The following is a 56,018-nucleotide window of genomic DNA, read 5'->3' on the forward strand; positions in this document are numbered from 1 at the left end:
GTGATACCCACCCTGATCATCTACCTCGTGCTGCAGCGCCAATTCGTGGCCGGTCTCACGCTCGGTTCCAGCAAAGGATAAAACGCATGGCAATGAAGGCCGGTACGAGTTCGGCTGGCTGGACAGGATCCTGGACCTGCTCCACGCCAACGGCATCAGTGTGGATCTTGCGAACGCGAGTGCCTCTCCGCCGCCGTGGTTCAGCCGGAAGTACCCCGATTCGCTCCCGGTGGATGCCGACGGCGTCCGGCAAAGTTAGGGTTCCCGGCAAGCCTTCGCGGCGTGCTCGCCCGACTATCGTCGGGCGGCAGCAGCCCTGACGACGGCGATCGTCGAGCCGCGTTCGGCGCCAGCGCAGGCATGAGCGGCGCGGGCACCGGCGTCGACGGCTCGCCCGCGGTAACCCGCCGGGCGGGATCCGCCGGACGCGGTGGAGCCGGTCCTTGGCTCCGGCCCCCTGAAGACGTGGAGATCGTCCGCCGCAGCAATGGGGCCAAGGACTGGACCTTCGTCATCAACCACAGCGCCCAGGACGTGGAGGTGGCGCTCGACGGCGTCGAGCTTCTCAGCGTTACCGCCACCGGGGGTACGCTGAACGTTACTGCAGGAGGTGTCGCCGTCGTGCGGCTGCACCGTCCCTCTACCCCTGAATCGAGGTCATCATGCTTGCCGACGCACGACGTTCCGCCATCGTTGACGCGGTGACGCGCCAGCGTATTGTCCGAGTCGCCGAACTTGCCGGGTTGTTAGATGTATCTCCGATGACGATTCGGCGCGATATTGAACTGCTGGACGAGGCCGGACTGCTGGTGAAGGTCCATGGCGGAGCCAAAGTGTCCGGTATGTCCAGCACTCACGAGCCCGGTTTCGAGCTTAAATCCACCCAGGCCCTGGCAGAGAAGGAAGCCATTGCTGCCGAGGCCGCCTCGCGCGTCCAAGAAGGCATGGCGATAGGGCTGAGCGCCGGTACCACCACGTGGACGCTGGCCAGGCTACTCACCAGGCGCAAGTCTCTGACCATCGTGACCAACTCGGTTCGGATCGCCGACGTCTTCCACTCAAGCCATGCACGGTCGACCGTAATTCTTACCGGAGGCCAGCGGACACCCTCGGACGCTCTGGTGGGTCCCGTCGCCACGGCCGCGATCAAACAGTTGCACCTGGACATGCTCTTCCTCGGTGTTCACGGGATGGACGAAAACGCGGGTTTCACCACGCCCAACCTGCTCGAGGCCGAGATGGACCGGGCCATGGCGGCTGCTTCGCGTGAAGTAGTGGTACTGGCGGACCGCAGCAAGTGGGGAATCCTGGGAATCAGCACCATTGCGGCCTTGGAGGATGTCGACGAAGTAATCTGCGACGACCGACTCGGTACCGACGCTCAACACGTTCTGAGGGAGCGAGTCGGCCGGGTCACACTGGTTCGCGCCCTGCAGCGAGAAACTGCCTGACTCCGGATCGTGATGCACGAGCATATCTGACAACTCCTCTCCTCGTCCTGCGCATGTGATCCGGAGGACCGGCCTAAGCCATGCGGCATCGGCGATCATCAGCTATGAACGACACTTGGGGTGCCCGAGAGGGGAGCGGGGTGTTCTGTCCTGCAGGAGCCGGAGCTTGCGCACCAAAAAGGAGAGTGCGTCCCGGTCCATGATGACCTGGACGCGCCTCTCGTCTTTCAACTCAGTGTCAGGCGGTCGGGGCTTCTCCGGCATGGACTTCCTGGAGTGCTTCGACCTCTGCGATTTGTCTGAACAACGCGCGTACTGAGACCAGGGCCGCAATGGAGCCTAATCCGACCCAAAGTGCCGGGGCATAGACTGTCAGGCTCGCCGTCGCCCATGTCATCAGGGCAGGGGTGGACCCAGCAAACACGATAGCCGCGAGGTTGTAGCTTACGGCAAGCCCTGTGGAGCGCACCGGCACAGGAAAGGCCTTGGGCAGCACGGAGGGGGCAACCCCGACGAAAGCTGCAACATTCGCGCACAAGAGAGTGTGAACGACCAAGAGCACCGGAAGGGTCGGCTGGGAGTGCAACCACAACATGCACAGAGTCGGCATGACCAGCATCGCAATGGAGCTGCCGATTATCAGGTTCTTCGGCCCGGTGCTGTCCGCCATCCGGCCGGCCGTGATACAGCCCAACACGAGCACGACGTTGCCGATCAATGATGCGAGGAAGGACTCCTGCTAGGTGAACCTGAGCCCCACCGCGGCCGACTGGTAGTAGGTCGGCAGGTAGATGACGAACGCGTATACGCACACGGTCCACATCACTGAGAAAAGAAACGCAGTGATCAGCCATCGCGGATGTTTGGCGAACAGCTGGACTAGCGGATTGCGTCCTCCGGTGCTCTGGGCTCGACGGGATTCAAAGTCGCCGGTTTCCGGTAGTTTGTGTCGAATGTAGAACCCGACCGGCACGATCAAGAGGCCGAGAATGAAGGGAATTCTCCATGCCCACTCGTTCACGGTTGATGCCGGGAACACGCTGGTGATGGTGAACCCGACCACCGCCGAAATCAGATTTGAGATACCCATGGATGCCTGCAGCCACGAGCTGTAAAGTCCTTGGCGGCCCTTTGGTGCGTGTTCGATCATGAACGCAGCCGCGCCGCCGATCTCGCCGCCGGCAGAGAACCCCTGAAAAAGTCGACCGACGAGCAGCAGTAGCGGCGCCGCTATGCCAATGAAGACCATCGGCGGGGCCATAGCAATCACCAGGGTGCCTAAGCCAATGGTTGCGATTGACAGCATGAGTGCGGCTTTACGTCCGACGCGGTCGCCGTACATCCCGATCAGTACGGCGCCGAGCGGGCGCGCGACAAACCCAGCACCGAACACTATGAACGTGTTGATCAGGGCTGTCGTCGGATCGTTTTCGTGAAAGAAGTTATTCGCGATGTAAGTGGCGAAGAATGCGTAGACCGAGAAGTCATACCACTCCATGGCGTTCCCGAAAGAGGCCGCAACAACCGCGCGCCTCCCTACTGACGTATCACTTGAGACAGAAATTGCCATGTTCCGAATCCTTTTGCGTAGTCTTTCTCCATATGCCAACGCCGCTGGCAACGACTCCGGTCCTTCTCACCCTGGTGCCGTGAGGCCGGATGGAAGCCGATTAGCTCCAGTAAGCGGCTCTGAAGCCCCAAAATCGGAGGGCATTCCCACAGATCGAGAATCGTCGCGCGGTGATGTGTCAGGGAAGAAACGGCCCTGTTTCGTCCCCTGGTACGGGGGTTGAATAGCTCGACCGATCGTTGCGCGTTTGGTGGGGACCGGCCGGACTCTCGCAATGCTTGGCTGTACCCATCCGTTCACCCTTCACCCATGTCTGCACGGCGGGCTCCAGACCGAACTGTCTGTTAAAGCGGCAACGGAAGATCGCCAAAGCTGCGAAGCAGCACCCAGGTAACGGATCCGCCCCCTTCGCTGGGCATCATGCTTCCTTCGGAGACAAATCGCGGATTTTTCGCGTCGGTGGTGGGCGCCCACCACCCGTTGGTCGGGCAGTGCTCTCCTGTCCGGGTGGTGGTTGCGCTGGAAATCCTCCTGGGGTGCGCCTTTTCGTAGGCGGTGCGTTTCTTCATGGAAGCGTCTCTCGTCTGTGTTGACAGTCCGGCGGCTCTTAGGATCCGCTAGGGAACGTTGGAGTGGCGTTGGCAGGGCGGGCTTTTTCGTACCAGGAGGTGTATTGCAGGGTCTCGAGGTCCGCGAATCGGCGGCCGGAGATCTGCAGGCCGATCGGCCTCCCGTCTGAGGTGAACCCGCAGTTTACGCTGGACGCTGGCTGCCCCGACATGTTGTACGGCAGCGTGAAGGAAATGTGTGCCATGCCGGCGTCGTCGTGTCCCCAAGGCATGGGCCAGTCGGCGGGGAACGCTGCCACAGACGCGACGGGAGAGAGGACGGCGTCGAACGGCTGAGTGGCGTCCACCGTGGCTCGGCGTAGATCGGCGATCGAATCGAAGTACTCAAGTGCCTTCCGTCCGGACACGTCCGCGCCTCCGTGTACCCAGGTGGCGATGAACGGCAGCACCCGGGTTTTGGCCTCGGGGGTCAGGTCAACGTAGCTGCGCCAGAATCGCACGCGCCAGAAGGCGTCCATGTTCTCGAGGTAGCGCTCGTTCATGAATGGCTTCAGTTCCACCACCTCGGCCCCGGCGTCGGAGAAGAGGTCGGCTGCCCGGGAAACCGCGGCGCGGACTTCCGGATCCACCGGCATCCCTGCACCGGGCTCAAGGTGGAGAGCTATTCGCTTGCCCCGGACGTCGACGTCGAGCTCGTCCCAGGGCAGCTTTTCGGGCGGGAGAGAGGTGTAGTCGCGGACGTCTGGGCGGGAAAGGACCGACATGGCGAGGGCGACGTCCTCGACGGACCGGGCTAGCGGGCCGGCAGCGCGGCCGAGGTATGGATTGTCGATCGGGACTCGTCCGTCGCTGGGTTTGAGGGTGGCCAGGCCAAGCCATGTGGCGGGAAGGCGGACGGACCCGCCGATATCGGTACCGATGTGGATGGAGCCGAATCCGGCTGCGGCGGCGGCGCCGGCGCCTCCGCTTGAACCGCCGACCGTCCAATCCGGGTTCCAGGGGCTCCGGGTCACGCCGTGCAGGCTGGAGACGCCGGAGGACAGCATGCCCCAATCGGGCATGGTGGTGGATCCAACGATGACCCCGCCAGCCTCGAGGATGCGGTCAACCACGGGCGAATTCCTGACCGGCATGACGGGATCGCTGCTGGCCGTTCCCGCCCGTGCGGCAATGCCGACGCGGTAGAGGTTTTCTTTCACCGTGCAGGGCACGCCGTCGATCGGGCCCAACGGTTCACCGCGTCGCCAACGGGCCTCGCTCGCGGCGGCGTCGGCGAGGACCTGCTCCGGATCGAGGTTGCTGAAGGCATTGATGGCGGGGTTGTTCGCCTCGATGTCTTCAAGGACACCGCGCGCAACGTCCACCGGGGAAACAGCCCCTCCGGCGTAGGCGCGGACGAGTTCAGCGCCTGCCAGTTCCTGGCTTGGTGCTGCTGTGGTGGTTGCGTCAATCATGGCCTCTCCTGCGTGTGTCGAATCGTGGGTGTCGCCTCGAGGAGTGAACGCGTGTAGTCACTTCTGGGGTTTTCGTAGATGTCGCGGGTTGAGCCCTGTTCAACGATCTCGCCTCGTTGCATGACGGCTACCTGGTCGCACAGGTACCGGACAACATGCAGATCGTGCGAAACGAAGATCAGTGTCAGCTCGTATTCCTGGACCAAGTCGGCGAGGAGGTTCAGTACCTGGGCCCGGACCGAAACGTCGAGGGCGCTGACAGGCTCGTCCGCGACCAGGATGCGTGGACGGCAAGCCAGAGCCCGTGCGATCGAGATGCGCTGGCGCTGCCCTCCCGAGAACTGGTGCGGATAGCGGTCCACCGCGTCCTTTGGCAGTCCGACGGCGGCAACCATCTCCGCGACCAGGTCCCGCTGCTCCTTCTTGCCCATGCCGACGCCTGACTGCAAGTTCGCCGCATTCAGGAGCGGTTCGGCAATGATGTCGCCTACTGCCATCCGGGGGTTGAGCGACCCCATAGGGTCCTGGAAGACGATCTGCAGGTTCCGGCGCATTTCGGCGAGGTCGGCCTTGCGGGCGCCGTTCAGGCGCCGCCCGACGACGTCGATGTTTCCAGAGGTGGGTACGTCAAGGCCCGACAGGATGCGCAGGAGCGTCGATTTGCCGGAGCCGGACTCTCCCACGATGCCGAACCGCTGCCCTGCCTCGATCTGGAAGGAAACGCCCTTCAGGGCGTCGACGGTCTGCGCGGGGGCAAAGAGCGAAGTGCGGCCGCGCCTGTATTGCTTGGTGATGTTTTCCGCCTTCACCACGACGGTGGGCGTCTCAGGGAATGGCGGCTCGGTCGCCTGTTCCATGGAAGCGGCGGCGGGATCCTCCGTCCGGTCCATCCGTTGGACGGAACGGCCAGGAACGTAGGATCCCGCCGTCGAAACCGTGAACAGTCGGCCGGACTCGTCCGTCGCATCCAGGTCGGAGGCAGCGAGCAGGCCGCGCGTGTACGGATGTTCCGGCCGCGTGAAGACGCGATCGATGGGGCCCTCCTCCACCACGACACCCTTGTTCATGACCAAGACGCGTTCACACGTCTCGCCGACCACGGCGAGGTCGTGGGTGATGAAGAGCAGGCCGGTGTCGCGCTTGGAAACGGTCTCCAGCACGAGGTTCAGCACCTGCTTCTGCACGGTCACGTCCAAGGCGGTGGTGGGCTCGTCGCAGACCAGGAGGGCGGGGTCGTTGGCGAGTGCGATGGCCAGGACCACGCGCTGCCGCTGCCCGCCGGACAGCTGGTGGGGGTAGGCGCGGGCGGTCTCGGCCGGGGTGGGGAGCCCGACATCGGCAAGAAGCTCGATTGCCCGGCGTTCGGCCGAGGGCCGGTTGGGTTGTGTGGCGTGGATGGTCATCGCTTCGGCAATCTGCCGGCCCACGCGCATGAGCGGGTTCAGTGCGGTCATGGGTTCTTGGAACACCATGGCCATGTTGCGGCCGCGGAGTCGGGCCGCTTGGGCTTCCCCGAGGCCGACGAGGTTCCGCTCGTCGCCGTCGATCCTCACAATGCCCCTTGCGGAGAGCGTTTCGGGTAGCAGGCCCATGACCGCGAGAGAGGTCAAGGACTTGCCGGATCCTGATTCTCCGATCAGGCCGACGCGCTCACCCTTGTCGATCCGGAACTGCAGGCTGTCAACAAGTACGTGGTCGGCGCTGGAGATAGTGAGCCCTGAAACTTCGAGGGCGGGCCGTCCTTCGCGCTCCCTCACGGAAGGCAGTGATGTGGCGATGGATGTCATCTGGTCCTCAGCTTCGGGTCGAATCGGTCGCGGAGCCCGTCGCCGAGCAGGTTGAATCCCAGGACGGCGATGGCGATGGCGAGGCCGGGGATCACTGCGAGGTAGTCGTGGCTTCCGAGGAACTGCTGGGAGTCCTGCAGCATGCGTCCCCAGGACGGGGTGGGCGGCTTGGTGCCCAGTCCCAGGAAGGACAGCCCGGCCTCGGCGAGCACGGCCGTGGCGAAGTTCACCGAGCACTGCACCACGATCATGCCGCTGATGTTGGGGAGCACGTGCCGGATGGCGATGGCGAACCCGGAGCGGTTGGCAGCGCGGGCCGCGAACACATAGTCCGTTTTCATGATCTGGAGCGTTCCGGCACGGGCAACCCGGGCGAACGCCGGGGCCGCGCCGATGCCTAGGGCGATCATTGCCGTGTAGGTGTCAGTGCCGAAAACGGCGCCGAAAACAATGGCCAGAAGAAGACCGGGAAAGGCCATGACCACGTCGCTGCCTCCCATGATGAGGGTCCCCAGCCGCTTGGCCCGCATCCCGGCGAGGATGCCGAGGGGAACCCCGATGACGGCGGCGATCGCAACAGCCACTGTCCCCACCAGCAGGGTGATCCGTGCCCCCACCATGATTCCGGAGAGCAGATCACGGCCGTAGCGGTCTGTGCCGAAAGGGTGCTCGGGGCCGGGAAGGAGGAGGCGGTCGCCGGCGACGGATCGGACAGGATCATACGGCGTCCAGACCAGCGATACCAGTGCCGCGACGGCAACTAGGGCGATCAGCGCGCAGCCGATAATTAGCTCCGTGTTGGTGCCGGAGAGAAGCCGACGAATGCCCCCAGTGGAAGCCGGTCCCCTTCTCGCCGGGGCGGCCGGCTCTGTTTTGACCGGCGGAATTGTGGTGGTCATGAAGCCCTCCGGAGTCTCGGGTCAACCACGGTGAAGGCGAGGTCAACAAGGAAGTTGATCAGGACGATGGCGATGACAAGTACGACGACGACTGCCTGGACCGCGAGCAAGTCCCGGTTGCCGACAGAGTCAACCAGGTAGCTTCCCAGGCCGGGAATGCTGAAGACACGTTCAATGACGACCGCGCCGATCAGCAGACCCGCCAGCTGCACGCCCACCACGGTGAGTACCGGGATGCCGGCGTTCCGCAGGCCGTGGCGGACCAGCGCCGCCCCGGCGGTGAGACCCTTGGACCGGGCAGTCCGAAGGAAGTCCTCGCGCATAATCTCCATGACCGCGGACCGCACATACCGGGTGAGGATGGATGCCTGAACGGAACCCAGGGCCACGGCAGGCAGAACGAGGTGGTTGAGGAACTCCGGGCCGTCGCCGGGGGCTGCCCATCCGCCCGAAGGGAACCAGCCAAGGTTGATCGCAAAGAACGCCACTAGAAGAATGCCGACGAGAAAGCTGGGTACTGCCACCCCAATCTGCGAAACCCCGGAAATCAGTACTCCCGAGGCGTCCTTGTGCTTCATGGCGGACAAGGTTCCCAAGGGAATGGCAACAATGAGCGCGATGAGCATGGCGGCCCCCACCAGGATCAGCGTTACCTGGAGGCGGTCCAGGACGGTTGCGGAGATGTTCTCCTGGCTCACGTATGAGGTACCGAAGTCACCCCGCAGCAGGCCGCCCAGCCAGTCGAAGTACTGGGCGACGACGGATGTGTTGGTCCCATGCTCGCTGCGCCAGGCGTCAAGCTGGTCCGGTGTTGCTTCGATCCCGAGGGCGACCGTGGCCGGATCTCCCGGCATGATGCGCAGGAGCAGGAAGACCACCACGGTTGAAACGAGCACGGTGGCGATGAAGTTGCCAATCAGTGTGAAGAGTCGGAAGGCCACGGCCACCCCCTTTCGTAGTTAGTGGATGGGATCAGGACGTCCAGTTCAGGCCCTGCAGGACGAGGGACTCGGTGACGGCGTTTGCCGCGATGCCCTGCAGCTTGGAGTTGGCTACCACGACGTTGGGGAAGAGGAAGAGAGGAACGGAGGCAACGTCCTCCGCGGTCTTCTTCGCAACTTCCCTCATACCTTGGATCCACTGCTCGGTGGTTCCCTTGTCGGCAGCGGCGGCGATCGGAGCGATGGTGGTGTTGTCGTAGCCGATGTAGTACTTCGGGTTGTTGAAGGTGGCCAGAATGTCCCGCGGTTCGACTGCCAGGATGACGGACATCTGGAAATCGTGCTTTGTGAAGACCTTGTCCAGCCACACGGCGGGGAACTCATCGGTGGTGATGGTGGCTTTGATGCCCACCTCGGCCAGCTGGGACACAACCACCTCGGAGACGGCCTTGGCGTAAGGGCGTGTAGGGACGTCGAAGGCGATCGATAGATTCTCCGCCCCGGCGTCCTTAAGCAGCTTCTTGGCCTTTTGGGGGTCGTGCGGGTAGAGGCCGGTCAGATCCTCGTAGTACGGGTCCGTGGGCGGGACCATGGCCCCGATCCGCTTGCCGTTTCCGGCCCATGCCGTATCTATGATGGCCTGTGGATCCAGCGCATAAGCAATCGCCTGGCGTACGCGCACATCATTGAACGGCGCGGCCTTGTTGTTCAAGGAGAGCAGGACCTCACCGTTGGAGGAACCCTGCATCACCTGGAACTTCTTGTCCGCTTTGAATTGGGAGATCAGATCGGGAGCCTGCATGTTGAAGAGCATGTCGACGTCACCGGCCCGCAGTGCGTTGGTGCTCGCGACGGCATCGGCAAAGTAACGGAACCGTACATCCGTGACCTTGGGCTTCTCGCCCCAGTACTTGTCGCGGGCCGTAAGGCTGATGTGGTCGCCCTGAACTCGTTCGGTGATGGTGTAAGGCCCGGTGCCAATCGGCTCAGATGCCAGTTTGGCGACTCCGCTTGGATCAAACATCAGGCCGACGGTACCGGTCATGTCGAAGAGCCATGAGTTGCTCGGGGCCTTCAGGACCACTTTTGCCTCCGTGGGAGAGACGACCTCCACGTGGTCCAACGCGGACATCTTGGACTGGTTGATCTTCCAGCTCGTCGCGATGCGTTCCAGGGAGAACTTCACATCATCTGCGGTGAACGCCTGGCCGTTGGAGAAGGTGACGCCCGGCCGGAGCTTGAAGTCGTAGGTGGTGCGGTCCTCGCTGACGGTCCACGAGGAGGCGAGCCTCGGCTGGACCTTGCCGTCCTGGTCCAGGGTGACGAGGCCTTCATAGACGTTGTTCATGAGGACCTGCGGGATCGCGGAACCAGCAGTGGCTGTGAGGTCGAAGTTAGCTGGTTCGCCCGTGAGTCCAATTTTGACGGACGGTGCGTGTGTTCCTCCACTTGAGGAAGACGAGCCGGAACCTGCGCTACATGCAGCGAGGGCGATCACGGCTGCGGTGGCTGTTGCAGCGGCGGCAATGCGTTTGACGATTGTGGACACTTTCGCGCCTCCAGAGGTGAGGGATGCGGACAGGGGAGAATGAAGAACAAATAGCTTCGTACTGGTCGGCGGAGCGTACTGGTCTGGCCAGTAGATTGAAGACTATGATCGGTAGTACGCGAGTATCAAGAGCGGAAACAAAGATTTAACCTTTGGTTCCACGGCTAACGAAGGAAGGCTCATGACATTCACCCCCGTTCAGAAGGTCAGCGCATACGAGTCGATCGTCGGGCAGGTTGAGGGCGCGGTAGCAAGCGGCGAACTAAAGCCCGGAGACCGTCTGCCCAGTGAGCGCCAGCTCATGGCCGACTTTTCGGTCAGCCGCGCCACCGTGCGGGAAGCCCTTCGTGTCCTTCAGTCGAACGACATCATCGAGTCTCGCCCGGGTGATCCCCGCGGACCCGTGGTCATGCCGTATTCGCCACGCGTACTGGAAAAGGAAATGTCGCGGCTGGCGCATCTGGAAAGCATCTCCAGGGTGGAACTGCTTCAGTTCAGGCTCCTGCTCGAGGGCCATTCCTGCATGCTGGCGGCACTCCACCGAAGCGAAGAGGACCTCGCACTCATCGAACAGGCGGCCAGTGGGCTGGAGGAAATCGCCGACGTCGAGGGCAGCCCGTTTGGCCAGCACGTCGATAGCTTCCATGCCTCCATCCGCCGCGCCTCCGGCAACACGCTCATCGAAGTCTGCGGGAACGTAGTGGGAGGGATCATGGCCGATCTGGTAGACCGGCGTTTGTCCGCGGACCTCGACCGCCGATCCCGGCTCAGGCAGAGCGCACGCGATGCCGCGCTTCTGGTGGATGCGATCCGCAAACAGGATTCCAAGGCGGCCGCGACGATCGCGGTCAACAACATCTACCGCTACTACGCTGACGACCTCGATGCCGCAGAGAAGGAGGCCCTAGCGGCTTTCGTGGATCTTCCGTAAAGCGTGCGGTCGCGGCGCCCCTCGCCCTCCGACGCTCGCTCACATATATCCCCTTTTCCGGCGACGCTCGCTCACATATCGCGTCAAGGCGCCCAAAGTGAGCGAGCCTCTACTACCCCCGCAGCCGGTGCAGCATGAGTGCCACGTGCAGCGAGGTCCGTGATTCCGCGTCCTCCAGATCCACCGCCAGGAGATCCTCCAGCTTGGCCAGACGGGCGTACAGGGTCGGGCGGCTCAGGTATCCGCCGCGTGCCATGGCCGCCTTGTTGCCTCCGGATTCCAGATACCGGCCGAGCAGCTCCAGGTAACCGGGCCTGCCTTCGACTTCGGCCTGCAGCACGGCCGCGAGCTCGGATTCCACGAACTGCTGGACCCGGGGATCACTGCGGATCAGGGTCAGGAGGCCGCGGAGCCGGATGTCCGTGGCGCGGTAGTACGGTTTGCCTGGCTCGCGGAGGGTGGCCGCTGTTTCGGCAACGTGCGCGGCCTCGTCGATTCCGGCCGCCGCTTCCAGAAGCGAGGAGCGGCAGCGCCCGACGCCGATGGTCCAGTGCGGGGCGAAGTCGCCGCCGTGGGCGTGCAGTGCGCCGGCCAGGCGCTGCAGCGCGGTTTCCTCGAGCTGCCGTGCCGGGAGGGCAAGGATCATTCCCACCGAGCCTGAGTGGATGCTGGCCGTCAATCCGCTGCTGGCCGTGGATTTCAGTGCCCTGGCCAGCGTTTCCAGCAAGACGCGTGCCTCTTGCTGACTTGCCAAGGGGTCGCCGGGAAAGGGGGCCGCGGCGGGAAGCTCCGTCCGGAACACCAAGGGAAGGTAGTACGGCGATCGTTTCAAGCCCAGCGCGCCGGCGCGTGCGAGGGCTTCTGCCTCGCTCAGTCCGCGCGGCTGGCGAAGCGCGTTGAGCAGGCCGGACTGTGCCTGTTGGGTAAGTTCGCGCTGGTCCCGTTCGGCAAGGCGGTTGATGGCGAGGGTTTGCGCGGCCCGCTCAAGGACCATGACCGCCATGTCGTCGTCACCTCCGGCGCGCTGGGGCACCGGAACCACCAAGCGTCCCCAGAGCTGCTGACGCACACCGACCGGGACCTGCAGCCATCCCTCGGCGCCAACCCGCTGCTTTGCCGAACCATGGGCCTGCGCCGGCGAAGGGGTGGTCCGTGATCTCCGCTCCCAGTCGTCCAGCAGTTCCGTGGTTGCCACGTTGCGTGCGGAATAGGCAAGGACGAGATGTTGCAGGTCCTCCAGCACCACCGGCGCACCGATCATCGACCTGGCAAGCCAGCGGCAGCGAAATCCGGTCAAAAGCCGACGCGGCACAAACCAAACGCGACCGTCGTCCTCGGGGAATCTTCTTTGGCCGATGGCGTGTCCCTTGGCGGAGGAGGGGAAATAGCCGGCGCCCACCCTGGGCGGGGGATGGCTGGGCCGTTCCGGTCGGTAACGCTCTGGCGACCACTAGAATCGTGTTCCGGGTGCGACCCTGGTCCGTTTCCGGCGCCTGTTGGCTTGGTGGCTGAGCGCCCGGTGCCGCGGGGACCGTGGGACTGATGCCATTGACAGCGGCCGGAAGGCGGTTGTGATCGAAATTCTCTACCGACTGTGCGCGGGTTTGAACGTCTCCAAACGCGCCCCGCCAGCAGGCGAAGCCAAGACGAATCCCCAGTCGGGTTTTGACGTAGTTTCAGTGCAGGCCTGTCGTGCTCGTGAAGCTTGCTGAGCCACCCCGCCCGGTTGACATGGTCCAGTGAAGGTCAGGAGGTCTTCTTGGATGTCCGGAGCTGGGCTGGCATCGGGAAGGGAAGCGTGAAGTGCAGCTGGGGTGCATCCACGACGCTCCAGTCGTCCTTCATTACTTTGATTGCCTGCGGCGAGACCTCGGTTAGGCGCACCGAAAACCAGCGTCCATCGTCGAGCAGGAGCTCGTACGGCTCAGCGAGATACCCTATGCCCGCTGTATCGAGCGCCTCTTCGGCGGTCAGCCAATCGACGACATCTGTCCGCGTCCGGCCGAGCAAATCCACCGCCACGAAGCCATCGTTCTCGATCACGACCCATCCGAGAAGCTCGTGGTCTCCATGGCGGCGGTGCTCGATCCAATCAGGGTTCATTGTCTCAGCCTAACCTCCGCCCGTTTGTCGTTCCTCTTGCGCCAACGGCACCAAAAAGAGATGTGAAAGCCGGGCCGCCCGCCATATCGCCCCGGCTCGAGCCGAAGCGGGTGTATCTGCTTCTGTGTGAGCTGTGACGAGTCCTAGGTGCGACAGGTTGATGAATGTTCGGCGATCCCACGGCGTTCAAAGCTCACCAAGACCGAGCCGCGAGTAGCGAATGGGGAGCGCCGCAGCCGGGACCGAGCGGCTCTACACGATCGGGGGCCCTTGACCGAAGTTCGTAGGGTGACCTGAATTACGGATCTCCGGCGGGTATCGGTCGCTTTGGGTGCGAACTGGGTGGATACACTGATAGCCGAGGAGGTGTGTGCCATGAGCGACAAAGACGGTCTTTCTGCCAATGAGCTGCTTGATGCGCTCAAGGCACTGGCCAATCCCGTGCGCCTGCAGATCATGGATTGGCTCCGTGACCCGGTGGCCGAGTTCGCCGAATATGATCCCATCGCCGACCGGATCGAGGTCGGTGTCTGTGTCAGCCACATCCAGGCCAAGAGTGGCCTTGCCCAATCGACGGTCTCCTCCTACATGACCACCCTGGAACGTGCCGGGCTGGTCCAATCCACCCGGGTGGGCAAGTGGACCCACTACCGGCGCAACGAAATCCTCCTGCGCCGCGTGGGGGACAGGGTGGCGGGCAAAGCCTAGCCACATATCGATATATCGCGATTTGTAGATATGATGAGCGGGTGAGCAAGCAAACTGACACCCGCGCCTCGGCGCTCATCATCCACGCCCACCCCGAGACTGATTCGTTTTCCACCGCCCAGGCGCACACCGCGGCCGAGTCCCTGCGGGCGCAGGGTTACGCCGTCGAGTTCATCGACCTGTACGCAAGGCACTGGGAGCCGGTCCTGGACAGGGGCGAGTTCGTGCCGTTCGAGGGGCCGTTCAAGCCGCAGCGCGAGCAATGGAATGCCGTGAAGGACGGAACCCTGCCGGCAGACGTCCGCTCCGATCTGGACGCCGTGTTCCGCGCCGACCTGCTCGTGCTGTCGTTCCCGCTGTGGTGGTTCTCCCTGCCGGCGATTCTCAAAGGCTGGATGGACCGGGTCTTCGTCATGGGCGCCGTCAGCGGCGGGGACTTTGGCGCCTTCGAGCAGGCGGCTTTGACCGGGCGGCGAGCCCTGGTGCTGGCCACGACCGGTGGCTCGGCCGACGCCTTCGCCCCCGACGGTGCCTTCGGTGACATCAACGATTTCCTCTTCCACATCCACCGCGGAATGTTCGAGTTCGTCGGCTACGACGCCCTTGAACCCATCATCACCTACGGCCCGGCCCATCTGGACGATGAGTTGCGGACAGAAGCGCTCCACCAGGTACGCCACGCTGTCAGCAACCTTAACGACCGCCCGCTGGCGGCTTCAAGGCGTTACCGCGACCTGACCGCCACCCGATAACCACTCACTAACCAGTCAGCGGACAGTGCAAATTCGCGTCCGCAGCTCAACTGCGCCCATCCGGGCTTTCCGGATACCTCTCCAGAAAGGGATAGACCACCATGACCGCGAATACTTTGCTCGCGACCAGGGCGACGGAACGGCTTACCGTCCGCCAGCGCCTGGCCGTCGCCGTGCTGCTCACGGCGAACTTCACCCTCGCCGTGGACTTCTCCGTCCTCAACGTCGCCCTGCCGCGCATCGGCCGCGACCTCGGTTTCACCACCGCCAACCTGCAATGGATCGTCACCGCGTTCGCCCTGTGCGCGGCCGGGTTCACCCTGTTCTTCGGCCGTGTTGCCGACCTGTTCGGCCGCAAGCGCCTGTTCATTCTCGGCATCGTCCTGCTCGGAGCCTCCTCCCTTGTTGCCGGCCTCGCCGCGGAACCTGTGCTGCTGCTGACCGCCCGGGTCGGGCAGGGCATCGCCACCGCCATGGTCACCCCGGCAGCCCTGTCGCTGCTCACCACGATGTTCGCCGAGGGGCCGGCCCGCGCCCGCATTCTCGGCCTCAGCGGCGCCCTCATGGCCGCAGGATTCACCACCGGTGCCGCCCTCGGCGGTGTCCTCGCCGGCCTGGTGAGCTGGAGGTGGGCCTTCTTCATCAACGTCGTCGTCGCCCTCTTTGTCCTCGCCACCGCACCGTTCGCACTGACAGACAAGCCCGCCGAACGCCGCCCCCGCCTCGACACTCCCGGTGCGATCACGGTCACAGTTGCCCTGGTTGCCCTTGTCTTCGGCATCACTACCGCCGGTGAGGCCGGATGGGCCGAACCGCTCGCCTGGGGGTCGATCCTCGCAGCCTTGATCCTGTTCGCGGTCTTCCTGCGGATCGAGTCCAGCGTCGCCGAACCACTCGTTGCTCCGGCGCTGCTGAAGCGCCGCAACATCGCCTGGGGCAACTTCGCCGGGCTCCTGGCGTTCGCGACCGAAACCTCATTGGTGTTCCCGCTCACGCTCTACCTGCAGGAAACCCTCGGATTCAACGCCGTCACCGCTGGCCTGATCTTCGCCTGGCTCGGCGTCGGGACCGTCCTGGGCGGACTCATCGCTCCGAAAGTCATCGGAAAGACCAACTCCAAGAACGCAATCGTCATCGGCTTCATCGTCCAAGGCGCAGCGACCCTCCCGCTCGCGTTTGTCTCGGACAACCAGGCCTGGGTCATTCCGCTACTGGCCGTCACGTTCATCGGCGGGGTGGCTAACCTTGTCGCTATTGTCGGCTACGCCGTCGCCTCCACCACCGGTGTCCCGGCCGATCAGCAGGGCCTCGCCACCGGTCTGATCACCATGAGCCAGCAGGTCGGCATCACCCTCGGCACGCCGGTCATGTCGGCAATCGTCACCGCCTTCGCCGCCTCCACGCTCCTTCCCGGACTCCAGGCCGCAATCGGCATCAACGCGGTCATCTGCCTCGCCTCCGCCGTCGTGGTCGCGCTCTTCCTGCGACTGCCAGCCAGCAGCAAAGCCGCCGCCTGAGGACACCACCGAGCGCAGGATCGGGTGGCCGCCAGTCCTCGACTGTCATGAATCGAGCATGACAAGTAGTGGGACTGGTTCATCTGGGATGACGCCGGCTGCTCAAGTAGATCCGCCCTCCAGGACGCCAAAGCGTGCCAAGGCTCATTGCACAGTGCCAGTCGAGCGGGTAAAGCCTGCTGTGGGACTGATGTGGAGCGGCGGGGCCGAGACCCCGAATTGCCGTCATGCCCTGCGTTCTCCTGCTTGCGCTGCGGTGAGCCCTGGTTCCGATACGGTGTGGACTGTTGACCTGGAACGTTGGAGTTTGTCCGTGTGAAATCGGACTGCCTGAAGTCCGGCGCCGGCGAGGAACAGGAGGGCTGCACCGAGGAGGGCAGGGGTGTGGATGGTGATCCCGGTGACTGTCGCTCCGCCCGCTGCTCCCGTGGCGATGCCGGTGTTGAAGGCAACGACTGCGGCTCCGGAGGCCAGCGCCCGGTGGCCCGCGGCGCGCTCCAGCATCTCCGTCTGGATCAGGGTCGGGAGCAGACCGAAGCAGATCCCGGCCAGCGATGCGGCCATGATGGTTGTTGCCGGCCCGGGGGTGAGGGCTGCAACCGCCAGGATGATGGCTTCGGCGGTGATGACGGCAGTTGCACGTTGCAAACGGTGCCGGCCGGCGATGGTGCCCGATAAGGCGGTTGAGATGATGACCGCCGCTCCGTAGGCGCCGAGGGCCAGAGGCGCCGGTACGGCGTCGGCGGTAGCTGCCGGGGCGAGGAAGGTGTAATACGAGAAGTGCCCGGCCAAGGCCAGGGCGAATGTCACGGACAGCCAGAAGATGCCTCGGGCTGGCCTTCTTGCGTGTTCCTCCCTACTGCCCTGTTCTTGAGGCACCGGACGGGGTGCGAAGAGGATGGATGCGAGAACGCCGATGGCGGATAATGCGATCGGTATCCGCCAGTTCAGGGTGGCCAGGGCCTCGGAGACGGGAACACCGACGGCCAGCGCGAAACCGTTGCCCAGCAGTACTCTGGCGACGGCCTTGCCGGTGTTTTGCTGTGCAGATGCAGCCGCAAGCGCGAGAACGAGGGGAAAGAAGGCGCCGTGGGCGGCCCCGTGCAGGGCGCGCAGGACTAGATAGGCGGGCAGATCGGGTGCCGCGGCAGTGGCCAAGCCCAGGGCCGTGAAGATCGCGCCGGCAAGGATAGTGGCTTTGCGTAGCTCGAATCGTTGCGCAAAGCCGGCCAGGGGCAGCGCGAGGATTGCCGTGCTCAGGGCGTAAAGGCTGGAGCCTGCGGCTGCGGATCCGATGTCGGTGCTCAGTGCGGTGGCGATGTGCGTGAGGGCGCCGGCGGGTGCCATTTCGACAGTGACTGCGAAGAAGACGGCCAGGGGCAAGGCCACGGTTGCCCGCAGCCTCGCTCCCAGGGTGTCAGATGGCACGTTCGGCCTCGGGAAGTTCCGGTATCCGGGCTGGCAGCACCCGGGTGACGTGCCCGGGGTAGGTGCGGATACTGAGGACCTGGGTGGTTGTTGTCGCGGTAAGGGTGGCTAATTGCAGGGCGGGGGCGAGCAGCAGGCTCCCGGCTGCCAGGGTTTCCCCGGAGAAGGTGGCTGTTCCGGAGAGCAGGAGCAGCGCTTCGTGGACTCCATGGGTGCCCAGTCGAAGTTCCTGGCCGGGGGCGAGGGTCCAGTGTTCGATGGCTTCCGTTTCGCTGTGCAGCATGCCGCGGCGGATCAGGCAGCTCCAGTAGTCGTCAGTGTCGATGGTGCTGATGATCATGGCCGGGCGATCCGCAGCTCGACGGTGAACAGTTCGCCGCCGGTTTCCGGTGTGAACGTGGCCGTGGCACCGGCAGGGACCAGGAACGCGGTGGGGGCTTCGATGCGTGCCGTGGAGCCGGGGAAGGCGAGTTCGGCCGCTCCCTGGTTGAGGAACCCGGCGATTTCGGTGGCTTCCTCCCCGAAGGTGAGCGCTTGTCCGGTGGTGAGGGTGTGGCGTTCGACGGCGGTGAGCGGGCCGTCGAAGATTCCCTTCGTGTCGATTCTTGGTGCCGTGTTGAGGTCGAAGATCTTTGCGGGCATGGGTGCGGTCTCCGTGTGGTCGGTGCGGTTCAGGGCATTCTCGGTGCGGGGGGTGAGCGTCTCGATGACCCACCAGTTCAGGGTGGTGTTCCCGGTGTTGCGCAGGCCGTGGATGTTCCCGGGCGTGGTGAGGGCGAGTGTGCCCTGGCTGACGGGGTGCCCGACGCCGTTGAGGAAGAATTCTCCGTTCCCGTCCAGGATGAGGTAGATCTCCTCGGTGCGGGTGTGGCGGTGTTCGCCGGAGACTGCCCCGGGCGGTAGGGTTGCCCACTCGACTGCCTCTGTCGGGGAGGCCAGTTCGCGGCGAGTGTAGAAGGCTTTCCAGCCGGTCTGGCCTTCCGCGCCGTGGACGCCGAGAACGGTGGAATGCCGAGCCGGGGTGCGCGGCCTGGGCGGGGCGCTTGTCAGGATGTTCATGCGGCGGCACCCTCGAACTGGGCTGCCGATGCCAGGATCTCCAGGGCCGCGGCGATGTCCGCGGGGGTGAGGTCGTTGACGAACACGGCAGCCCCGATGCCGACCGGGAGGGGGAGCCGCTGGAGGCCGTTGCGGTGCCGGGTCGTGTCGGCAAGGCCTTCGAGCAGGTTTTCGGCTGTCATGGCCCGGTGGGCTACCGGCAGGCCGAGCTTGCCCATGACGGTGAACACCCGACGGGCCTGTTCTGCGGAGACGAGGCCGCGGTGGACGCTGATGGCGGTGGTCAGTGCCATGTCGAGGCAGACGGCTTCCCCGTGCAGGAGTTCGGGAAGGGCTTTCATTTCGACGGTCGGAGAGAAGCTGTGGCCGTAGTCGACCAGTCGTTCAAGGGTCTGCTCCCACAGGTTGGGTTCGAGTTCTTCGAGCATGCCGGCGATGGCCCGGTCGATGATTTGCTGCTCGGCATCGCTATGTTGCTGGAACCGGCCGGTGAGGGCCGAGGCGCCGTGTTCCTCCAGCAGGGAGAAAAGGTCCCGGTCTTTGATGAGTGCGATCTTGAGGATCTCGGCGAGCCCGTTGGAGAGGTGCCGGGCGCCGAGCGTGGCCAGGAACGAGGTGTCCAGGAGACTGCGTGAGGCTGCGAAGTAGGTGCCGATCTTGTTCTTGCCCGTCTGGAAGTTCACCCCGGTTTTGACACCGACGCTGGCATCGACGATGCCGATCAGGGTGGTGGGGACCCGGACGAAAGGAGTGTTTCGGCGGTAGATGCTGCAGGCGAAACCAACGATGTCGGTCAGGACGCCGCCGCCAATCGCGATTACCGGTTCACGCCGGCGGTCCAGTTTGAAGGACTCGATCGCTTCGAGGACGGTCTCGACGGCGACCCAGCGTTTGTTGCTTTCCCCGTGGGGCAGGACGAGGATCCGGTGTTCGGTGAGGTTGGCTTCGGCGTAGGCTCGGATCTTTTCTCCGTAAAGGGCATCTACGGTGGTGTCGGTGACGATGAGGCGGCGGGTACCGTGTTCGCCGTCGATGAGGGTCGGGTTGGCCGGGTCGAGGATGTTGAAGGTCGTTTCGACGCGGTAGTTCACGTCCTGTTGTGCAGAGACGGTCCAAGATCGGTTGTTCGTGGTCATGTCAGGCCTCTCGTGTGGTGGAACGTCGGGTGGTGCCGAAGGGGTTCAGAGTCCGGAGGGCATTGTTGGCGGGTGTTTCGATCAGCCGCCAGAGCAGCCACGCGGCTGCCAGGCTCACGACGAAGGACGCAACGATGACCCCGGCGGCAGGTAAAGGCTGCAACGGGTCGGGGCCCAGGATGGCCCGTGTCGCGGTCAGGATGATGTCGTGGACCATGTAGAAAGCGAAGGAGAGCTCTCCGAGCCGCACGGCGGCCGGTGAAGCAAGGATCCTTGGTGGTGCCGGTTCCTGTGCGGCCGCGATGACAAGCACGGCGACCGGCAGAACGTAGGCGGAGTCCATCTGCCAGGCCAGCGGCACGAAGAGGCTGAGCGCGTATCCGGCGGCAGCGAACACGGCCGCCGGCCCCAGCGGAATCCGCGGGATGAGTCCTTCGAGGACGGCGCGGGCTGCGAGCATGCCAAGGGCGAATTCGATGAACCTGGCCGGAGGCAGTGCGTAGACGGCCCAGATCTGCGGGATGGATGCCCCATGGAGCGGGGATTGCAGGTGGTTTGCGCCGAACTCTGCCCCATAGGGGAGCATCGCGGCGACCAGGGGTGCCGCGGTGACAAGAAGCACCAGGCCGGCGCCGACGGCGAGCAGCCGTTGGCGGGGAACACGCTTCACGAGCGGAAACGCAAAAGGGAAGGCGAGGTAGAAGAACAGTTCTGCCGACAGGGACCAGCTGGGGTGGTTGATGCTGAAGAACGCCGTGTCGGCCGGGATCCAGGCTTGCAGCAGGAAAAAGTTCGCAATGGCTTCGCCGGTGCTTGCGGCCCCCAGCCCGCCGATGGCCAGGGCGGCGAAGAAGGTCACGGCATGGTTCGGCACGATTTTGGCGATGCGTCGCCAGATGAACCGTCCCGGGGTGTCTCCGGCCCTGGCCGACCAGGCCAGTACGAAGCCGGAGAGCACGAAGAAGAACGTCACGCCGAACCAGCCGCCGTTTTTCAGGATGAAGCGTAAGGGTTCAACGGCCGGTGCGTCGCCGGCAAAGAAGCGGTTCAAGCTCAGGTGAAAGGCAAAGACGAGCAAAGCGGCGTAGAAGCGCAACCCCGTCAGGGCATCGAGGCGGCGGACGCCCCCCGGTGCCGGGGCTGTTGTTTCAGACAAGAGGGATGCTCTGGGCATGGGTGAACACTCCTTTCGGGTCGTAGGTGGCGCGTGCGCGCTTTAGGCGGGGCAGGTTGTCCTTGTAGTAGAGCTGGAACGCGCTCAGTCCCGAGATGTTCCAGGCACGGACGTTGAGGTCAACGTCGGCGTAGTTCACGAAGGCGCCGTCGGCGTTCTCGTTCGGGGCGGGCACGCCTCCGGTGACGGCGAACATGTTCCGGTAGGTGGTACGGGTCCAGGCGACGTTGGCGTCATCGTCCTCCGGGTTGTCCCAGATGGAGACGACCTGGAACTTGATGATCGAGTCACGCTGCGGGACGGCGGTCGCCGCCGCGGAGACCTGGTTCACGGCGCCGCCGTAGGAGGCGATCATCAGCAGGGCAGTCGGGTTGGAGATAGCGGGATCGTTCAAGCCTCGGTAGGCGGCAGAAATGGCATCCGGGGTGTAGCTGCGGCGAAGATAAGCCGATTTGCCTTTGAAGCGGCGGGTCGAGTCCGGGCCGGTGAACCCGCTCCACTGGGTTGCCTGCAGCCAGGGAACAAGCCTGTGTTGGACAACCTTTGGCTCAGGGAGTCCGGCCGAGACGGCGGCGAGGTAGCGGTCAAGGACACCGGTCGCGTCGGGTGCCGCCGCGTCGACGATGGTGTCCATCGTGATCGAGCCATTGGAGCGGTGCCAGGTTTTCAGCTGGGCGAACAGTTTGGCTTCCGGGGTCCCGGGAGCGGAGTTGGCTTCGTGCCAGCGACCGTGGTTGTTCAGCAGGCGGGTGAACGCGGCCTCGTCAATGGAGGCCCAGTCCCACGCCACGGTGCTGAGCCAGACGTGACGGGGCGGGGCGGGCAAGGCCTTTTCGGGCTGGTCGCCGCTGACTGAGGGGGACCGCAGCCAGTACCGTGTGGCGATGCCGAAGTTCCCTCCGCCGCCGCCGGTGTGTGCCCACCACAGCTCGTGGTGCGGGTCCCGAGGGTCGCGGGTGCCGCGGCTGACCGTGACGGTCCCGTCCGCCTGGACGTGGACGGTTTCGACCGCAAGCAGGTGGTCCACGACAAGTCCGTCGCGGCGGTTCATGCTCCCGTAGCCGCCACCGGCGATGTGGCCGCCAGCCCCGACAGTGGGGCAGTTCCCTGCCGGGGCGTACACGCCCCACTGCTTGTACAGCAACTGGTAGACGAGACCCAGTTGCGCGCCTGCCCCGACTTCGAACGCTTTCATCTCCGGATCCCAGTGCACCTGGTCCATCGCGGAAAGGTCAATGATCGCCTTGACGTCGCCGTTGGCAACGAAGCCTTCGTAGCAGTGCCCGCCACTGCGGGCCGAGGGGCGGAGCCCCAGGCCCAGGACGGTGCGCAGTTCCTGGGCGACTTCATCGGTGGTCGTGGGAAAGGCGATCCTTTGGGCGGCGCCTCTCCAGCGCAGGTTGGTGCCTTGCAGCAGGTCCTCGTACTGTTCCGATCCGGCGGTGATCACGCGGTACGGGGTGCGGGCTGTTCCGGAAGGCGCGGCGCTGGCGCCTGCTGCGATGCTGCTCAGGGCGAAGGCGCCTGCGAGAGCGCCCCCGGCCCCGAGGAAGGTGCGGCGGGAAGAAGTGGTGGTGCTCATGCGAACGCTCCGATCGTCATCGGCGTCCGGCGCGCGGTGGAGCCGGCTTCATACGGAAGGGTTCCGTCGGGCATGTTGATCAGTTCGAGCTGCAGACCGAACGGCGAGTCAAGGTACACCCACCGGTCCCCGGCAATCGGGCCCTCTGTGATGGTTTCCGGCCTCCCTCGCGGGACGTACCGGGTGGCCACGGGCAGGGACGCCACGGAGGCATCGATGTCGTCGGCGTGGAATGCCACGTGGTGCCCACCCGCGTCACTGTTCGCCGGACGGGGCGCGGGGGAGTAGCCGTGAAGGACCGCCAGGGGCGCGCCGTGGTCCCCTGCCAGCACGATTCCCGAGGCTCCGAAAGCCGTCACTGCCTCCACCTCGAGCAGACCGAAGGTCCCGGTGAGTTCGGTGAGTGCCCTGTGGTGGTCGTACCGGTTCAGACAGACCGCACCGAGAAGCTGCTCCCCGGGACCATGCTGGATGGCCAGATGGATACCGGAGGGCAGGGTCACCTCGTAGCCGGGCGCGGGGTGCTCGACGGGGCGCACCACCGCGTCCTCGTTGAACAGCCGCGAAATGATCCGCTCCGGCGCCGGGGTCCGCAGCAGCAGGAAGAACGTCCCTGCCGTGCCTGGGGGCGAGGTCCAGGACCGGGGTTCGGCGCCGGCATAGTCGAACAGTTCGAGGTTGGTTCCGAGCACGTTCAGGGCGGCAACACGCAACGTGCAGCTGCCGCGCGCACCGAGCTTGGCGGCCATCCACCCGGGTTCAGGGTCCCGGATCGGGCCCTCGATATAGCAGAGGCCGGCGCCGAGCGCGTTCCTCAGGTCGTGGATCGCGTCCTCCAGCGATCCGACGGTCAGACCGAAATGGTCAATGCCGCGTGTGCGGGCACGGTTCATCATTCCCCCTATGTTTTTCGTGCAATTGGCGCCGTTGTGAGGCGGGCGCCCGCCGGATAGTGCGGGTGGTTGTCTTATAGATTGGTTCCGCCCGTGGCGTCGACGGTCTGTCCGGTGACCCAGCGGCCGTCGTCGGAGGCGAGGAACGCGACGATGCTCGCGATGTCCTCGGGCTGGCCGACACGGCCGAGTGCAGTGCTCGCGGACACGCCGTCGATGGCGTCCTGGTTGCCGCGCAGCCAGGACGCGTTGATGTCGGTGTCCACGACGCCCGGGGCCACGGCGTTGACGGTGATCCCGCGGGGTCCGAGGTGTTTGGCGAGGGTCAGGGTGAAGGCGTCGATGGCGCCCTTGGTCAGGGAGTAGCCGATGATTTCCGGGAACGCGATGCGGGTCACGCCCGAGGAGATGTTCACGATCCGGCCGCCGTCGACGATCCGCGGGAGGGCTTCCTTGACGATGAAGTACGGGGCGTTGACGTTCACGGCCTGCTGGGAGAGGAAATCCTCGCGGCTGAAGTCTTCAATCGCTCCGCGGAGGGTGACCCCGGCGTTGTTGACCAGGACCTTCAGGCGCCGGCCGATTATTCCCGCCTCCGCCGCGGCCTTGTCGAAGGAGGCCCAGAAGTCCTCCGCCGCGGTGCCGGCAGCGAGATCGGCGCGGAAAGCGAACGCCTTGCCCCCGGCGTCCTCGATGGCAGCTACCGCGGCGTCCGCGGCTTCGACGTCGCGCCCGTAGTGGATCCCGACCGTGAAGCCGTCGGCGGCGAGGCGGGAAGCAATCGCGGCACCGATTCCACGGCTGGCACCTGTCACAACAGCAATCTGGTCTTTGTTAGTTTCGCTCATGAGTGAGATACTTACATACGTGTAGCGATCACTACAAGAATTATTTCGCCCCCGGAGCTGTGAAGCTCGCCACATGCCCGCGGCGGCGGCCGGGGAGGCTGCAAGTATTGAACGGACGAAAGGGGGCGTCTGGAAACAACAGGCAAACGGAAGGACAACGATGTCAGGCAAAGCAGGTCAAGGGCGCAAATTCAATGTCGAGGATGCTTTGGAAGCGGCCACGCTGGTCTTCTGGGACCACGGATACGAAGGCGCGTCCCTCGCGGAACTGACCCACGCCATGGGCATCAACCCGCCCAGCCTGTACAAGGCTTTCGGGTCCAAGGAAGATCTGTTCTTTTCCGTCGTCGACCATTACAACGCCACCCACGGCAATTTCATGTCGATCGCCTTCGCGGAAGAAGCCACCGGTTTGGCGCTCATGCGCCGACTGCTGCTCGAAGCGGCCGACCATTACGCCTCGACCTCGTACCCGGGAGGCTGCCTGGTCATCAGCGCCGCCGTGACCGTGACCTCCGCCAACCGCCACGTCGCAGACCGCCTCGCCAAAATGCGCAACGACAACATCGCCGCCATGGCCGAAGCCCTCACCCGCGACCTGGACGCAGGGCTCATCCCGCAAAACACCGACACCAAAGCCATGGCCGCCTTTGTCGGGGCAACACTGCAAGGCATGAGCCAGCAAGCCCGCGACGGCGCCACCAAGGAAGACCTCACCCGCATCGCGAACTATGCCATCACCGCGATCGGCGCATAGCTCGGTTCAGCTTCCGGGCCGCGGAAAATTCCGGTTCATTCCGGGCCGTTGAACAGGCTGGGGACTACGCTTCGATCGCCGTCCTCAGCCGTGCGTGCTGTTCGCCGGCACCTCGGCCCGGCGTCGCGGGGCACGTGACCGCGCCTGGGATCTGGACCTGCTTCCCCGGATCAACGAAACGTACACAGCCCCGATACTCAATGCCACTAGCAGGGCAACGAAAACTCCGGTCCCCGCATCGGCGGAAAGAAGGCGCGGAATGCTTCGACTCGGGACACCGACGGCAAATCCGAAGGCGATGAGTGTGCCGATGTAGCTACCGATCATGTTGCCTCGGTGGGCTCGGATGTTGCCTTTGATGGCTACGACAAGACCCAGGGTCACTGTCACCAGCGTGAAGGCCGAGAGTGCATGGAGCCAGGTGAAATGCCCCTCGCTGACAATCCAGAAGCTGCTCAGACACACGTAGTACATGGCCGAAATCCACAAGTACCCCACGATCCGGTGCACGCGGTCCCTGCGAGGCCGCAGGATCTGGACCGGGCCGATCGCAACTACATACAGTGCCGCAACAAGATGGCTGATCACCAGCACACTCAGATTCCCCATGACCCTAGGATAGGGGCACGATCTTACCGATCCAGTCCACCCCCAAGGCGGTCACGGAATGTGACGGTGGTCCCCAAGTTGTCTGCGAAATGCCGCGTGATGAGCTCAAAAGCGCAGGCGGGGTTTCCTTCCGGAACTCGTCGAGAATCCGGGCCCGGCCCAGGTCCAGGCCGTCGTTCATCTCGAGTTGTTGGCGGGCCTACGCCGGCCTCCGTAATTTGCCCATGGAGCCCTGGAACTCGCTGCGAACTAACAGCGCCGGACAAACCTACGTGCGGTGATCGGTCCTTGGTTGGCAGTGCGGGGGGCCTTCGCAGCGGAGGCCCCCGGTGCCAGTCTAGGCGCGGTGCGGGGAGCCGAGTTCGACGGGTTCTTCGTCGCTGAGGTAGGCGGCTTCGGAGTGGGCCGCGATGTCGATTCCGCGTAGTTCGTCGGCCTCGTGGATGCGCAGGCCCATCGTGACGTTGAGGACCTTGGCGATGATCCAGGTGACGATGAAGGAGTAGGCGAGCACGGCCAGGGTTGCCACCGTCTGAATGCCGAGCAGACCGAAACCTCCGCCGTAGAAGAGTCCGTTGACCTTGTTCGGAGCTGCGTCCGTCGCAAACAAGCCGATCAGCAGGGTGCCGAGGATGCCGCCGACCAGGTGGACGCCGACCACGTCGAGTGAATCGTCGAAGCCCATGCGGAACTTCAGTTCGATGGCCAGGGAGCAGACGGCGCCGGCGATCACGCCGATGGCGAGGGCACCGAGAGGGCTGACGGCCCCGCACGCGGGGGTGATGGCGACAAGGGCTGAGATCAGGCCGGAGGCGGCGCCCATGCTGCTGGCGCTGCCCAGGCGGATGCGTTCGACGAGCGCCCAGGCCAGGAGGCCCGCACAAGCGGCGACGGCGGTATTAAGGAACACCACGGAGGCTGACTGCCCGGCCGTGAGCGCCGAGCCTGCGTTGAAGCCGAACCAGCCGGCCCACAGGAGTCCCGCGCCGACCAGGACGAGCGGCCGGCTGTGGGGTTTGGTGTGTTCGCTCTTGGGCCAGCCGGCGCTGCGTCCCAGGACCAGTGCAAGTGCCAGGGCTGCGATTCCTGCGTTCATGTGCACGGCCGTTCCGCCGGCGAAGTCGATGGCTTTGAGGTTGTTCACGATCCAGCCGCCGGTCACCGACCCATCGGCCGAGGTGAAGGCGAATACCCAGTGTGCGACAGGGAAATAGACAAGGGTTGCCCATAGGGCGGCGAAGGTCATCCAGGCACCGAATTTCATTCTTCCTGCCGCCGCTCCGGCGATGATTGCCGTCGTGATTCCGGCGAAGAACAACTGGAAGGCAGCGAACAGGGCGGCAGGTATCGCAGCGTTCGGGTCCTCGGACAGCAATTGCTCCATCCCGAAGTATTCCGTGATGTTGCCGATGAGGCCGGCACCCCCGACGGAGTTGCCGAAGACCATCGAGTAGCCGAATACGGCCCACAGCACAGCCACGATGCTCATTCCGCCGAAGCACATCATCATCATGTTCAGGATCCTTCGCGACCCGACCATGCCGCCGTAGAAGAGTGCAAGGCCGGGAATCATGATGCATAACAGCGCGCTCGCGGCGAGGATCCAGGCGGTATCTCCAGAATTCATGGGACTCCAATCAGAAGGGGTTGGGGTCTGACGGTGATGAGCGCAAGACCACGCACAAAGTAACCGTGAGATGAAACCATGATTCATGACAGTGAACGATTGTGGGTTTCGCATGCGTTACGTTTCCGTTGCAATCGCCGGCCGATCGCGACGTGAGGATTTAACGTTCCGAGCGCACGGCTGTAACACCACCTTGACTAACGTTGTTCAACGGCGTGTCCCCTTAGGTAACACCAATTCCCGAACGATCACGGATCGCCCGGACTGTAGTTCGCGGGCGGCAATGAGGCCTGCAAAGCCGTGCCGATGATAACGACGTCGGTTTGTTCGGTCGGGGCGGTGGTTCCAGTCATGATCAAGCCTTTAGTGGTCCTATTCGGGGAGTGGGGGGCAGGAGTAGACGAAGCATCCAGTCCGAGCGCCTTTGTTGAATGACGCTGCCGATGACCTCGATGCGCAGGTGGCCTTCGATGCTGACAGCGCCGGCCGGTCTCCGTCGCGCGGACGGCGCACCCATTGCACGTGCCCCAGTCCGAACGGCTCGTACTTTTCCGGGTCAAATGCGTCGTGGACGGTGAATTCAACGGACGGCGTCAGCGAAGCCGGTATATGGTCCGGTGCCAGTCCTTGACGGCAGCGCCGGTGATGTCATACATGACGTGCTTGATCTGGGTGTATTCGTCGAATGAGTAGGCGGACATGTCCTTGCCAAAACCTGATTCCTTCACGCCGCCGTGGGGCATCTCGCTGATGATCGGGATGTGGTCGTTAATCCAAACGCAGCCGGCCTTGATCTCGCGGCTGGCTCGCAAGGAGCGGTACACATCACGGGTCCAAGCCGACGCGGCGAGCCCGTAGGGGGTGTCGTTGGCTAGGGCGATGGCTTCGTCGTCGGTTTCGAAGGGCAGCACCGTCAAGACAGGGCCGAAGACCTCATCGCGAACAATTTCGCTGTCCGCTGCAGCGTCGATGATCAGCGTGGGACTGTAGAAGGCGCCTGCGGCCAGATCCTCACCGGGGATTTCGCCGCCGATGACGATCGTGGCGTACGCCCGGGCCCGGTCCACCATCGCGGCCACCCGGTCCCGGTGTGCATAGGAAACCAGCGGGCCGATGTCGGTCTCCACATCCGCCGGTATTCCGACCCGGATGCCCCGGTAGAGCTCAGCAACCTTGGCAACAAACTCCTGGTAGACACTTCGGTGGACAATGGCCCGGGTGGCGGCGGTGCAGTCCTGCCCGGTGTTGATCAGGCTTCCCGCAACGGCGCCGTGGACGGCGGCCTCAAGGTCGGCGTCCTCAAAAACGACGAACGGCGCCTTTCCACCAAGCTCAAGGTGGACTCGTTTGGAGTTCGTGGCGGCGGCTTCCAGGACGCTCCGGCCAACCCCGGTGGAGCCGGTGAAGGAGACCATGTCGACGTCGGGGTGGCGCATGAGGGCTGCGCCGGCTTCGGTTCCGTCACCGACGACGATGTTCACCACTCCGTCCGGCAGGCCCGCCTGTTGCAGGGTCCGGGCGAACATCAGGGAAGTCAGCGGGGTGATTTGGGCAGGTTTGAGCACGATCGTGTTGCCCGCTGCGATGGCAGGAAGGATCTTCCAGGCGGCCATCTGCAGCGGGTAGTTCCAGGGTGAAATCGATCCGATGACTCCGATGGGTTCGCGGCGGATGCTCGACGTGTGGTCCGGGGAGTACTCCGCGGTGGCCTTACCTTCCAGGTTCCGGGCGGCGCCGGCGAAGAAGTCCACGTTGTCGATCGTCCCCGGAATATCGAATTCGCGGACCAAGCGAAGCGGCTTGCCGGTCTGGCGGCTCTCCGCCACAGCGTACTCCTCTGCCTGGTCTTCAAGCAGGCGAGCGAATCGGGTAAGAACAGCCGAACGTTCACCCGGGGAGGTGGTGGACCACTCCGGGAACGCTGCCCGCGCGGCAGCCACCGCGAGGTCGACGTCGGCCGCACTCGCGAGGGCCACCGTTTCCACCGTTTCGCCGGTGGAAGGATCGACGATGTCTAGTTTGCGGCCGGAGGTGCCGGTCTGGCTTTGCCCGTCAATGAACTGATGCATGTGTAGGTACCTTTTCTTGTTTGGCGTCTGCGCGGCGGATTCGTCTAGGCCGAAATGAGGTCACTCAGCGGCGCCAACTCCACGCCGAGCGTGGGTGCCTGGGGCGTGGCGGGGTACGTGCTCTCGAAGCAGCCGCCCTGGTCCTCTGCGATGCCCACCAGCACGGAGCCGGGCTGGAAAACCTTTGATGGTGCGGGTGGGCGCTGCTCTGCTAGAGCAGCGCCGACGCTGCGGTGAGGGTATGCCGAAGGATCTGCTCCATTTCGTCGAACTCGGCCTGTCCAATGATCAGCGGCGGGGAGAGCTGGATGACAGGGTCCCCTCTGTCGTCAGCCCTGCAGTATAGGCCGTTGTCGAAGAGCTGCTTGGAGAGGAAGGTCTTGAGGATCCGGTGGCTTTCTTCCGGGGTGAAGGTTTCTTTGGTGGCCTTGTCCTTGACCAGTTCGATGCCGTAGAAGTAGCCGTTCCCTCGTACGTCGCCTACCAAGGGAAGGTCCAGGAGTTTTTCGAGGGTGCCGCGGAAGGCGTCCTCGTTGCCCAGGACGTGCTGGTTGAGTCCCTCGCGCTCGAAGATGTCCAGGTTGGCCAGCGCCACTGCGGCCGCGACGGGGTGGCCACCGAAGGTGTATCCGTGCTTGAAGAAGGCCTCGCCTTTGGCGAAGGGCTCGAAGAGGCGGTCCGACGCGATCATCGCCCCCATGGGCACGTAACCGCTCGTCAGGCCTTTTGCGCAGGTGATGATGTCCGGAACGTAATTGAACTTCTCCGCACCGAAGTAGGTGCCGAGCCGGCCGAAGGCACAGATGACTTCATCGCTGACCAGCAGGACGTCGTATTGGTCGCAGATTTCGCGCACGCGCTCGAAGTAACCCGGCGGTGGTGGGAAGCAGCCGCCGGCGTTCTGGACCGGTTCCAGGAACACGGCGGCAACGGTCTCCGGGCCTTCGGCGAGGATCATGGCCTCGATCTCGTTCGCGGCCCACAGCCCATACGCGGCAGGATCGTCCGCATGGTGTGCCGCGCGGTAAAGGTTGGTGTTGGTGACGCGGTGCGAAGAGGGCACTAGGGGTTCGAAATCGATCTTCAAGTCCGCGATCCCCGTAATGGAAAGGGCGCCGTGCGTCGTGCCGTGGTACGCCGTGGTCCGGGAGATGACTTTGTGCTTTTGCGGCCGTCCGGTGAGCCGGAAGTACTGTTTGGCAAGCTTCCAGGCCGATTCCACGGATTCGCTTCCGCTGTTGGTGAAGAACACCTTGTTCAGCCCTGGCGGGGCGAGCAGTGCCAGCCTTTCGGCCAGCTCCGTGGCGGGCTTGTTGGCGAAGGACCATAGGGGGAAGAACGCGAGTTCAGAGGCCTGGCGGGCCATCACCTGAGCCAGTTCGCTCCGGCCGTGGCCGACCTGGACGGTGAACAGGCCCGCGAGCCCGTCCAGGTATTTGCGCCCGTGGTCGTCGTAGACGTAGGCGCCTTCACCTCGCACGATCATTGGCAGCTCGTCGTCTGCCTGGGGCTGGGTGGAGAAGTGCAGCCAGAGGTTGTCCCTTGCTGCGGACTTCAAATCGGTCCGGTTCCGCTGCTCAGCTAGCTGGGTCACGGATATCACCTTTTCTCAATGGGGTTGTTGTTGCTGGGTGGGGGGAGGAACGCATGTGGTGCGGTGCCGTTAGAGGTCGAGCACCAGGCGAGGGGACTTGGCGCGGGAAACGCACATCATCATGCAATTGCCCGCAGCTCGTTCGGCGTCGGTCAGCAGCTCGTCGCGGTGGTCGATGTGACCGGACAGGACTTTGACCTCGCAGGTGCCGCAGATGCCCATTTCGCAGGAGGAAGGGTGTTCGACGCCGGCCGCGCGGACCGCTTCGAGGACGCTTTCCCCCCCGCCCACCCCGACCACGATCCCGCTGCGGCTTAGTTCGACGTCGAAGCCGCCGTCCGTCGCCACCGCGGCTGGTGCTGCCGGGGCAAACCGTTCAAGGTGGAGTTCCGACACGCGACCGGCGCGCTCCATCTGCTCGGACAGGGCATCCATCAGCCCGGCCGGTCCGCAGGTGTACACGGCGGCACCCGCGGCGCCATCGACGATGGCCGCCAGGTCCGGGTGGCCGCCGGTGTCCTGGGACAGCAGCCGCACGGACGGCTCATCCAAGGACTGCAGCTCATCAACGAAGGCAAAGTGGTCCACCGACCGGGCGCCATAGAACAGCGTCCACTGCTTCCCGCTCCGCTGGACCTCCCGGATCATCGGCAGCAGGGGCGTAATGCCAATGCCGCCGGCAACGAAGACGTACCGTTGCGCGGGTGCCAGGGAGAAGTTCTCCCGCGGCACCCCGATCTTCAGGACGTGGCCGGGCCGCAGTTCGCGGTGCGCCTCCACGGATCCGCCGCGGCCCTGGGGAAGTTCCAGGACGGCAATCCGGTACGAGGTCGCGTCCCCGGGGTCGCCGCACAGGGAGTACTGCCGGACCGTTCCCGAGGGCAGATGAACGTCGATGTGCGCCCCGGGCTGCCAGGAAGGCAGGAGACTCCCATCGGGGCTGGCCAGCTCGAAGGAGGTCACCGACTCGGCTTCCCGGCGGGTTGCGATGACCCGGACTCTGATCGTGACGGCCCCTTGGCTCCTGCCATCCTCCAGTTCCGCGAGGTCCGGCTCAGGCTGAAGCGTCAACACGGGATTCCTCCTTGACCCGGTTCATCAGCTCATTGAAGGACCGGCGGTAGTTCAATGTGAACAGGTCCGCGGGGACCGAGAACTCCTGGCTCTCGGCGTCCCAGGGAATCTCGCGCGGCTCGATGCCGTCCGCAATCGGAAGGTCCTCGCGGTAGACCATCTCCTCGACGCGCAGGCACTCCTCCAGGCCGGCACCCTTGTAGCCGACCTCGTTGGCCACGCCCCAAAAGATCACGACCGTCTCGTAGTCCACCGGGCAGGGGAACCCGGCCACAATCCGGTGGCCCAGGCGCTCGTAGTCATAAGTGATGGTTGCCAGACCCGGCGCGGAGCACTCGTAGTACATCATCGCGTCACCGTCTTCAGCCCATTCGCCGGTGGACGCGTTCAGCGGGCGCTCCATCTTGATGTCCAGCCCTGCGCGGGTCACTTCAAGGGGCTCCACAACCTCCGGGGAGGGCCCCATCGAGACCTTGTGGACAAACGGGAAGTGCGCCACATCGCGGAAGTTCTCAATGGTGATGCCCACTCCGACGGCGGAATCCATCGCCGGACCGGCCAACCACTCCAGGTCCAGGCCGCGCCAACGCTCGACGTCGTACATCTCCCGGATCGGATCCTCCAGCACCGTCCACACATGCCCGTACCGCAATTCAACAGGGTAGGACTTGATGGCGGCCCTGCCCGGGATCTTGCACTGGTCCGCCAACGACGGAACGCGCACGCAGGCTCCGCTCGACGCGGCAAACTGCCAGCCGTGGTAGGGGCATCCAATCGAGGACTGGTGCACCTCGCCCTTGGACAGGTCGCCGCCGCGGTGCGGGCAGCGCCGGTCTTGAACGGCGACGGTGCCGTCACCGGTGCGGTAGACCACCAGTTTGGTGCCCAGGAGAGTGGCGCTCTGGGGTTTGTCGAGGTCCGCCATGCGGGCTACGGGGAACCAGGAACGGCGCATAGCGGCCTCGGCCAGTTCGCGCTTGGTGGCGACAACCGGGGTGGCGGGTTCGAGTGTTGTAGTCATGATGGTCCTTTCTGGCGGCGCTAGGCGCCGGTAATCAATGCGCCACCGTTGACGCTGATGGTTTGTCCGGTGATGAACGCGGCACTGTCCGAGGCGAGAAAGGCCACGGCGGCGGCAATTTCGTAAGGGTCGCCCAGGCGGCCGAGGGGCACTGCGGCGAGTTCGGCGTCGTACGCTTCGTCCGGGACCATCCGCGTGTGGATGGCGCCGGGCGCGACGGCGTTGACCAGGATGCCGTCTTCGATCAGTTCCTTCGACAAGGCCTTCGTCAGCGAAAGCTGGGCTGCCTTGGAGGTCATGTAGCCGTAGGAATGGCCGTCCGGTACTTGTCCCCATTGCGAGGAAATGAAGATGACCCGGGGTGCCTCGCTCTTGCGGAGCCACGGAACGGCGGTTCGCGTGATCGAATATGGAGCCAGGACGTTGACGGCGAAGTACGGTTCAAGGTCTTCGGCCGGCGTTTCCCCTAGCGTTTTCCAGTTGTGCATGAGGCCCGCGTTGTGGACCAGGATGTCCAGCCGCGCCCAGCTCCCGACGGCGGCATCCACCAGGCGCTGCCCGGCGTCGGGGGCGGTGATGTCAAGCTGCAGCGTCACGGCTTTGCGTCCGAAGGTCGCCAGGATCTCGGCGGCGACGGCGTCGAGTTCCGCGAGGTCCAGATCGGCGAGGACCAGTTCGCAACCCCGCGAGGCGAGGGTACGGGCATGGGCGGCGCCCATGCCGCGGGCGGCTCCGGTGACGACGGCGACCCTGCCATCGAGGCGGACGCCGGGGATGTCCGTGATGCTCATTCGACCACTTCCGTGATGTGGGGCTCGGTGATGTAGATCATGTTGCCGTCGGGGTCGAAGAAGGGACGGTAGCGGTACCAGGTGCCGTTCGGATGCTTCCATTCGATCCGTTCGACCACCCATTCCACTTTCCCGTCGAGGTGGGCTTCGGCCTGGTCCAGATCGTCCACTTCGAAGGCGAAGGAATCGAAGCCCGGGGCGTTCTCTTCGTTGATGGCCGTGCGGCGCGGTGCGTGCTCGCCCACCTCGGACTTGAAGATGTACAGGGTCAGATTTCCCATGTTGATGGCGGCCCATTCCTCGTCGGGCTCGTACGGCAAGTGGAAGGCGAGGCCCAGGGTGCCGTGGTAGAAGTCGACCAATTTGTCGACGTCGCGGGTCAGGATGTCCATGTTGTCGATGCGCTTGAGGTTCAGCACAGCGTTCTCCTTTGGTGATGTCGTGGTGCGTGATGGGTGGGTGCAGGGTCCTCCCGTGTGTGCGGAGAGGGTGCCGTCCTGGACGTTGAGGGAAACGGTGGCAAGGGTGTCGAAGCTGGAGTCGGCGGGCAGCGCCGGATCTGCGTGGCAGCAGGTGGCGCCGCCGCCCAGCAGATGCGAGTCCAGGACCGCCAGGAGGGCGGTTTCGTCGATCCGGCCGCTGTTGTGCGGGGGGTGCAGGCGCCGCGCGCGGCGCCGGATGCCGTCGAGTCGGAGCACGGTGTCCGGGCCGTTGCGCGGTTCGGTGTCGTGCGAGGACGCGGGGCTGCTCAGGAAGTGGTTGGTGTGGGCCAGCAGCCCCTGGGCGTCCGGAAGTGCGTATCCGACGCCGCCAGGATTAAGCTCGACGCTGACCGCGGCGGACTCACCGGCCGCGTGGGCCACGAGGGTCAGCGATGTTGACGCTGACACCGGCGCGGAGGCCAGCCGGAGCATCGCCTGGTTGAGGTTCCGGGACTCGTCGAGCACCGCCCGCGCCAGGACGTGCACCGGGGCGCCGATGCCGTGGCCATCTTGTTCGTGGTGCAGGATGTTGAACAGGATTCCCAGGCCGTGCGCGTTGACGCCGATTTTTCCAACGATGCCGTATTCGGTCACGGTAGTGGTTAGACGGCCGTCAGCATGCGGGATCTCCCAGACCAGCCACAAATCGGCCAGTTCCGGGTGCCAGTCCCACGCCTGGACAGCCACCGGCGCACCCGAGGAGGGCACATGCACTACGGTGGAGCACTCCTTGGCGGCGGTGCACCCCACCGCGGCCAGGATCTCAGTGCGGGCGTTGATGGCCGCGAGGGAGGTCAGCGGAACGGCCGCGCCTTTCGCCATTCCCTCGATTTCCTCGAGGAGTGCAGGTGAAACCGCCTTGATCTGCCCTGCGGCGGCTTCGCCCCAGAATGCCACGTCCACGGGGGAACCGGCCGCGCGCTCAAAGAGCCGCTGGTATGCGGCGAGGGAGGCACGGATCTTGTCGGCGTGGAGGCGTCCGAATTCAAGCCCGCGTGCCGAAGGGTTGGTTTGGGTCGAGCGGAACCGGTAGGTGCTCATGCCAGCTCCAGCAGGGCGGGGGCCACGTGGTGGGCGACGTCGTCGAGGCGGGCGAACCAGACATCGTTGGACGTGGCCATGTGCTCGATGACGCGTTCGAACTGGGCCAGCCGGTAGGGGCGGCCAATCACTTCCGGATGCATCGTGAAGGTGGTGTGGCGTCGCTCGGCGCGTGCCGATTCGAACTCCGAGATCCAGCACCGCTGGAGCTCTTCGGGATCAGCGACGTTTCCGCCGCCGTCGATGTTCCAGCCGAACCGCGGATAGTCATCCAAGGACCAGTGCACGGGGAGCTCCAGGATGTGGAGGCTGTTCCAACGCTCCACATAGGGACGGTCGTCGCCCATGCAACTGGAGTCGTATGTGAAGCCGTGTTCGACCAGCAAGGCGAAGGTCTCGGGAGTGAGTTCCCAGGAGGTGGAGCGGTACCCGGCCGGGCGCGGGGCGCCGGCGCGCTCGAGCGCGCCGAGTCCGCGTTCGATCTCGTCCCTTTGCCTTTGCGTGCTGACCTTGTCGCTGCGCAGGTGCAGGTGGCCGTGATGGGCCACTTCGTGGCCCGCTTCCAGTAGGGTGTTGACCAATCCGGGGTTGTGTTCGGCCGTGTGCCCGGGGACGAAGAACGTGCCGGGAATGTCGTAGCGGGCCAGAAGTTCGAGGATGCGCGGGACGCCGCGGGTGATCCCGTAGCGGCCTTCGGACAGGATTGTGAGGCGCCGGGCGTATTCTTCGCCTTCGCCGAGCCAGCCGGCTTCGGCGTCGACGTCGAAGGTGAGCGAAACAGCGGCTGCCTTGTTGTCGGGCCAGGTGCTCACGGCCACTACTCCCTTTCTCCTGCAGTCACGATGGCCCCGTCAATGTCGTCTTCGGGTGTGGTTTGTGCGGCGGTGGGCGCCGTCGGGGCGGTTTCGGCGCCCGCGTGGCGCCACCTGAACGGCTGTCCGTCCTGTTTCATTTGGCGGTAGAAATAAAGGACTACGGACAGGGACAGCACGAAGATGCCGATGATGACTTCCTTTGGCCCGCCGTAGCCTGTGATTCCGGAACTGGCGACGCCGACCACCAGCATGAGCGTGTCGATGACGGCCAGCACACCCGCAATGTAGATCCACTGGCGGCCAAGGCGAATCGGTCGCTCGGCGCCCGGCCGGTCGCGGCGGAGGTTGATAAAGCCGGTCAGTGACAGGACGTGGCAGATGAGATAGCCCATGATCCCGGCGACGATCACGGCGAGGGCATCACCGACAAACAGGATCAGGATGACGTTGACCACCAGGTCCAGGGACATGGCCCGCCCGGGCATCTTGAAGCGGTTCATCTTGCCAAGCTGACGGATGGTCAGACCCTCGAGGGCGCTGCCGTGGAGCACGCGGCCACCGGCCGCCGTCGTGGTCACCATCATGAGCATCAGTCCGGCAATCAGGCAGATGGTCATCATCCAGTCACTGCCCGGAATGAGCCGGTCGAAGGCCTGCAGGTAGAAGGTGACAGGGTTCTGGGCGATGTCAGCCTGGTCGGAAAGGCCGCCGACGCCGAGGGGAACCAGGAAGTACACAGCCAGAACGAAGAATCCGGCGAGTTTCAGTGAGATGCGGGTGTCGCGGACGGTGTCCCGGAACTCGGGGACAAATGCCGCCACGGCTTCGATGCCGTAGACCGACCAGGCCATGACGAACATCCAAGCAAGCACCGTCTGCCAGGCCGGAGCGCCGCTGGAGGCCAGGTCCCAGTGAAGGTTCGAAATGGACCAGGAAGGGCTGGTGAAGGCTGCGGAGGCAAAGATGCCGATGGGAATCAGGATAAGCACGCCGGTGACGTAGATGATCCACATGGCCGGACGCATGCCGAGCACATTCATTCCCCAGCCCAGCAGCAGGACTCCCAGGGCAACCATGTGGGGGAAGCCGACGGTGGCGAGACCGGTAGAGAACGTCCAGGTCTGGTCCGGGAACCACTGCGCCTGAGCGAGCGTGCCGATCTGCAGGCCGTAGATCGCCAGCGAGCTTGACCAGCTGAACCAGTAGCCGAAGGTCGCCAGCGGGCCCGCCAACACCGTGCGGGACCGCCAGCCCTGGTTGGCGTACATCGAGATCCCGCCGACCTGCTCGCCGAACATACCGGCCATTTCTGAATAGACGTAGTTCTGCAGGCAGGCGATAACGGCGACCGCGAACACCAGGGCGATGGCGGCCCAGGCCCCGATCGCCCCCATGGCATATCCCATGGCGATGAATAGGGCCGCCGGAATGGAGAGGCTAATTGTGAAGCCGTCCCACCACCTCAGGGTCTTTTGATAGCCGTGCTCGCCGGCTAGGGAGTCGTGAGTGCTCATAATGCTGTCTCCTTGTTTGTGCCTCGGGGGCGGAGGGGCGTGTTCCTGAATCTTCCGCTCTCGACGCTGAGAGCTGCGATACTCATCACGCAAGCTGTTGCGTGTGACGACGCTAACATTAAGCATTGCGTAGCACAAGCGCTCTCAAGCGACGCATTGCGTTGAATCTTGGAAGGAGGGCTGCGCATATAGTGTCCTTGGAAATGAAGTGGCGACGGAGGGGCCCTTCGTCCCGATCGGGATCCAATGGCCCGAGGGCACGTATCGGCTGGCTTGCGGCGTACGGGAGGTGGATGTGCCGATCGGGGGACGGCTATCGAAGCGCATTGCGTAGCGCCGCAGGCCGAACGCAACGCAAAGATGAGGTGCGAGGCCTTGCCTACGCTGAATTCCGCAGGAGTCCGATAATATCTGCGGTATGAGCAACTACGTGTTGGACGACCTGGACCGCGACATAGTGCGCGAGCTGGAGCAGGACGGGCGGAAGGCCCTGCGTGAAATCGGCCGCAACCTCGACACCTCGGAAGCAACTGTCCGCGCCCGAGTCAAGCGGCTCCAGGATCTGAACATCCTTCGCATCGTCGCCTTCGCCGATCCCGAATCACTTGGCCGGACCCAATTGGGGATAGTGTTTCTCGAGGTCGAGCCCAGCCGGCACCAAGAGGTCGTCGAAGCGGTATCCGCGCTGCCCGAGGTTACGTACGTTTCGACCGTGCTGGGTCGCGCTGATATTTGCGTGGAGATCCTCAGCACGGACAACACCGCCCTGTGGACGATTCTTAACGAGAAGATTGGCCGCCTGCCGGGCGTTAAGCACATGGAGACCACGTCTGTGCTTAAGGTCCACAAGTTGCGCTACGTTACGCCGCCTGGGGCGCTGGGATCCAGCGGTGCGTCGGTGCAGGGGGCGGGCTGAAGGCACTGATCCACCCGGAACCGTGTTATCCGCGGCAGGCGTTGCATCCTCGCGTGCCTTTCCGAGCGGCTCTTGTGTTTCTCATGCAGTTGGCACGCCCGCAGCAATGGCTATCCCCAGGAACGGGCGCTCTGCGGTATGGGGGAGGGCAGCCCGCATCTCCTCGCGATCCCTTTTGGCGGACGATGTTGCCCAGGAACCCGAGGCCGCGCTCACTTATGGGGCCGTGCCGCGAATATTCTCGCGCGTCCAGGGTGTACTCGGCTCGAACTGGGCCTCGCACAATCTGCAACCATAGCGCGGTCGACCCGATATTCGGCTGGGTATATCTCCATTGTCAGTGATACCGGTGTCTTTCCGCGACACTTACGGATGGAATTTGCTGGAATGCGGCTAACTTTGATGTAGATTCTATTCATGGATTCCCTGTCGCATCGGACTGCAAGCCTCATGGATGTTGCGCGCCTCGCCGGCGTTTCACGTTCGACGGCGGCGCGGGCGTTGGGCGGGTATGGATCCGTCAGTAGCGAGCTTGTCGCGATGGTGGTCGCTGCCGCGGAAACCCTGGGATACCGCGGAAATGCCCTTGCCCGCAGTGTTAGCTCGGGGCGGTCCCACACCATCGGCGTGGTTGTCAGCGACATCGAGAATCCATATTTTGCCCGGGCAGTCAGGGGTATCGCGGACAAAGCCAAAGAATCCGGGTTCGACGTGATCCTTGCCAACACGGATGAGAACGTCGAGGCGGAAAGGGCTGCGGTTCAGGTCTTCCTCGACAAGAGGGTGGACGGATTGGTGGTTGCTTCCGCGACGCGGAGCGATTCAGCACACTTGCTTGATGTTGTCAGGATGGAAAGGCCCCTGGTTCTTTTTGACCGGCGGCCGGACGATGTCGTTGCGGACCGGGTGGGGACGGATTCATACGCTGACGCCCGCAAGGTTCTGGCTCATCTGGCGGAGCATGGTCACCGAAGGATTGCTTTCGTCTCGGCGACCACCAAGACGCCGGCTGAACTGGAAGCAGGGCACCCGTTGCCTATTTCGACCATTGCGGACCGCGTGCGTGCCATCAAGGACGAGTCCGCCGAGACCGGCCTTGAGTACCAGTTCATTTCGGGAGTCATGAGCCCTGAATTCACCCATGCCGCCGTAACTGAGCTGCTGCGCTCTCCTGGCCGCCCCAGTGCCCTGATTATGTCTTATAGCCGCCTGGCCCTCCCTGCCTTTCAAGCCATCAAGGCGCTAGGGCTCCGGGTTCCGGATGATGTGTCCTTGGTTTGCCTGGATGACACCGACTGGATGACCGTCAGTGCGCCTCCCGTCTCCGCCGTGCACGTCCCGTCTTACGAACTGGGCGTTCGTGCCGCGGAGATCCTGCTTGCCAGAATTGCCGGTGGCGGGCCCGAATCAACAGATCACCTTCTTCCCACTGAGTTCGTGGAACGCGAATCAGTGGGACACCTCAGCCTCGCTACTCCGTAATCTCCGCGCTCTGGCAGCAGCGGTAGCCAGTGCCCTGGCCGGCCGCTCGCGACCGCAGGGCGCGCCTTCCAACCGTGCCTGCCGGGTGCTGCGCTTGCCTTGAATCCTGCCCGAATGCGCCGGCGTCGATGTAGCAAATCAAAAAACTATTGATGAAGATACCGGTGTCCTGTACGGTTCGTCAGAAGAGACACCGGTCTCTCCGAGAAGAATGATACCGGTGTCTCAGATGGCGATGACGCATGTTTCAAACGTGAACATTCTCTGTAAATTGCATGTTTAAATCTCAGAAATATCTCAAATTTCATTGACCTCACTGGTTTACTAAAGAAATACTTTAGTTGCACCCAAGGTGACGTAGCTCACCGGATGCACCCCACCAGTGGTAAGACGCCGATAGATCTAGGAGTTTCACTCATGACAGGACAGACCAAGCTGTGGGGCGGCAGGTTCGCCGGCACGTCGAGTCCGGAGCTGTCCCGCTTGTCCCGCTCGGACCCTCGCTACTTTGCTTTGGCCCCTTATGACCTTCATGGTTCCCGGGCCCACGTCCGTGAGTTGAACCGGGTGGGACTCATCAACGACGACGAGCTGCCCGGCTTCCTCTCCACGATCGACGAGGTGGCGCATGATGTTGCGCAGGGAAAGGCAGTTCCACAGCAGGGCGACGAAGATGTCCACACCTTCTTGGAGCGCCTCTTGATCGAGCGCATGGGACCCGTTGGCGGCAAGATCCGGGCAGGCCGGTCCCGCAATGACCAAGCAGCCAACGATCTTCGCCTATACATGCGGGACAAGGTCCGCGAGGTCAGCGCCCTCGTGCTGGAGCTGGCCGAAGCATTGGCGGGGCAGGCCGAGCAGCACCTTCGCACCCCGGTGCCGGGATTCACCCACCTCCAGTCGGCGCAGCCTGTGGTCTTCGGCCACCAGCTTCTGGCCCACGCCCAGCCGCTGCTGCGGGATTTGCACCGCTTCCAGGATTGGGACCGCCGATCAGCTGTTTCCCCGCTCGGCGCAGCAGCTCTTGCCGGTTCGACTTTCGCGCTCCACCCCGAGCTTGCCGCCCGGGAGCAGGGGTACGAAACGAGCGCCGAGAACTCGATCGACGCCGTCGGAAGCAGGGATGCGGCAATCGAATTCCTGTTCGTCTGCTCCCTGACTTTGATCGACATCTCCCGTCTGTGTGAAGAAATCATCTCCTGGGCATCCCAGCAATTCGGCTGGATCCGCATGGATGACGTCTACTGCACGGGCAGCTCGATCATGCCGCAGAAGAAGAACCCCGACATCGCCGAAATTGCCCGGGGGAAGTCAGGCCGGGTCCTTGGCGACCTCATGGGCCTCATGGCCAGCGTCAAGTCGCTTCCCCTGGCTTACAACCGGGACCTCGCGGAAGACAAAAACGCCGTCTTCGACGCGGTGGACACCCTGGAGGTGGCGCTTCCGGCCCTCAGCGGGCTGGTGCGCACCTTCACGGTCAACGTCGAGGTCACCACAAAGCAGGCGACGGCGGGGTTCACCCTCGCCACTGAGGTCGCCGATTGGCTTGCCAAGCAGGACATCCCGTTCAGTGAGGCGCATGAGATTTCGGGGGCCTTGGTCCGTTTTTGCGAAACGAACGGATTGGACTACGGGGATCTCAGCACTGAACAGCTCGTATCCGTGGACCCCCGCCTCACACCCGAAGTGAAATCGGTCCTCACCATCGAAGCCGCACTCGAGGCACATTCCGGGTTCGGTGGAACCGCACCGCATCGCGTTGCGGAACAGCTCACCCGCCTGCGGGCGAACCTTGACCAGGTGAAGAGCTGGACCGGCGACTATCAAGGCCTTCGGGTCACGCCGGAAGACCAAGGCTAGAAAGGTGGTCCGTGCCGTGACCATACTCTCAGCCGCACATCGATCCCTAACCTAGGAACAGCCAGGAACAGCTATGAATACTCAAATCGAGCCGCGCGTCGCGAGCGACGTGCCAGAGCTGAAAATTGTCCCGCGCCGCCACATAGGCCGCTGGGCCGGCGCGGCCTTCGTCGTGTTGCTGCTGGTCTGGCTGGGAATCTCCTTTTCCCGCGCGCAGATCGACTGGCCCACCGTCCAGGAATACCTGACCGTCCCGGTGCTAATCCAAGGAATTGGCGTTGCGATCATCCTGACGGTCGTCGCGATGGTCATTGGCGTTGCCTTGGGCGTTATCACGGCCGTCATGAGGCTGTCCAAGAACCCGGTGGTGTCAGGGGTGGCCTGGCTGTACATCTGGGTTTTCCGCGGAACCCCGGTCTACCTGCAACTACTCATGTGGTTCAACTTGGCCCTCATCTTCCCGTATATCGGGATCCCGGGGGTGTTCCAGGGAAGGATGATCGACCTCCTGACGCCGTTCGTGGCGGCCTCGATCGGCCTCGGCCTCAACCAGGGCGCCTACACCTCCGAGGTGGTCCGCGGCGGCATCCTGTCCGTCGACGAAGGGCAGACCGAAGCTGCCCAGGCAATCGGCATGACCCGGCTACAGGCAATGCGGAAAATCGTCCTGCCGCAGGCCATGCGGGTCATCATCCCGCCGCTCGGCAACGAGGTGATCGGCATGCTCAAGACCACCTCGCTCGCATCGGCCATCGGTGTGAGCGAAATCCTCTCCGAAGCCCAGCACATCTACTACGTGAACAACCGAATCATGGAACTCCTGATCGTGTGCGCCGTCTGGTACCTGGGAGCGGTGTCGCTCCTGAGCATCGGCCAGTTCTACCTGGAGCGCTTCTTCGCCAAGGGTTCTTCCAGCAAACAGCTTCCACTGACACCGCTCCAGCACCTGAAGAAATTCTTCGGCACCAACAGAAAGGCCATCCGATGAGCGACGTCCTTGTCCGGGCTGAAAACGTCCACAAGAGCTTCGGCCTCAATGAGGTCCTGAAAGGGATCAACCTCGAGGTCAGGTCCGGCGAAGTGGTCTGCCTGTTGGGCGCTTCGGGATCCGGCAAAAGCACCTTCCTGCGCTGCATCAACCACCTTGAGACACTTTCCAACGGCCGTATCTGGGTGGGTGACCGTGTGGTGGGCTACCGGCAGGACGGGAACCGCCTGTTCGAGCTTTCAGACAAGCAAGCTGCCCGGCAGAGGCAGTCCATCGGCATGGTCTTCCAGAGGTTCAACCTGTTTCCCCACCTGACCGTCCTGGAAAACATCATCGAAGGCCCGGTCCTGGTCAAGAAGGAAAAACCGGCCGACGCCCGCAAATTCGCTTCCGAATTGCTGGCACGGGTCGGGCTCGCAGGCCGGGAGGTCTCCTACCCCCGGCAGCTCTCCGGAGGCCAGCAGCAGCGCGTGGCAATCGCCCGGGCGCTGGCCATGAGACCGGAACTGATTCTTTTCGATGAGCCGACCTCGGCATTGGACCCCGAGCTCGTGGGCGAAGTCCTCGATGTCATGAAGGACCTCGCCCTCTCGGGCCTCACCATGATCGTGGTGACCCACGAAATCGGCTTCGCCAAGGAAGTCGCTGACCGCGTGGCCTTCATGCACAACGGACAGATCGTCGAGATGGGGCCGCCGTCGGAAGTCATCGGAAACCCCCAACACGAACGCACGCAGGCTTTCCTGTCACGTGTCCTCTAGCCGCTTTACCCCCATCGCATCCCGCCCCCTCACAACAAACGGAGCCAACATGAAGCACCTCAAGACTGCTGCCCGCCTCGCCGCGGTGGCCGCCGCCGCAACCCTCGGCCTGACCGCCTGCGTGGGCGGACCGGTTGCCGCCCCTTCCGCATCCGCCCCTGCCGGTCTCCCACAGGAAATCAAGGATGCCGGAAAGCTGCGCATCGGACTCTCTCCCGATTTCCCCCCGATGGAATTCCGGGACAATGACAAGAACCTGGCAGGCCTGGACATCGAGCTCCAGCAGAAGCTCGGCGAAGCCCTCGGCGTGAAGGTCGAGGTAGTGGAATCGCCGTTCGACCAGCTGATCAACTCGGCCCAGACCGGCCGCGTCGATGTGGTCATGTCCGGCATCTCGGACACCATGGAACGCCAGAAAACCGCGGACTTCGTGGACTACTTCAAGTCCCAGGGCCGCCTTTACACGTCCGGAAGCCGGGCAGGCGAGTTCACCAAGCAGCAGGACGCTTGCGGCAAGAAGCTGGCTGTGAGCGGAAAGACCGACTACTTCGAGCAGGTCAAGGCCCTGAGCAAGACACTCTGCACGGACAAGGGCCTGCCGGAGATCAGCATCCTTCCCACGGACTCCGGGGCAGCCGCACGCTTGCAGATCGATCAGGGACGCGTGGACCTGGCCGTCCAGGGCGCCGAGAACCTCGCGTACTTCGACAAGACCGAGCCCGGGAAATACAAGGCAGTGCTTGATTCCCTTCCGGCCAAGCCGTTCGGAATCCTCGCTAAGAAGGGCAACACCCAACTCGTGAACGCCATCCAGGACGCCCTCAACAAGGTCAAGGCCAGCGGCGACTACCAGAAGATCTTGGACAAGTGGGGCCTCGGCTACGGCTCGATGACCCCGGAAGTCAACGGCGTCAAGTCTTGATCCCGTTGAACAACCAAGCGGGAGCGGCGGTGTGGCCCGCAAGCAAGCGGGCCGCCGTCGCCCTCGCTTTCGATCTGGACGGTCCCACGGGGGACGCCATGCTCAAGGGCACCATTTGGGACCGTCCCGAGTATTTCACCCAAGGCGCTTACGGCCCTTGGCGCGCCTTGGACCGCATCCTCGGGCTCCTTGAGCGGCACTCCTTCCCGGCAACGTTCTTCACCCCTGCATGGGTGGTGGAGACCTGGCCGGAACAATGCCGTCGGATCGTGGAGCAGGGACACGAGGTGGCGCACCATGGCTACCGGCACGAGAAATACTGGGACCTCAGCACGGAACAGCAGCGCGAGGTCATCGAAACCAGCCAGCGGATCTTCCACAACGTCCTGGGAACCACGGCCGTCGGTTTCCGGACTCCGTCGGGGGACTGGCGCCCCGAGACGCCGGCGCTCCTGGAGGAACTCGGCTTCGAATACTCCAGCTCCATGCGCGGCGACGACCGGCCGTACTTCCATCCCGGCGGAGTGCTCGTGGAGATCCCGGCCCGCTCCGAAATGGACGACTACTCGTCACTCGCGTACACCACCAATCCGGACTGGCCCTCGGGCGGCGACCGGATAGCGAGTTACGAACTGACCTTGGACAACTGGATGCGCGAATTCGATGGCTACCGCTCCGAGGGTCTGTGCCTTTCGACGATCTTCCACCCCAAGGTGGTGGGCCGCCCGGGCCGTGCCGCGCTGCTGGACCGCTGGATGGAACACATGGGCGCCCAAGACGACGTGTGGTTTGCCAGTTGCCGGGACGTGGGCCGCTGGTGGCAATCGCGGCAAGCACCCGATCTGCGGGAGAAGGCATGATGACGACGCCGGAACAACAGTCCCCGACGCCGGAGCAACAGTCGCGCGGCCCTGCCCGTTGGCCGGACGGCAAGGAGAGCGCCTTCGTCCTCACCGTGGCGTTCGAAGCCGAACTGTCCATCCTCTCGGCGGCCCCGGACGCCGTCGACCGCGCCAAAAGCCTTTCCGTGGGGCAATATGGCGCGACACGCGGCGTCGATCGCTTGCTCGCGGAGCTTGAGCGCAGCGGCACGCGGGCCAGCTGGTTCGTCCCCGGGCGCAACCTGGAGGCCTATCCGAGGCAGCTCGAAGCGGTGGTGGCGGCAGGCCACGAACTCGCCAACATGGGCTGGGCGCTGGAGGATTTCGGCAGCCTGGACCTCACCGGGCAGCTGGAATCGATCCTCAGGGCGCAGGAGGCTTTCCATGACCGACTCGGCTTCCGGCCGGAGGGTTTCCGGGTTGGTCGAGGATCGTATGCCCACGGCCTGCCCGCGGCACTGGCAGACCACAGCTTCAGCTGGTCCTCCTCGTGGCATGGCGACGACATTCCGCATTTCCACGCAGGGGACGCGCGCCGACTGGTAGAGATCCCCAGGCACCACGAACTGGACGATTTCCCCTATTTCGTCTTCAACCTTGACCCGCCGATTCCCAAGGGCAGCCCGCGCATCGCCTCCACCCGGGAAGTACTGCGAAATTGGATCATCGAATTCGAGGCCTACCGTACCGAGGGTCTTTGCTTCGTGCTCACCGTCCACCCGGAGATCATCGCGACCCCGGGCCGAATCGGGATGCTGCGCGAATTCATGGACCATGTAAACCGCCACGAGAACGTCTGGGTTGCCACGGGCAGCGAGGTCGCGGCATGGTGGCGCGACCACGGCGAACCGAATTCAGCCGGCCATCCCGCGGAAATCTTCCACACCATCACCACGTCAGGCAAAGGCAAATGAACCATTCCCGGAGCGCTTCCGAGATCTTTTCAGACTTCATCACCTCGCTCGGCTTCCAGGACATCCCGGACAGCGTGAAGCATCGGGCGAGGCTCCACATCCTGGATACGCTCGGCGCCGGGATCGCGGGGGCTGCTTCCCGGGAAGTCGCCATCAGCCGTTCGGCGCTCTTGGCCGGGTATGGCCTGGCGGATGAGGCCCAGGCAAGCGGTGGCTTGCCCGGTCGCGCCGACAGACCGAAGGCTGTGCCGCTCTGGGGAGCTCCGGCCGTGGCCCCGCCGCTTGCCGCCGCCTTCATCAATGGCGTCGCCAGCCACGCCTTTGAGCTGGACGATTCCGGCGGCTGCGATCATTCCGGGGCTGTTGTCCTCCCTGCAGCCCTCGCCGCGGCCGCCATGCGTGACGAGCCGGTGCCGGGCGCGCAACTCATGCACGCGGTGGTGGCCGGATACGAGCTCGCCCGCAGGGTCCAGGACGCTTTGGGCGGGTACGACGCCGTCAATAACCTTGGATGGCACTCCACCGGCGTTTGCGGTACTTTCGGCGCTGCCGTGGCCGCAGGCATCATCCTCGAACTCGATTCTAGGCAGATGGCATCAGCCATCGGGCTGGCCGGTTCCTTCACGGGCGGAACTTGGGCGTTCATCGGAGATGGTGCCATGTCCAAGCGCATGCACGTGGGCCGGGCCGCCGAGGCCGGACTTAACAGCGCCCTGTTAGCTCGGGGCGGCTTCACCGGTCCCGCTGACCTCTTCTCCGCGCCCTGGGGCAGCTTCCTGAAGATCTACGGCGGAAGCTCAGGTGTGTCCACGGACGAGTCGGCAATCCACGCCACCTTGGGCAAGGATTGGCAGATCGACAAGGCTTCCATCAAGCCGTACGCCAGCTGCCGCAGCACGCATTCCGCCATTGACGCCGCCCTGGAACTCCAACGGAAACACGGCTTCACTACGGAGGACATTCGCGGCATCACGGTCCGGACCAGCTCCCTGATCATGGACATGTGCGGCAAAATGGATGTGTCCTCCCTGGTATCGGCACAGCTCAGCATGCACTTTGCCGTGGCCACGGCCCTGCTCCGCGGCGGCGTCGGGCTGGACGACATCACTGAACAAGGCAGGACAGATCCCCGCGTCAGCGCGCTGATGGGACTAATTTCGCTGGAACTGGATCCGGCCCAGCAGGGCGGATCCGCCGAACCATACCTCACCGTCAGCACCGCCGACGGCGACTACTCGCTCCAGGCTGTTCGGGCGCGCGGAGCGTCCACCAACAGGCTCAGCGACGAGGAAACCATCGGGAAGTTCATGTCCCTGGCCGGTGCGCGCCTCGCGCCGGATGACGCCGTCGAACTCGTCAATCTGGTCACTCGGCTGGAGGACGTTCCGGACATCGCGCGCGTGCAACAACTGCTGAGCGCCTCCCGCGAGGCGAGCGTCATCAGCTAGCTACGGCCCAGAAACGCCAGCCGCTGCTTCGGCTTCGGCCCGAGAGGTCACCGTGACGGAGGCGGCCGGAAAGCAGCCTGGGCTTGCACCCGGCTAAGGAGGGCGCAAGGGATCACGCTGCGTGCGCAGGCCATGAAGACCGAGGCACTCCTCGCGTCCGTAGCCAGGTTCCGTCCGTTCATCGACGGCAACAGAGGTACTGCATGGACGCTCATGGTCCAGCTGCTGTGGAGCAACCGCCACCGGCACGACTTCAACCCCGACGAGGGGTTCGCCTTGGTCGTGGGTGTGGCCGCTGATGACATTGACTTGCAGGGCAGCGCCGTCCTGATCGAGCAACATTTGATTCGACGGTAGGTCCCGTGAGTGGGATCCCAAGCTGATTGTCGGAACTCCTTGACGTGCGGTAGGTGGGGGAATCTGCAGGGGTGAGATTTGGGGTGCGTACAACATACACACTTTGTCCATCGGACTGGGCCGTACCGGTGCCGGATTGGCCCGTACTGGCTATGTTTTCGGGAGTTCCCAGTGTTTCCGTGGCCCGGAATGCGGTTCGAGTCCCACCTCGGGCACAGTGTTTCCGCTCGTCAGAGGGGTTTTTGCTTTAACGTGTGTACAAAGCTTGTAGTGGCGTCCCTCTGACGCTTGGTTGGCGGGCCGGCGCTGGCTGCCGCGGTGGCCTATGAAGGTGTTTGGGGTGGCGGGTTCAGGGTCCCGGCGCGACCCCAAACACCCATTCTCGGGATGGATTGAGAGGTCCGGATGTAGTGCTTCTCCGATGAACGCTTGCCCGTTTGGTGCAGCACATTTGTTCTGTCGCTCCCGTCCGGCCGACGATGGAGAGTTCCACAGATCCGCGCGCTCTGTGATGTCCCGCCAGACGAGGCCATCCGGTTGAAGCCGGACGGAGGACGCGGGCGCCAGTGTCACGCCGAGACCGCACTTGACCATCGCGAGTTGGGAATTGATCGAGTTGGCATAGTGCTGCGCGTTGGGGCTGAAGCCCGCCTGTCTGCATGCCGCAACGAGTTCGACGTGATATTCCGGCGAGATCGACCGGGGGAGCCAGACCCAGGAGTCGCCCCGGAAATCGGACAGACCGCCTTTTCTTCGGCAAGCGGGTGGTCCTTGGGGGATGGCAATGGCCAACGTGGTCCCGGACCACGATGCTTATGCCTTGAGGCTTTTCTCCACGATGGGCAGGCACTCATTGCGGCTGTGTTCGACATGCGCGAAGGCGAGGGCTGCGGCGAGCTCGGAGTGTCCTTCGGTGATCGCCTGCACGATGGCGCTGTGCTCGTGGTGTTGCACGAGTTGGTCGCGGTCGGAGGCCACATGGAAGAGTCGGCGGACCTGGCCGTTCACTGGCGACATGAGCCTTCTGAGGAGATGGCTGCCGCTGAGCTCAAGGATCTCCTCGTGGATCTTCGAGTTGATATCCGCGATAAGGTTCTCGTTGTTCTCCTGCAGGGCAGCCTCCGCAGCGCCCAAGAGGTCCCTCAGCCGGCTTGCGTCGGTGCCGCCCGCGCAGGCCTGGGCCGCGAGCCGGGTGCCGAGGACTTCGAGACTTGACCGCACGTCGAACAGCTCGGTGACGGCCTGGACGGTCAGGTGGGTCACGACCGCCCCACGCCGGGGCAGGGTCTCGATGTAGCCTTCGCTCTCGAGCTGGGGGAGTGCCTCGCGTACGGGCACTCGCGATACCTGGAGTTCGAGCGCCACATCCCGCTCGCGGATCCGCTGTCCCGGAGGGAAGGTGCCGTCGATGATCCGCTCGCGGATCCACTCGTACACGTTGCCGGCGCGCGACGTCGAGACCGCCACGTTCGTTGCCTCTGCTGTCACAAGATTCCCCTCTGGATGGCCACAACGTCTTAAGCATGCACGGAACTTTCTTGGCATGCCAATCATCTCCTAAGAGTCTTGGTTATTGCAATATTTTTCACACTTCGCACTATTTGGCATACCAAAAGTGATCTATGGTGATTGGCAACACACCTGGAAGGAGTCCCTGTGACCCTCATTCTTAGCGCCTCGGACCTCGCCGCCTCGGCAGATATGGGCGCAACTATCCGAGCGATAGAGGCGAGCCTGGCAGACCAGGCGCGCGGCGCGGCCGACCAGCCCGGCCCGCTATCCATGCGGCTACCGGATACCGACGCGCGGTATCTCGTCATGGCGGCCGCATCGGCTCCGCAAGGCCTGGTCGCTTCAAAGCTGCTCTGTGACATCCCGTCTAACGCACGGGCCGGTCTCCCTAGCCAGCGTTCGTCGATCGTTCTGACCGACCGGGCCACGGGGGAGACCCTCGCGCTTCTCGACGGCCGCGTGCCAACGCGGATCCGCACGGCGGCCATGACTGCGGTCGCTTCGCGCCACCTCGCCCGGCCCGAGAGCCGCATCCTGGGCCTCGTCGGGGCCGGGGCTCTCGCCATAGCGCATGTGGAGGCGATAATGTCCGTCCTACCGATTGACACCGTTATCGTTTGGTCGCGCACTGCCGAGACTTTGGACAGGTTCCGTCGGGCTGTCGAGCCCGGCGGAACCGAGGTTATCCGGGCTGAAGGTGTTCGCGAGGTCGTGGAAATGAGCGACGTCGTCTGTACGCTCACTCCCTCGGAGTCCCCTATTGTCCTTGGGCGGTGGTTCCGGGACGGGCTGCACGTCAATGCCGTCGGGGCGCGTCCGCGCCCCGACCACCGCGAGCTCGACGCCGAGGCGATGTCCCGCTCGCGGGTCGTTGTTGACAGCCTTGAGACGGTCCTGGCCAAGTCGGGGGACCTGCTGCTGGCAGTCGACGAGGGGGCGTTGGCACTCACCGACGTCGCTGGCGAACTCGGGCAGGTCATCATCGGTTCGATTGCGGGACGGGAGGGCCCGGATCAGATGACGCTCTTCAACTCCGTTGGCATGGGGCTGCAGGACCTTGCTATCGGGAGGCTCCTCTACGACGCGGCGCTCGAGCGGGGCCTGGGCGTACATGTCAATCTCTCCGACTGAGTCCCAGATAGCGTTTGGCATGCCAAAACCGAAAAAACTCCTCGCAAGATGATGACACAGGTCACATTTGATGGAACCATGTATACCAAATCTCCTTAAGCACCACTTCTCCCAAACAAACAGAAAGGCACAGTGATGGCATCTACGCAATCACTACTGGAGCGGATGGACGGCATGCGGGTCGGCAGGCCTCATATCCAGCTCGCGTTAATCGGAGGCCTTGGGCTGCTCTTTGATGGCATGGACGGTTCACTCGTCTCCTACATCCTGCCGATAATCAAGCCGCTCTGGCATTTGGATGGCGCCCAGTCCGGACTCATCGGCAGTGCGCTGCTCATCGGCATCTTCATCGGTTCGATCGGCGCCGGAGTCCTCGGCGACCGGATCGGCCGCCGGCGCATCATGATGTACGCCCTCGCGCTCTACGCGGCGGCGACAATCGCGGCCGCATTCTCCCCGAGCTGGGAGCTCTTCTTCATTTTGCGGATCATTGCGGGCATCGGCATCGGCGCCGAATCGGCCATCATCCCGACCTTCATCGCGGAGTTCATCCCCAAGCACCGCCGCGGCTTCTTTGTCGGAGCCGTCGCCGGGTTCTTTGCCCTTGGCTACGTGAGCGCTGCCCTGATCGGCACCACGGTCGTCGCGGGACTTCCCGAAGGCTGGCGAATCGGCCAGCTCATCTCCGCCGCGCCCATCGTGATGCTGCTCTGGTGGCGGCGCGTGCTCCCCGAGTCCCCTCGGTGGCTGCTGACCCGCGGCCGTTACACCGAAGCGGAAGAAGTGGTGCTCGGCTTGGAGGAAGGACGACTCGTTCGGGCATGGCACGGGCCCCAGACCACCGCCGGAACCACAGCACCGAAAGCCCCACCCCTGTTCCAGCACGTTGATCTGTGGCGGCACGGGAACGCTCGCCGCACCGCGGTGGTCTGGCTGCTCTGGATCGCCGTCACTTTCTCCTTCTATGGGTTCTTCGTCTGGATTCCCTCGCTCCTCGTGACGAAGGGAATGACGGTCACTGGCAGCTTTACCTATTCCCTCATCATCACCATCGCGCAGATCCCGGGCTACTACAGCGCCGCGTTCCTCAACGAAAGGCTCAGTCGGCGCGTCACGATCGCGCTCTATCTCCTAGGCGGAGCCGGCGCGGCGTTCCTCCTCTCCCAAGCGTCGAACGAAGGCGCCATCCTCCTCACGGGCTCACTCCTCTCGTTCTTCATGAATGGCTGCTACGCAGGCCTTTACGCCTACACACCGGAGGTCTACGGGACCAAACTGCGGGCAACCGGCATGGGCAGTGCCTCCGCGTTCGGACGGGTCGGCGGCATCACCGCACCGATCCTCATCGGTGCCGCCTTCCCGGCGCTGGGCTTCGGGGGCGTGTTCACGATGATCATGGCCGTCCTGGGCGGCGCCGCGCTGGTCGTCCTCGTCTTCGGACTCTCGACGAGCGGACGCTCTCTTGAGGAGATCGAGGGCGGGTCAGCGGATGAACCGGGGGAAGAAGCGGGGCCCGACGGCGGCAGCCCGACCTCCGTCGCGGGCGTACCCCGGACCGTGCGCACCAGTGAAGGAGGTGGCCATGGCAGTTCGCTCTGACCCTGGACGCTCCCGCGCCGCCACGATCGTCCTTCGTCGGGCCCACATCCTCGACGTCGCGAGCGGGGAGCTCAGCCCGCCGCGAACCATCGTTGCCCGGGACGGCGTTATCGCCGAGATCTCAGACTCGACCCGCACGGTGCCGGATGCCGTCGAAATAGACGTGGAAGGTCAGACGGTCCTCCCGGGTCTCATCGATGCCCACGCCCACGTTACCCAGGCGTCCGGGGACTTCAACGAGATCCTGTCCTGGTCGCCGCAGTACCACGCGGCCCGCACAGCCCGGGTCCTGCACGAGATGCTGCTGCGTGGCTTCACGCTTGTCCGGGACATGGGCGGGGCGGACACCGGACTGGCCCGCGCCGTCGACGAGCGGCTCGTGACCGGCCCCCGCCTCAAGGCGGGTGGCCCGATCTTCGCCCCGACCGGAGGGCACGTCCTCACGAAGGTCTGCGACGGCGAAGTCGAGCTTCGCCGGGCACTGCGGGCCGAGTTTCGCGATGGTGCCGACCACGCCAAGCTCACTCTCTCGGGCGGCGTCGTGTCGAAGATGCGCCTCGAGGCACTCGGCTTTTCTGACGCGGAGGTCCTCGCCGCCGTCGATGAGGCCCGTCTCGCCCACCGGTACATCGCCGCGCACGTGTATACGGCCGAGGCCGTGGCACGCGCGCTGCGTCTCGGCGTCCGCACGATCGAACACGGCAACCTGCTCGACGACGAGTGCATCCGGCTCTTCCTTGAGCGGGACGCCTTCTACGTCCCGACGCTCGCCACCTACTGGGCGATCCTCTCCGGGGTGACGGGCCACGGGCTCGACGCCGCCAAGAGGGCGGCAGTGGAGGACATCTTCGAGCGCGGGCTCGAATCGCTCGCCAAGGCCTCGGTCGCGGGGGTCCGAATCGGGTATGGGACGGATCTCCATGGTGAGGGTCTGCCGCTGCAGCTTGAGGAGTTCCGGTTACGCGCGAGGGTACAGGAACCGCTTGAGGTGCTTCGCTCGGCCACCATCGTCAGTGCCGAGATCGTCGGGGAGGCCGGCCGCGCCGGCGTCGTGGGCGAGGGAGGGTACGCCGACCTGATTGTGGTCGACGGAGATCCCCTCTCAGACATCGGCGTCCTTGCCGACGGGCGCTCGCTTCGGCTCGTACTTGTTGACGGCGACCCTGTGCGCCCGGAGTAATCTATCGGCAGTGCCTGTATCGGGACTCCCGCCGCGACGTCCTGGGCGAATGAATCTGATTGGACCATTGTGGGACCAAGAACCGTAAGCAAAGTCGCGATCTTGCGTCTTGTTTGGGCCCTAGCCAACCTCCCATCGTGAGTGGTGGGATCCCTCCCGGCGAGGCCGACAACAGCCGGATGCTGAAGTACCGTTTCCGGGCCGGCCGCGAACTGGCTTGTGCTCGACCATCCCCGGGCGTCCGGCAGAATCCCGACCGGAAGCGATGCGGTCCGCCGCTTCTTGGGCAAAGATGGACGGTTAGCTGAGTCAGCGATCCGCTACAGCAAACTGGCTATGTTTCCGGTCCAGCTTGGCCTTGTTGTTGCTTATCGTGGGGACCGAATCCCCGAACGTGTATGCCGCCGACGAGGATCCACCAGTAGGAGTCATCCGCCTCCAGACGTCGGATGAGGGTCTGTCGCCCCAAGTCCTCGGCGGGATTGGGGAGGCCAACCAGGCTGGATCGCAACCTCCCGTACCGCCGGACGACCGGCTGCAACCACTTCAAAACAAGCAACAGGACTCCTTCGGGACAGGACATGCTTGGGAGGGGCTTCCGGAATCATGAGTATGAGGCCCCCGGAGCGGCTAATTCTCCCGACGGCCGTCCACGAGGCGCGGCACGCCGAGGGGGTTCTCCTCGCGCAGGGCCTCGGGCAGCAGATGCTGCGGGAAGCCCTGGTAAGCGACGGGCCGCAGGAAACGTTCGATCGCGGCTGTGCCCACTGAGGTGCTGCCGGCCGCCGTCGTCGCCGGGTAGGGGCCGCCGTGCTGCTGGGCATACGTGACCGAGACGCCAGTAGACCACTGGTTCCAGAGCACTCGCCCGGCCTTGCGTGCGAGGATCTCCACGAGCCCGTCCACCCGGCAGGAATCCGTTCCGTGGATTGTCGCGGTCAGTTGGCCCTCGAAGGTTTCAGCGATCAGCGGAAGCTGGGACTCGTCGTCGTACGCCACCACCACAGCAGTGGGGCCGAAGCACTCGGCCTGGAGCGCGTGCGGTTCGGCAAGCATGTCCGTGGCTGTGGTCAGCAGGAGGGTGGGGCTCGGCGGGTCCGCCAGGGGATCGGTGCCCTGGGCCAGGACGTTCAGCCGGGGGTTGGACTGCAAGCCCTGCAGCCCTTCGACGTAGCCGGACTGGATCCGATCGTTGAGGAGAGGCATGGCCGGAGGTAGGACGGCGTCGCGCAATGCATCCACCAGGCCGGAATCCGCCGGGACGAAGAGCGTGCCGGGCTTGGTGCAGAACTGTCCCGCCCCAAGCGTGAAGGAACCGACGAAGGCCTCGGCAATCTCCGGGCCGCGCTCTGCGGCCGCAGCCTCGGTGACGAAGACGGGGTTGTTGCTGCCCAGTTCGCCGAAGAAGGGGATGGGTTCCGGACGTGAGCTCGCGATGTCGAAGAGTGCGCGTCCGCCCGGAATGGAACCTGTGAAGGCACCGGCCTTAATCCGGGGATCGCGCAGGGCGGCGGCTCCGGCGGCGGTTCCCGTGATGAGCGCGAAAGTGCCCTCGGGAGCGCCGGCCGCGGCAAGGGCTGAGGCGATAACCTTGGCGGTGAGTAAGGAAAGCCCGGGATGGCCGGAGTGGGCCTTGAGCAGCACGGGGCTTCCGGCAGCAAGTGCCGAGGCAGTGTCTCCACCGGCCACCGAGAACGCGAAGGGGAAGTTGCTTGCCGCGAACACGACCACCGGCCCCGACGGCGCCAGTACACGGCGAATATCCGGCCGTGGAGCGCCCATAGGCCAGTCGGCGTCGGCGTGGTCGATCCGGGCGTCAAGGTAACCGCCGTCGCGCAGCAGATCCCCGAAAAGGCGCAGTTGGAAAGTGGTGCGCTTGAGCTCATCGCGGAGGCGGACCTCGGCTAGGCGGGTCTCGCGCTGTGCCACGGGGACCAACTGGCCGGCGGCGGCGTCGAGGGCGTCGGCGACGGCGTCGAGCAGCTTTGCGCGTTCGGCAGGCCGCAAGGCGGCGAGGTGCGCCGCGGCGGACTGGGCAGCAGCCAGGAGGGATTCCAGCTCGGCGTCAGTAGTGGGCGTTACGGCGCCGGCGTTGGATTGCTGGCCGGGCGTGTTTTGGGCGACGGTGGTCATGCTCGGTCTCCTTTCGGGAGGGGTTGGACTGAAGAGTCAGTGGTCGTCAGCGTCCAGGGCGGCGAGCTCGCCGATGCCCACGGGCGCCGCGAGGGGCCGTTTGGCGATGCCGGAGAGGGACTCGGCGGTTGGCGAAACGCCCGGGCCTGCGCCAAGGCAGGCCGAGGCGAAGCCGCACACGCGGCTTTG

General features: G+C 64.3%; 53 protein-coding genes and 2 pseudogenes (1 of these 55 running past the window's edge). 22 read left to right on the plus strand and 33 right to left on the minus strand.

What is annotated here, in order from left to right; all coding sequences use genetic code 11:
- Nucleotides 1-100: 100 nt before the first annotated feature.
- The 3 genes and pseudogenes from ACFVTG_RS22735 to ACFVTG_RS22745 form a co-directional block, all read left to right on the plus strand.
- Nucleotides 101-259 (plus strand): annotated as a pseudogene (locus ACFVTG_RS22735) (beta-galactosidase); the annotation flags it as partial.
- Between the two features lie 23 nt (nt 260-282).
- Entirely contained in the window at nt 283-705 is a 423-nt protein-coding gene (locus ACFVTG_RS22740) for a Beta-galactosidase C-terminal domain (RefSeq protein ID WP_390283003.1), read from the plus strand.
- A complete protein-coding gene (locus ACFVTG_RS22745) occupies nt 663-1,451 on the plus strand; it encodes a DeoR/GlpR family DNA-binding transcription regulator (protein ID WP_390283004.1) in 789 nt (262 codons plus the stop codon). The genes ACFVTG_RS22740 and ACFVTG_RS22745 overlap by 43 nt, the downstream gene beginning before the upstream one ends.
- Before the next feature lie 238 nt (nt 1,452-1,689).
- On the opposite strand, the gene ACFVTG_RS22750 is transcribed toward ACFVTG_RS22745, so the two are convergent.
- Nucleotides 1,690-2,046 (minus strand): hypothetical protein, encoded by a 357-nt coding sequence (locus ACFVTG_RS22750; protein ID WP_390283005.1) that lies wholly within the window; start codon nt 2,044-2,046, stop codon nt 1,690-1,692.
- 13 nt (nt 2,047-2,059) lie between these two features.
- Between ACFVTG_RS22750 and ACFVTG_RS22755 the strand changes: the two genes are divergently transcribed.
- A complete protein-coding gene (locus ACFVTG_RS22755; protein WP_390283006.1) occupies nt 2,060-2,194 on the plus strand; it encodes a hypothetical protein in 135 nt (44 codons plus the stop codon).
- Here ACFVTG_RS22755 and ACFVTG_RS22760 read toward each other — a convergent pair.
- The 7 genes from ACFVTG_RS22760 to ACFVTG_RS22790 form a co-directional block, all read right to left on the minus strand.
- Complete coding sequence (locus ACFVTG_RS22760) at nt 2,191-3,021, minus strand: MFS transporter (RefSeq protein WP_390283007.1); 831 nt, start codon at nt 3,019-3,021, stop codon at nt 2,191-2,193. The genes ACFVTG_RS22755 and ACFVTG_RS22760 overlap by 4 nt on opposite strands.
- 344 nt (nt 3,022-3,365) lie before the next feature.
- Nucleotides 3,366-3,590: a hypothetical protein gene (locus tag ACFVTG_RS22765; RefSeq protein ID WP_390283008.1), complete on the minus strand. Its 225-nt coding sequence runs from the start codon at nt 3,588-3,590 to the stop codon at nt 3,366-3,368.
- 38 nt (nt 3,591-3,628) lie between these two features.
- Nucleotides 3,629-5,044: an amidase gene (locus tag ACFVTG_RS22770; RefSeq protein ID WP_390283009.1), complete on the minus strand. Its 1,416-nt coding sequence runs from the start codon at nt 5,042-5,044 to the stop codon at nt 3,629-3,631.
- A complete protein-coding gene (locus tag ACFVTG_RS22775) occupies nt 5,041-6,831 on the minus strand; it encodes a dipeptide ABC transporter ATP-binding protein (protein ID WP_390283010.1) in 1,791 nt (596 codons plus the stop codon). Before ACFVTG_RS22775 ends, ACFVTG_RS22770 begins: the two co-directional genes overlap by 4 nt.
- Nucleotides 6,828-7,730, minus strand: a complete 903-nt coding sequence (locus ACFVTG_RS22780; protein WP_390283011.1) for an ABC transporter permease — start codon at nt 7,728-7,730, stop codon at nt 6,828-6,830. Before ACFVTG_RS22780 ends, ACFVTG_RS22775 begins: the two co-directional genes overlap by 4 nt.
- Nucleotides 7,727-8,671: an ABC transporter permease gene (locus tag ACFVTG_RS22785; protein WP_390283012.1), complete on the minus strand. Its 945-nt coding sequence runs from the start codon at nt 8,669-8,671 to the stop codon at nt 7,727-7,729. The genes ACFVTG_RS22780 and ACFVTG_RS22785 overlap by 4 nt, the downstream gene beginning before the upstream one ends.
- 31 nt (nt 8,672-8,702) lie before the next feature.
- Entirely contained in the window at nt 8,703-10,220 is a 1,518-nt protein-coding gene (locus ACFVTG_RS22790) for an ABC transporter substrate-binding protein (protein ID WP_390283013.1), read from the minus strand.
- Between the two features lie 181 nt (nt 10,221-10,401).
- Between ACFVTG_RS22790 and ACFVTG_RS22795 the strand changes: the two genes are divergently transcribed.
- Nucleotides 10,402-11,151, plus strand: coding sequence for a FadR/GntR family transcriptional regulator (locus ACFVTG_RS22795; protein ID WP_390283014.1), 750 nt, complete (start codon nt 10,402-10,404; stop codon nt 11,149-11,151).
- A gap of 112 nt (nt 11,152-11,263) precedes the next feature.
- Here the strand turns inward: ACFVTG_RS22795 and ACFVTG_RS22800 are convergent, their stop codons facing one another.
- Together ACFVTG_RS22800 and ACFVTG_RS22805 are read right to left on the minus strand one after the other, a co-directional pair.
- A complete protein-coding gene (locus ACFVTG_RS22800; protein WP_390283015.1) occupies nt 11,264-12,448 on the minus strand; it encodes a PucR family transcriptional regulator in 1,185 nt (394 codons plus the stop codon).
- A 449-nt stretch (nt 12,449-12,897) separates the two neighbouring features.
- Nucleotides 12,898-13,254, minus strand: coding sequence for a hypothetical protein (locus ACFVTG_RS22805; RefSeq protein WP_390283016.1), 357 nt, complete (start codon nt 13,252-13,254; stop codon nt 12,898-12,900).
- A 375-nt stretch (nt 13,255-13,629) separates the two neighbouring features.
- Between ACFVTG_RS22805 and ACFVTG_RS22810 the strand changes: the two genes are divergently transcribed.
- From ACFVTG_RS22810 to ACFVTG_RS22820, 3 genes are all read left to right on the plus strand, one after another.
- On the plus strand, nt 13,630-13,962 hold the full coding sequence (locus tag ACFVTG_RS22810) for an ArsR/SmtB family transcription factor (RefSeq protein ID WP_390283017.1): 333 nt from the start codon (nt 13,630-13,632) through the stop codon (nt 13,960-13,962).
- Between the two features lie 41 nt (nt 13,963-14,003).
- Complete coding sequence (locus tag ACFVTG_RS22815; RefSeq protein ID WP_390283018.1) at nt 14,004-14,714, plus strand: NAD(P)H-dependent oxidoreductase; 711 nt, start codon at nt 14,004-14,006, stop codon at nt 14,712-14,714.
- 101 nt (nt 14,715-14,815) lie between these two features.
- Entirely contained in the window at nt 14,816-16,231 is a 1,416-nt protein-coding gene (locus ACFVTG_RS22820) for an MFS transporter (RefSeq protein WP_390283019.1), read from the plus strand.
- Between the two features lie 225 nt (nt 16,232-16,456).
- On the opposite strand, the gene ACFVTG_RS22825 is transcribed toward ACFVTG_RS22820, so the two are convergent.
- The 8 genes from ACFVTG_RS22825 to ACFVTG_RS22860 all read right to left on the minus strand — a co-directional run bounded on the left by ACFVTG_RS22825 (nt 16,457) and on the right by ACFVTG_RS22860 (nt 24,351).
- Nucleotides 16,457-17,659 carry an MFS transporter gene (locus tag ACFVTG_RS22825; protein WP_390283020.1) on the minus strand — a complete coding sequence of 401 codons (1,203 nt, stop codon included), beginning with the start codon at nt 17,657-17,659 and terminating at the stop codon, nt 16,457-16,459.
- Nucleotides 17,649-17,999, minus strand: coding sequence for a hypothetical protein (locus ACFVTG_RS22830; RefSeq protein WP_390283021.1), 351 nt, complete (start codon nt 17,997-17,999; stop codon nt 17,649-17,651). The genes ACFVTG_RS22825 and ACFVTG_RS22830 overlap by 11 nt, the downstream gene beginning before the upstream one ends.
- Nucleotides 17,996-18,718, minus strand: a complete 723-nt coding sequence (locus ACFVTG_RS22835; protein ID WP_390283022.1) for a cupin domain-containing protein — start codon at nt 18,716-18,718, stop codon at nt 17,996-17,998. Before ACFVTG_RS22835 ends, ACFVTG_RS22830 begins: the two co-directional genes overlap by 4 nt.
- Nucleotides 18,715-19,854, minus strand: a complete 1,140-nt coding sequence (locus tag ACFVTG_RS22840; RefSeq protein ID WP_390283023.1) for a sedoheptulose 7-phosphate cyclase — start codon at nt 19,852-19,854, stop codon at nt 18,715-18,717. The genes ACFVTG_RS22835 and ACFVTG_RS22840 overlap by 4 nt, the downstream gene beginning before the upstream one ends.
- A gap of 1 nt (nt 19,855) precedes the next feature.
- Complete coding sequence (locus tag ACFVTG_RS22845) at nt 19,856-21,028, minus strand: acyltransferase family protein (RefSeq protein ID WP_390283024.1); 1,173 nt, start codon at nt 21,026-21,028, stop codon at nt 19,856-19,858.
- Nucleotides 21,003-22,610, minus strand: coding sequence for an FAD-binding oxidoreductase (locus tag ACFVTG_RS22850; RefSeq protein WP_390283025.1), 1,608 nt, complete (start codon nt 22,608-22,610; stop codon nt 21,003-21,005). The genes ACFVTG_RS22845 and ACFVTG_RS22850 overlap by 26 nt, the downstream gene beginning before the upstream one ends.
- Nucleotides 22,607-23,506, minus strand: coding sequence for a hypothetical protein (locus ACFVTG_RS22855; RefSeq protein WP_390283026.1), 900 nt, complete (start codon nt 23,504-23,506; stop codon nt 22,607-22,609). Before ACFVTG_RS22855 ends, ACFVTG_RS22850 begins: the two co-directional genes overlap by 4 nt.
- 71 nt (nt 23,507-23,577) lie before the next feature.
- The gene (locus ACFVTG_RS22860) at nt 23,578-24,351 is read right to left on the minus strand and encodes an SDR family oxidoreductase (protein WP_390283027.1); all 774 of its coding nucleotides are present in this window, start codon (nt 24,349-24,351) and stop codon (nt 23,578-23,580) included.
- Nucleotides 24,352-24,511: 160 nt separating this feature from the next.
- Between ACFVTG_RS22860 and ACFVTG_RS22865 the strand changes: the two genes are divergently transcribed.
- Nucleotides 24,512-25,108 (plus strand): TetR/AcrR family transcriptional regulator, encoded by a 597-nt coding sequence (locus tag ACFVTG_RS22865; protein ID WP_390283028.1) that lies wholly within the window; start codon nt 24,512-24,514, stop codon nt 25,106-25,108.
- Nucleotides 25,109-25,192: 84 nt separating this feature from the next.
- Here ACFVTG_RS22865 and ACFVTG_RS22870 read toward each other — a convergent pair whose 3' ends face one another.
- The 11 genes and pseudogenes from ACFVTG_RS22870 to ACFVTG_RS22920 all read right to left on the minus strand — a co-directional run bounded on the left by ACFVTG_RS22870 (nt 25,193) and on the right by ACFVTG_RS22920 (nt 37,745).
- On the minus strand, nt 25,193-25,717 hold the full coding sequence (locus tag ACFVTG_RS22870; protein WP_390283029.1) for a DUF2306 domain-containing protein: 525 nt from the start codon (nt 25,715-25,717) through the stop codon (nt 25,193-25,195).
- A gap of 337 nt (nt 25,718-26,054) precedes the next feature.
- Nucleotides 26,055-27,344, minus strand: coding sequence for an ammonium transporter (locus tag ACFVTG_RS22875; protein ID WP_390283030.1), 1,290 nt, complete (start codon nt 27,342-27,344; stop codon nt 26,055-26,057).
- A gap of 593 nt (nt 27,345-27,937) precedes the next feature.
- Nucleotides 27,938-29,413: a gamma-aminobutyraldehyde dehydrogenase gene (locus ACFVTG_RS22880; protein ID WP_390283031.1), complete on the minus strand. Its 1,476-nt coding sequence runs from the start codon at nt 29,411-29,413 to the stop codon at nt 27,938-27,940.
- Nucleotides 29,414-29,457: 44 nt separating this feature from the next.
- A pseudogene (locus tag ACFVTG_RS22885) lies at nt 29,458-29,580 on the minus strand (hypothetical protein); the annotation flags it as partial.
- A gap of 44 nt (nt 29,581-29,624) precedes the next feature.
- Nucleotides 29,625-31,007, minus strand: coding sequence for an aspartate aminotransferase family protein (locus tag ACFVTG_RS22890; RefSeq protein WP_390283032.1), 1,383 nt, complete (start codon nt 31,005-31,007; stop codon nt 29,625-29,627).
- A 69-nt stretch (nt 31,008-31,076) separates the two neighbouring features.
- Nucleotides 31,077-32,081: a PDR/VanB family oxidoreductase gene (locus tag ACFVTG_RS22895; RefSeq protein WP_390283033.1), complete on the minus strand. Its 1,005-nt coding sequence runs from the start codon at nt 32,079-32,081 to the stop codon at nt 31,077-31,079.
- Nucleotides 32,062-33,102: a Rieske 2Fe-2S domain-containing protein gene (locus tag ACFVTG_RS22900; RefSeq protein ID WP_390283034.1), complete on the minus strand. Its 1,041-nt coding sequence runs from the start codon at nt 33,100-33,102 to the stop codon at nt 32,062-32,064. Before ACFVTG_RS22900 ends, ACFVTG_RS22895 begins: the two co-directional genes overlap by 20 nt.
- 20 nt (nt 33,103-33,122) lie before the next feature.
- The gene (locus ACFVTG_RS22905; RefSeq protein ID WP_390283035.1) at nt 33,123-33,893 is read right to left on the minus strand and encodes an SDR family NAD(P)-dependent oxidoreductase; all 771 of its coding nucleotides are present in this window, start codon (nt 33,891-33,893) and stop codon (nt 33,123-33,125) included.
- The gene (locus ACFVTG_RS22910; protein WP_390283036.1) at nt 33,890-35,416 is read right to left on the minus strand and encodes a C45 family autoproteolytic acyltransferase/hydolase; all 1,527 of its coding nucleotides are present in this window, start codon (nt 35,414-35,416) and stop codon (nt 33,890-33,892) included. Before ACFVTG_RS22910 ends, ACFVTG_RS22905 begins: the two co-directional genes overlap by 4 nt.
- Entirely contained in the window at nt 35,413-36,228 is an 816-nt protein-coding gene (locus ACFVTG_RS22915; RefSeq protein WP_390283037.1) for a polysaccharide deacetylase, read from the minus strand. Before ACFVTG_RS22915 ends, ACFVTG_RS22910 begins: the two co-directional genes overlap by 4 nt.
- 5 nt (nt 36,229-36,233) lie before the next feature.
- On the minus strand, nt 36,234-37,745 hold the full coding sequence (locus ACFVTG_RS22920; protein WP_390283038.1) for an APC family permease: 1,512 nt from the start codon (nt 37,743-37,745) through the stop codon (nt 36,234-36,236).
- A 418-nt stretch (nt 37,746-38,163) separates the two neighbouring features.
- On the opposite strand from ACFVTG_RS22920, the gene ACFVTG_RS22925 reads away from it, so the two are divergent.
- The 10 genes from ACFVTG_RS22925 (at nt 38,164) to ACFVTG_RS22970 (ending at nt 48,274) form a co-directional block, all read left to right on the plus strand.
- On the plus strand, nt 38,164-38,661 hold the full coding sequence (locus ACFVTG_RS22925; protein WP_390283039.1) for an Lrp/AsnC family transcriptional regulator: 498 nt from the start codon (nt 38,164-38,166) through the stop codon (nt 38,659-38,661).
- 417 nt (nt 38,662-39,078) lie between these two features.
- Nucleotides 39,079-40,143 carry a LacI family DNA-binding transcriptional regulator gene (locus tag ACFVTG_RS22930; RefSeq protein WP_390283040.1) on the plus strand — a complete coding sequence of 355 codons (1,065 nt, stop codon included), beginning with the start codon at nt 39,079-39,081 and terminating at the stop codon, nt 40,141-40,143.
- 417 nt (nt 40,144-40,560) lie between these two features.
- Nucleotides 40,561-42,003 carry an argininosuccinate lyase gene (gene argH / locus ACFVTG_RS22935; protein WP_390283041.1) on the plus strand — a complete coding sequence of 481 codons (1,443 nt, stop codon included), beginning with the start codon at nt 40,561-40,563 and terminating at the stop codon, nt 42,001-42,003.
- Between the two features lie 73 nt (nt 42,004-42,076).
- Nucleotides 42,077-42,991, plus strand: a complete 915-nt coding sequence (locus ACFVTG_RS22940) for an amino acid ABC transporter permease (protein ID WP_390283042.1) — start codon at nt 42,077-42,079, stop codon at nt 42,989-42,991.
- A complete protein-coding gene (locus ACFVTG_RS22945) occupies nt 42,988-43,752 on the plus strand; it encodes an amino acid ABC transporter ATP-binding protein (RefSeq protein ID WP_390283043.1) in 765 nt (254 codons plus the stop codon). The genes ACFVTG_RS22940 and ACFVTG_RS22945 overlap by 4 nt, the downstream gene beginning before the upstream one ends.
- Before the next feature lie 49 nt (nt 43,753-43,801).
- Entirely contained in the window at nt 43,802-44,674 is an 873-nt protein-coding gene (locus ACFVTG_RS22950; protein WP_390283044.1) for an ABC transporter substrate-binding protein, read from the plus strand.
- A complete protein-coding gene (locus ACFVTG_RS22955; protein WP_390283045.1) occupies nt 44,671-45,534 on the plus strand; it encodes a polysaccharide deacetylase in 864 nt (287 codons plus the stop codon). The genes ACFVTG_RS22950 and ACFVTG_RS22955 overlap by 4 nt, the downstream gene beginning before the upstream one ends.
- Nucleotides 45,531-46,469, plus strand: a complete 939-nt coding sequence (locus ACFVTG_RS22960) for a polysaccharide deacetylase family protein (RefSeq protein WP_390283046.1) — start codon at nt 45,531-45,533, stop codon at nt 46,467-46,469. The genes ACFVTG_RS22955 and ACFVTG_RS22960 overlap by 4 nt, the downstream gene beginning before the upstream one ends.
- Nucleotides 46,466-47,917 (plus strand): MmgE/PrpD family protein, encoded by a 1,452-nt coding sequence (locus ACFVTG_RS22965; RefSeq protein WP_390283047.1) that lies wholly within the window; start codon nt 46,466-46,468, stop codon nt 47,915-47,917. The genes ACFVTG_RS22960 and ACFVTG_RS22965 overlap by 4 nt, the downstream gene beginning before the upstream one ends.
- Before the next feature lie 132 nt (nt 47,918-48,049).
- On the plus strand, nt 48,050-48,274 hold the full coding sequence (locus ACFVTG_RS22970; RefSeq protein ID WP_390283048.1) for a hypothetical protein: 225 nt from the start codon (nt 48,050-48,052) through the stop codon (nt 48,272-48,274).
- A 150-nt stretch (nt 48,275-48,424) separates the two neighbouring features.
- Here ACFVTG_RS22970 and ACFVTG_RS22975 read toward each other — a convergent pair whose 3' ends face one another.
- Entirely contained in the window at nt 48,425-49,066 is a 642-nt protein-coding gene (locus ACFVTG_RS22975; protein ID WP_390283049.1) for a LysR family substrate-binding domain-containing protein, read from the minus strand.
- Between the two features lie 21 nt (nt 49,067-49,087).
- Complete coding sequence (locus ACFVTG_RS22980) at nt 49,088-49,762, minus strand: GntR family transcriptional regulator (protein WP_390283050.1); 675 nt, start codon at nt 49,760-49,762, stop codon at nt 49,088-49,090.
- Between the two features lie 168 nt (nt 49,763-49,930).
- On the opposite strand from ACFVTG_RS22980, the gene ACFVTG_RS22985 reads away from it, so the two are divergent.
- The 3 genes from ACFVTG_RS22985 to ACFVTG_RS22995 all read left to right on the plus strand — a co-directional run bounded on the left by ACFVTG_RS22985 (nt 49,931) and on the right by ACFVTG_RS22995 (nt 53,696).
- Nucleotides 49,931-50,917 carry an ornithine cyclodeaminase family protein gene (locus tag ACFVTG_RS22985; RefSeq protein ID WP_390283051.1) on the plus strand — a complete coding sequence of 329 codons (987 nt, stop codon included), beginning with the start codon at nt 49,931-49,933 and terminating at the stop codon, nt 50,915-50,917.
- A gap of 135 nt (nt 50,918-51,052) precedes the next feature.
- Nucleotides 51,053-52,516, plus strand: coding sequence for an MFS transporter (locus tag ACFVTG_RS22990; RefSeq protein WP_390283052.1), 1,464 nt, complete (start codon nt 51,053-51,055; stop codon nt 52,514-52,516).
- Nucleotides 52,500-53,696, plus strand: a complete 1,197-nt coding sequence (locus ACFVTG_RS22995) for an amidohydrolase family protein (RefSeq protein WP_390283053.1) — start codon at nt 52,500-52,502, stop codon at nt 53,694-53,696. Before ACFVTG_RS22990 ends, ACFVTG_RS22995 begins: the two co-directional genes overlap by 17 nt.
- Nucleotides 53,697-54,326: 630 nt before the next feature.
- Here the strand turns inward: ACFVTG_RS22995 and ACFVTG_RS23000 are convergent.
- Both ACFVTG_RS23000 and ACFVTG_RS23005 read right to left on the minus strand, forming a co-directional pair.
- Nucleotides 54,327-55,829 (minus strand): aldehyde dehydrogenase (NADP(+)), encoded by a 1,503-nt coding sequence (locus ACFVTG_RS23000; protein ID WP_390283054.1) that lies wholly within the window; start codon nt 55,827-55,829, stop codon nt 54,327-54,329.
- 36 nt (nt 55,830-55,865) lie between these two features.
- A protein-coding gene (locus tag ACFVTG_RS23005) for an FAD-dependent oxidoreductase (RefSeq protein WP_390283055.1) crosses the window boundary here: on the minus strand, nt 55,866-56,018 show its 3' portion. It continues 1,314 nt past the right edge of the window; the window shows 153 of its 1,467 coding nt (coding positions 1,315-1,467); its start codon lies off the right edge, out of view; it ends in the stop codon at nt 55,866-55,868.

The sequence above is a fragment of the Arthrobacter sp. NPDC058127 genome, assembly GCF_042884555.1.
GTDB lineage: Bacteria > Actinomycetota > Actinomycetes > Actinomycetales > Micrococcaceae > Arthrobacter.

Coding starts and splice junctions, on each gene's coding strand:
- ACFVTG_RS22820 (WP_390283019.1), top strand. CDS start 14,816: ATGACCGCGAATACTTTGCTCGCGACCAGGGCGACGGAACGGCTTACC.
- ACFVTG_RS22830 (WP_390283021.1), bottom strand. CDS start 17,999: ATGATCATCAGCACCATCGACACTGACGACTACTGGAGCTGCCTGATC.
- ACFVTG_RS22760 (WP_390283007.1), bottom strand. CDS start 3,021: ATGGCAATTTCTGTCTCAAGTGATACGTCAGTAGGGAGGCGCGCGGTT.
- ACFVTG_RS22940 (WP_390283042.1), top strand. CDS start 42,077: ATGAATACTCAAATCGAGCCGCGCGTCGCGAGCGACGTGCCAGAGCTG.
- ACFVTG_RS22870 (WP_390283029.1), bottom strand. CDS start 25,717: ATGGGGAATCTGAGTGTGCTGGTGATCAGCCATCTTGTTGCGGCACTG.
- ACFVTG_RS22960 (WP_390283046.1), top strand. CDS start 45,531: ATGATGACGACGCCGGAACAACAGTCCCCGACGCCGGAGCAACAGTCG.
- ACFVTG_RS22900 (WP_390283034.1), bottom strand. CDS start 33,102: ATGACTACAACACTCGAACCCGCCACCCCGGTTGTCGCCACCAAGCGC.
- ACFVTG_RS22835 (WP_390283022.1), bottom strand. CDS start 18,718: ATGAACATCCTGACAAGCGCCCCGCCCAGGCCGCGCACCCCGGCTCGG.
- ACFVTG_RS22810 (WP_390283017.1), top strand. CDS start 13,630: ATGAGCGACAAAGACGGTCTTTCTGCCAATGAGCTGCTTGATGCGCTC.
- ACFVTG_RS22865 (WP_390283028.1), top strand. CDS start 24,512: ATGTCAGGCAAAGCAGGTCAAGGGCGCAAATTCAATGTCGAGGATGCT.
- ACFVTG_RS22945 (WP_390283043.1), top strand. CDS start 42,988: ATGAGCGACGTCCTTGTCCGGGCTGAAAACGTCCACAAGAGCTTCGGC.
- ACFVTG_RS22850 (WP_390283025.1), bottom strand. CDS start 22,610: ATGAGCACCACCACTTCTTCCCGCCGCACCTTCCTCGGGGCCGGGGGC.
- argH (WP_390283041.1), top strand. CDS start 40,561: ATGACAGGACAGACCAAGCTGTGGGGCGGCAGGTTCGCCGGCACGTCG.
- ACFVTG_RS22780 (WP_390283011.1), bottom strand. CDS start 7,730: ATGACCACCACAATTCCGCCGGTCAAAACAGAGCCGGCCGCCCCGGCG.
- ACFVTG_RS22845 (WP_390283024.1), bottom strand. CDS start 21,028: ATGCCCAGAGCATCCCTCTTGTCTGAAACAACAGCCCCGGCACCGGGG.
- ACFVTG_RS22920 (WP_390283038.1), bottom strand. CDS start 37,745: ATGAGCACTCACGACTCCCTAGCCGGCGAGCACGGCTATCAAAAGACC.
- ACFVTG_RS23000 (WP_390283054.1), bottom strand. CDS start 55,829: ATGACCACCGTCGCCCAAAACACGCCCGGCCAGCAATCCAACGCCGGC.
- ACFVTG_RS22910 (WP_390283036.1), bottom strand. CDS start 35,416: ATGAGCACCTACCGGTTCCGCTCGACCCAAACCAACCCTTCGGCACGC.
- ACFVTG_RS22905 (WP_390283035.1), bottom strand. CDS start 33,893: ATGAGCATCACGGACATCCCCGGCGTCCGCCTCGATGGCAGGGTCGCC.
- ACFVTG_RS22770 (WP_390283009.1), bottom strand. CDS start 5,044: ATGATTGACGCAACCACCACAGCAGCACCAAGCCAGGAACTGGCAGGC.
- ACFVTG_RS22880 (WP_390283031.1), bottom strand. CDS start 29,413: ATGCATCAGTTCATTGACGGGCAAAGCCAGACCGGCACCTCCGGCCGC.
- ACFVTG_RS22875 (WP_390283030.1), bottom strand. CDS start 27,344: ATGAATTCTGGAGATACCGCCTGGATCCTCGCCGCGAGCGCGCTGTTA.
- ACFVTG_RS22755 (WP_390283006.1), top strand. CDS start 2,060: ATGACCAGCATCGCAATGGAGCTGCCGATTATCAGGTTCTTCGGCCCG.
- ACFVTG_RS22750 (WP_390283005.1), bottom strand. CDS start 2,046: ATGTTGTGGTTGCACTCCCAGCCGACCCTTCCGGTGCTCTTGGTCGTT.
- ACFVTG_RS22930 (WP_390283040.1), top strand. CDS start 39,079: ATGGATTCCCTGTCGCATCGGACTGCAAGCCTCATGGATGTTGCGCGC.
- ACFVTG_RS22745 (WP_390283004.1), top strand. CDS start 663: ATGCTTGCCGACGCACGACGTTCCGCCATCGTTGACGCGGTGACGCGC.
- ACFVTG_RS22765 (WP_390283008.1), bottom strand. CDS start 3,590: ATGAAGAAACGCACCGCCTACGAAAAGGCGCACCCCAGGAGGATTTCC.
- ACFVTG_RS22995 (WP_390283053.1), top strand. CDS start 52,500: ATGGCAGTTCGCTCTGACCCTGGACGCTCCCGCGCCGCCACGATCGTC.
- ACFVTG_RS22965 (WP_390283047.1), top strand. CDS start 46,466: ATGAACCATTCCCGGAGCGCTTCCGAGATCTTTTCAGACTTCATCACC.
- ACFVTG_RS22855 (WP_390283026.1), bottom strand. CDS start 23,506: ATGATGAACCGTGCCCGCACACGCGGCATTGACCATTTCGGTCTGACC.
- ACFVTG_RS22805 (WP_390283016.1), bottom strand. CDS start 13,254: ATGAACCCTGATTGGATCGAGCACCGCCGCCATGGAGACCACGAGCTT.
- ACFVTG_RS22970 (WP_390283048.1), top strand. CDS start 48,050: ATGAAGACCGAGGCACTCCTCGCGTCCGTAGCCAGGTTCCGTCCGTTC.
- ACFVTG_RS22990 (WP_390283052.1), top strand. CDS start 51,053: ATGGCATCTACGCAATCACTACTGGAGCGGATGGACGGCATGCGGGTC.
- ACFVTG_RS22840 (WP_390283023.1), bottom strand. CDS start 19,854: ATGACCACGAACAACCGATCTTGGACCGTCTCTGCACAACAGGACGTG.
- ACFVTG_RS22925 (WP_390283039.1), top strand. CDS start 38,164: ATGAGCAACTACGTGTTGGACGACCTGGACCGCGACATAGTGCGCGAG.
- ACFVTG_RS22860 (WP_390283027.1), bottom strand. CDS start 24,351: ATGAGCGAAACTAACAAAGACCAGATTGCTGTTGTGACAGGTGCCAGC.
- ACFVTG_RS22795 (WP_390283014.1), top strand. CDS start 10,402: ATGACATTCACCCCCGTTCAGAAGGTCAGCGCATACGAGTCGATCGTC.
- ACFVTG_RS22950 (WP_390283044.1), top strand. CDS start 43,802: ATGAAGCACCTCAAGACTGCTGCCCGCCTCGCCGCGGTGGCCGCCGCC.
- ACFVTG_RS22775 (WP_390283010.1), bottom strand. CDS start 6,831: ATGACATCCATCGCCACATCACTGCCTTCCGTGAGGGAGCGCGAAGGA.